The sequence below is a fragment of the uncultured Senegalimassilia sp. genome (genome assembly GCF_902464545.1).
Taxonomy (GTDB): Bacteria; Actinomycetota; Coriobacteriia; order Coriobacteriales; family Eggerthellaceae; genus Senegalimassilia.
In genome coordinates, this window is the sequence record NZ_CABQJR010000016.1 from 1 (window position 1) to 54,070 (window position 54,070).

The window sequence follows — 54,070 nt, forward strand, 5'->3', positions numbered from 1 at the left end:
CGCTGCCGGCCTCGAGGGCAAGACGGGCACCGTCATCACCGCTTAATTTGATGACGCCTCAAGGCCGTCGGCAGAAGTCCGAGGATGTTGACCGTTGCAGGAACGCACCACGGATCGTTCAAAACGGCCTTAGGTGGTCTCGGAGCGGAGAGATTCGCGTAGCCTTCGGATTTGTGGGCGATACTCCGAATCGTTTAATCGGAGCGCCACCGAGCACTCGACTCCGGGATGCCATCCACCTATTCGCGGCAGTGCGTGCGCATGCTCTGCCGCAACCCTTCTAAGCGCTCTCGGGGTGAATCCTCTGATAGGGTTTACCCCGAGGGCCGGCGTTGACGGGTAACACCATACTTCTTCCTTGCGTTGCGTCCCCTCCTCGCGTGATTTCGGACTTCTACGCGTGTGCATGAGCGAGAAGGAAGCATGGTGTTCCTCGTGGAACGTGTTCAGCTGAACGTTTTGCGGGTCTTGGTAGTCGCCCGGAGCTTCTGCTCGGGGCCTCGCATCGTGGCGGTCGGTGGCCCTTCCTATTTTTGCCACCGACTGTGCGAGCGTGAAATGCAGTTTGCCTTGCGACGGAATTCGCCGCTGTCGCATTTTCCATCTGCAGGCAATAGCCCCATCGGTAAAGCGATGGGGCTATTGCCATATTGAAGAAATAGTAATCTCTTGTATGCTTCCGGTTTTATGGGAAGGGGGCATGCGCCGCCTTCGGTGCCTTCCAGAACCGACCGTCGATGAAAAACTATTGCGCATCATGTTAAGCGAGTATAATTCCATGTATGGGGACACGTTGATCACGCATGGAGTGGTGCATATGGAAGATGACATCCATAGGAAACAGAATGACCTGATTCTCAAGCTTTACACTACACCTATGGAAGATTTGCTCGTAACTTGTTGTGATGGTTTGCGGGGGATAATACCTTTCGATCATTCATATACAGCGCTTAACGACCAATCCGATTCGCATAAATCTGCTTTCAACTATCGAAGCACGGATACCGACGACGAACTTACGGCGTTATATGCGAATTACTATCACGCTATTGACTATCTGTCGTGGTTTTACAATCAATGTTTACCCATGACGATTCGCTCAACGGATTTAATGCGACCAGAGGTGATTGAGCAGTCGCGTATTCACCAGGAATGGGAAAGCCGTTTAGGCATTTTCTACACGGTAACAGCTTGCATCGCTGCCGATGATATTCTGTTCGGCACTATTTCCCTTATGCGCTCAAAAGAGCATGGGGATTTCACCGATGAGGAAATGCGCGTGCTTGAAGAAGTGAACGAGCATCTTTGCAGTCGTTTTCGTCTTGTGTACCCAAATGGCGTGAATCGCTTTATGATGGATTGCGATGCGGACCCCATTGTTGCTACGTACTCTCTTTCCCCGCGTGAGTGGGAAGTTGCTTGCTTGCTGGTAAAGGGCATATCGCGAGTAGAGATTGCCGATAAGCTAAGCATCAGTAGAAATACCCTCAAGCGCCATATTGCCAACATCTACCATAAAATGGGCGTTTCGAACGAGATGCAGTTTTTTGCAGCCCTCAATCGAGTCAGAGACGGGGGGGGGTCCTCAAAAGCCGAAAATGACGCTTGGCATTGCTGCGTGATTGGCTGGCGAGATGGACTTTGTTTAGCCTCTTAGGTGTCTGATGTGTGCTTTCGTCTAAGCGTAGCCTGATTCGTTGCTTGCAAATGCAGCTGTCTCGTACTTTACGCGAAACCCTTGGAAACGAAGCCTAATGGTCGCATCGCTTCCAGGGGTTTCGCTATTCGTTGGGTTGTGCGCGGACCCGGATCGCCTTCCGTTTGCGCAAGCCTCCTGTGTTTGCGCGTCTTCCCTGTTCAAGCTCTAGAACTCACCGAAAAAGGAACAGCTGCCGCGCCCGCTTTCCTTCGTGTGGTACAGCGCATCGTCCGCGTCCTTGTAGATGCTGTCGCCGGGATCGGGGCGATCGGCGAATGCGGCGCCTGCGCTCAGCGATACCTGCGGCATGCCGTCGATGGGCTTTGATAGCTCCGTATTCACGAAATCGATCTTCTCCTGGATGGTGTATCGCAGATCGCTGGTCACATCCACCATGATGACGGCGAACTCGTCGCCGCCGATGCGGCACACGAAATCGGTGCTACGGAAGGCCACCTGCAGCAGGCTTGACACGCGCTTGAGCACCTGGTCCCCTACGGCGTGGCCGAAGGTGTCGTTGATGGATTTGAACTGGTCGACGTCGGCCAAGATGAGCGCGAAGTCGTGCTTGCCGTCATTGTGGAGCTTCAGGGCCTTGTCGAACGATCCGCGATTGAGCAGGTCGGTCAGCGGGTCGTGCTCGGCCTGATGTTTGACGACCATGTGCGTGGCCTCGTTTTCCGTGAACACGCGGTTATACGTTTCCGCCAACACTTGCAGCTCGCCGGCGCCCTGCACGGGGAACAGCTGGTTGGCCTTGATGCTGTCGCCGAAGCTTAGCAGGGGTTTCACGACGGCGCGACGGACGAGCGCGCAGATGATCAACGTCAGGGCGATGTATATCGCTATGCATGCCTCGATCGTGCCATAAATGCCATCGAATACGGAAGCGGCGCGGTTTTGGCTGCCTATTGTGGCATCGGTTACCTTAGCGATGCAATCGCTGGTGTGGCTGTTGATGGAATCCTTCGCTTCCTCGTATTTGGAATCAGAGACGAGGTTCTGTGCCTCGTAAATCATGCTGTCGTGCGACGTGCGCGAATCCTCATCGCTGATCTGGCATGATGCGATTTCGGGCCACGGGGAGGGATCGATGCCGTTCGCCTCGCAGATCAGGCGCATGGCGTAGAACTCGGTGTTCATCAGCTCGTTTGATTCGTCCATCGCGGTGCGTAGCGATTCGTATGCGTCGTTTCCCTCAAACCGGCTTTTGAGGTCCGCAAACGCCTCGTCGAACTGCTCGTTGTCGTTGGCCATGGAGAAGTAGCTATCGATATATTCCGGTTTGGCGGTCATGGTGACCAGGCGAACCTGCTCGGTCAGGTAATCCGACCTGTCCTGCATTTGCTGTGCATCGCTTTCGCAGGAGATGTATGCCTCGTTTGCCTGTTGCAGCACCTCGAACTGCGCCCGCCCTTGCCAAAACAGGATGGCGCATGCGATGCCAAGCGCAAGCGTTATCGCGGTGTTTGCGAAGCTGACGGTCTGGACATGGACCCTTCTCATGGCTTTTGCCCCCTCCTGCCGCCTCAGACGGCGTTTTCACAGCAGGTAATTATAGGGCTTATCGTCTGCCATCGGTTAGCGTGGGCAAGGGGGTAACGAAAAATTGTATGCGCATTTTGAAAGCCGAACGCGTCCAGAAAAGAGAAAAGACATGGCGCGCGCCGTCGGTGTGATTCGGGTGCTGGATGAACGCACCTCCGTCCCCTGTTCACGCGTCCCGCCGTCGAATCAGGATGGCCTTGGGTCAAAAAAGGGAAGGGACTCGAATACGAGCCCCTTCAACGCGTGCGGAGATGTAAAACTGCTCTACTTTTCGTGGTATTGCGGAATCTCGGTCCTGTCGACTTCTTCCAGGTTGTGGTCGTACACGTAGTGCTTCGTTTCGCGGGCGATGATGACGGACAGGCCCAGGACCGCGATGCAGTTCGGGATGGCCATGAGCGCGTTCATCACGTCGGCCACATTCCATACCACGGAGCTGAGGTTGGAGACCGTGGCGCTGCCGGCGGCGTCGCCGACCATCATGCAGCCCCAGAACACGAACAGCAGGAACACGATGTAGTAGGGGATGACGGCCTTCTTGCCCAACAGGTAGCTGATGGCGCGGTTACCGTACTGGCTCCAGCCCAGGATGGTGGAGTACGCGAAGGTGACCAGGCCGACCAGCAGCACCAAGGGGCCGAACACGGGGATCTTCTCGAACGCGGCGGTCGCAAGGCCGGCGCCTGAGGAGATGGTGCCGTTGGCGATAGCCGTGGAGAGCTCGGGGTTCGCCAGCAGCGTGGTCATGAGCATCAGGCCCGTGATGGCGCACACCACGACGGTATCCCAGAACGTGCCGGTCATGGAAACCAACGCCTGACGTGCGGGGTTCTTCGTGGTGGCGGAGGAGGCGACCAGCGGGGCGGAGCCCAGGCCGGACTCGTTGGAGAAGATGCCGCGCTTGAAGCCGAACTGCAGGGCCAGGGTGATGGTCGATCCCACCGCGCCGCCGGCGGCGCCTGCGGGGGTGAAGGCGCCCACGATGATCTGGCGGATCGCCTCGCCCAGGAACTGGCCGTTCATGCCGATGATGATCAGGCAGCACACCACGTAGAAGACGGCCATGACGGGGACCAGCTTCTCGCACACCTTGGAGATGGACTTGATGCCGCCCAGGATGACGATGGCCACAAGAGCCACAACCACGGCGCCCACCAGCCACTGCGGGATGGCCTTGCCGTCGATAAGCGAGGTGTTGTACAGCGCATCTGCCAGGGAGTTCGACTGCGTGGAGGCGCCGATGCCGAAGGCTGCCAACGATGCGAACAGGGCGAACAGGATGGCCAGGATGCGGCCGGCCTTCTTGTTCTTGAAGCAGCGCTCGAGGGCGTACATGGCGCCGCCGAGCATCTTGCCGGAGTGATCCTTCACGCGGTACTTCACGCCGATGAACACCTCGGAGTACTTCGTGGCGATACCCAGGATGCCGGTGATCCACATCCAGAAGATGGCGCCAGGGCCGCCGAACAGCAGGCCCGTACCCACGCCGACGATGTTGCCCGTTCCGATGGTGGCGGCAAGAGCCGTGGTCAGCGCGCCGAACTGGGTGATGTCGCCGTCGGCGTTGGAGGGGTCATCCTTGGTGACGGACAGCTTGATGCCGGTGCCGATCTTGCGCTGGATGAAGCCGGTGCGGATGGTCATGAAGATGTGCGTGCCCAGCAGCAGCAAGATCATGATAGGACCCCACACGAAGCCATCGACGGCATCGATGACGTCGAGCGGGCTGGTGGCGGTGGCGATTCCCTCCGCAAGTCCGGTGAACGGCGTGATGAAGAACGATGTAAGGAAATCCTCCATGGCCTTTCCCTTTCCCTATCGGGAAGAGCGCATGCGTTCAGGAGAACCGAACGGGGGAGCGGGTCTCCCTAACGCATACCCTTTCCTCGCGTATATGACAGGGAAAACGCTACCGAAGGCAGTTTACGGAATTGTTTCGATTTGGAAAACGAACGCGTTGCGGCATTAATTGCGTGCTATGCGGCAGGGAAGGGGCGCCTTGAGTATGCCAGGCGGAATGTCCGGCTCCTTTAATGGGTGCTTCTATTGTCGGAGTGGCGCGGTCGGAGCCAATCTTGCCGGCGCTTCCCTAGGTCCTTAGTCGTAGCTATGCGGCGATTGAAATAGACTAAACTAGACTAACGCTTGAATTGTTTAGTCTAGTTTAGCCATCGAATTAGATTATTTGATAAGCTCCCATTTTCCGCCAGATGTTGCTGCGCCGGCTTGAATCTTGCCTTCCTTGCGAAGCTGCTGAAGCAAATAGCTTACATGTTTAGCGCGGCGACTATGGAAGAGATTACCAAGTTCGGATAACGACCCTCGATTAAACCCTTGCTACGCAGCATCTTTGCCTGCTTTGAAGAAGTCGTTCCCGTAAAGCGCTAGTAAACAGCCTGGGGTTCGTGATGCGCTGAGGGCGGCGGCCGTTCGAAAGAAAGGGCAAAAGCGCGGGAGCACCTGGGTGCTCCCGCGCAGTAAGCAGTAAGCAGTAAGCTAGTTCGTCGTGTCGCCTCTTACCTTGTAGAACTGCTGCGGGTCGTTCGGGCCGCTTCCCACCCACTCGAGTTCACCCTTATCTGCAAGTTCGCGTAGGATTCTCGACGCCGTCAGTCTGCCAACTCCTGCGGCCTCTGCGAGTTCTCTGGTGGTGACCCTGCCCCCTTCAGATGCCAGGCGCATCGCGATGGATGTTCGATCCGCGGCGGTTAGGCTCTCTGTTTGAGCGGTCCTTCCTGTGTAGTCGGCCTTGCTTGCTGTGGCGTTTCGCGCGCCCGGCAGATCGAAGCGGACGACGGTTGAGGTGACGGTCTGCTCGAACTTGAACGAAACGCCAGCCGCTTCGCACGTCTCTTTGATGCGGGGTATACCGGTGCCGTACTGCTCGATGACGTCGGCCTTGTAGAGCGCCTCGGCGATCAGCGGGTTGCGGGGATGGAACTCGTTAGCGTCGCCGGAGAGGTGCTTTTCGGGTGAGTCGCCCTCGGGGAACAAGCCCGGGCTGACGATCTCGACGAAGTCCTTGAACACGTTGACCTGCACCGAGGTGCCGGTAGTGTAGTCGCGGTGGCACAGCGCGTTGGCGAGCGTCTCTCGGATGGCCTCGAGCGGGACCTCGGGGACCTCCTGGCGGCGCATGCCGGCCTTGCCGATGACGACCTCGCTGCGGATGTTCCTGACGACGTAGCGCTCTGCCAGATCGAGCAGCTCGAGCATGGGCCCCTGTTCGCGGCACATGTCGGCGATCTGCGCCTTGGTGTTGGTCTTGAACAGGCCGAGCTTCATCCTGGGGCACAGGTCCCTGCCCTCGCAGAGCAGCACGTCGGCTGCATTGGTGAGCGTGCCGTCAGCTGCGATGAGCCTGAGCCTGTCGAGCTCGTTTCGTGCGCTTGTGAACCCGGTGGGGATACGGCCCGCCTCGTTGCCGAGTCTAACGAGGTCGCGCAGCGCCTTCTCGTCGATGTCGGATGCGGGCCTGCCGGACGGCTGGGAGTCCCAGGGGTTGCGGGCGCGGTCCCGCTTGATGATCATCGTGCTGAGCTTGGAGGCCGTCATCGCCTTATTGGACGTCCCGACGCGGATGAAGTACCGGCCGTCCGCCGAGTACGGCCCCTCGACCCCGGCGAAGGCGACGCGGACGTACGTCCTGCCGTCATCCGGGGCAAGGCGTTCGATGGTGGGGGATATGGGCGGCTCTATCTTGTCGGCGATCCAGCCTGCGACCTGCCGAATCGTTGAATCCGTGACATCCTGGCCGATAACGTCGCCGTTGTCCTTGACGCCGAAGTACAGCTCGCCGCCGCCGTGCTTGTTGAGCATGGCGCTGATGGCCTGCAGGGCCTCCTTGTGCTCGCCCGTGGACTTCTTGAACTCGACGATCTCGCTCTCGCTGCCCAGGTTCACCCGCGACTCCTCTTCCGCTTGATTGCATGAGACCACATTATCGACCCAAAAAGAGGAAATGAAAACCGGGAAACAAAAAAGCCGCCCGTTGGGCGGCTTGAACATTTGGTCGCGGGGGCAGGATTTGAACCTACGGCCTCCGGGTTATGAGCCCGGCGAGCTACCAGACTGCTCCACCCCGCAATATGTGACCCGCTTTTCTCGGAACCGAATGTTTCAGAAAAGCTGCAAGAAAGAACTATACGCGTCATCCCGCCGTGATGCAAGCAAATGATTTCCTGTCACAGAACCTTCACAAATGGACGGCACTTCAGGGCGAGCCGTAGTAGCATTATGAGGGCTCCGTAGGTGACGCAACGGCAATGCGATCGATTTCTGTTTGCGATGCTACAACGAAGATACGGGGAACCTTATCAGGCGAATCTGCGGCACCTCTGCGGGCAAACCCGCGGCAAGCCCTATAGACAACGCCTGCGCAGACGCCCCGTCTACCGCTCAGGGAAGATTAGCGCCCGCTGACTTTGACAGGAAAGCAACCTCTTTTTACAATACGGCATTGCTTGCGCGAATTCTGCTAGCGCAATCATTCTGCTAAGGGCTTTCTGCCCGCATCCGACGCATTCTGCTGAGCGTCGATTTCGCCGCGCTTTGACGCGGCTTGCATTGTTTTCCGTTTCGAATGGCGTTTTGGGCGTGTTCTGCCTTGTCGTCCCCGCGGGCCTGCGGTCCGCGCGTGCGCATACGCGACGGAGGATCGAATGCGAACGATTCATCTTTATATATGGAAAGGGACTTCCTTGGATTTCCTCAACAGCAAAAAGGGCTTGGCCCTGGTCGGCGTGCTGGTCGGCCTTGGAATGGCGCTTCTGGCCTTCTCCGGTAACCCCGCCAACATGGCCATGTGCGCCGCGTGCTTCATCCGCGACATGGCGGGCTCCATGAAGCTGCAGACCACCGAGACGGTGCAGTACTTCCGCCCCGAGATCGTCGGCCTGGTCGTCGGCTCGTTCCTGATCGCCCTGGCCACGCGCGAGTATCGCTCCACGGCGGGCTCTTCCCCCATGACCCGATTCGTCCTGGGCTTCATCATGATGATCGGCGCCCTCATCTTCCTGGGCTGCCCGCTTCGCATGGTGCTGCGCATGGCCGCCGGCGACCTGAACGCCTGGGTCGGCCTCATCGGCTTCGTCCTGGGCGTCGCCACGGGCACGTTCTTCCTGAAGAAGGGCTACTCCCTGGGCCGCGAGCATGACACGAACAAGACGGCCGGCGCCGTTCTGCCCGTGCTGCTGATCATCGGCCTGTGCATCAGCGTCTTCGCCGGCGTCTTCGCCGTCAGCCAGGCCGGCCCGGGTTCCAAGCACGCTCCCGTGCTCATTGCCCTGGTGACCGCCCTTGTCATCGGCGCCCTGGCGCAGAAGGTCCGCATCTGCTTCGCCGGCTCCGTCCGCAACATCTTCCTCATGCGCGACTTCGACCTGATGCTGCCCATCGCCGGCCTGTTTGTGGTCATGGTGGTGTTCAACCTGGCCACTGGCGGCTTCAAGCTCAGCTTCGACGGCCAGCCCATCGCCCACTCCCAGCACCTGTGGAACATCCTGGGCCTGTATGCCGTGGGCTTCGGCGCCACGCTGGCCGGCGGCTGCCCGCTGCGCCAGATGACGCTTGCCGGCCAGGGCTCCTGCGACGCCGCCGTCACCTTCGTCGGCATGCTCATCGGCGCTGCCTTCGCCCACAACTTCGGCCTGGCGGGCGTTGCCGCCTCCGCTGCAACCGCCGAGAAGGCCGCCGTCCTGGGCGGTCCGAGCGTTGCGGGCCAGATCGTGCTCGTGTGTTGCATCGTGGTGCTGTTCATCATCGCCATCGTGAACGTGCGCAAGCAGAAGAACGCCGCGTAGCGTATAAGCTGCAAGCGTATTTCCCCAGTTCATTTACCGAAAGGACTTCCAATGATCGAAGTTGACGCCCGAGGGCTCTCCTGTCCCGAACCGGTCATCCTGACCATGAACGCCATGAAGAAGGGCGGCTCCGAGCCCATCAAGGTGACGGTGAGCAACACCGTGGCGCGCGATAACATCTGCTCGCTGGCGAAGAAGCGCAAGCGCACGGCGACGGCGCAGCGCGTCGGCGACGATTTCGTGATCGAGATCGCCTAACCCATGGCGCGGCGGAAGGTGAAGACGGCGGTGGCGTCGTTCCATACCACCACTGACGCGCTCGCCTTCAAGCAGGCGGCCGCAGGCGAGGGCCTTCGCGGCCGCCTTGCGCCCATTCCGCGGCAGCTTTCCGCGGGTTGCGGCATGGCGTGGCTCGAGCCCGAGGCTGCGGCGGAGCTGCTGGATTCGCTGGCGCAGCGCAGCGGCATCGAGCTCGAGCAGGCCGTCGTACTCGAGCTGTAAGCCTCACGTGCCTATATCTATAACGCGTCGAAGGGGCGTGCTTCCGTGTGTGCGGGAGCACGCCCCTTTTTTGCGTTCGCAGTTTTCGGGCTGGATGCCGGGCTTGCCTTGCGCGGTTGTCGTCTTCCGAGCGCTGTTTTGCGTTTGCCATCTTCGCCTCTATCCGCCCCCTCGCAGCGCCCCTATGGCGCGCCCTTTCCCTTCTCCGCCTTCGTACCAGCCGCCGTGCTCGGCCCGCCGTGTCGCCGCCCGCCGTGGCGCGCCTGCGACCGTTGGCGTACAATCGCTCGAAACGGCGGCAAGCCGCGTTCGCAACCATGAAGAAGGGGGCATCATGCAGATCATCACCGATCAGGTTTACGAATTCTCCAAGGACAACAAGCCTTGCGCCACGGCAAAGCCTGGCGAGGTGCTGCAGTTCAACACGCAGGATTGCTTCAGCAACCGCATTCCCGACGAGAACACCACCATGGCCGACCTGGATTACACCTACGGCTTCGCCAATCCCGCGGCGGGTCCCGTTTACATCGAAGGCGCCGAGCCCGGCGACGTGCTGGTGGTCGACATCTACGAGGTGAAGGTGGCCGACGAGGGCACCATCGCCACCGACGACCATTGCGGCCCGCTGTTCGAGACCACCGGCTACCGCACCAAGAAGATCCCCATCAAGGACGGCATGGCAACGTTCAACCAGGTCGGCTTCCCGATCAACCCCATGATCGGCGTCATCGGCACCGCGCCGTCCGGCCCCGACGTCATCGACGGCTTCGTGGGCAGCCACGGCGGCAACATGGACAACAAGAAGATCACCAAGGGCACGCGCCTGTACTTCCCCGTGCGCGTCCCTGGCGCGCTTCTGCAGATGGGCGACGTGCACGCCACCATGGGCGACGCCGAGCTCTGCGGCACCGGCATCGAGATCCCCGCTGAAATCACCGTGCGCGTGCAGCTGGTGAAAGATTTCGAGCTCAACTGGCCGGTGCTCGAGACCTTCGGCCCCGACGGCAAGTGGTACGTGAACTGCAGCGGCACCCACTATGAGCAGGCCCTCATGAACGGCTCGAAGGAGCTGCAGCGTCTGCTGATGCGCGTCACCGGTTGGGATGCCGTGGAAACCTACATGTACATGTCCGTGCAAAGCGACGTCGAGGTGAGCCAGGGCTGCGAGCCGTGCGAGGTCGACGTGTCGCTGCGCATCGGGACGCCGAAGCTGTCCGAGTTCCCCGTTTTGATCCCGCAGCCGTAAGGTCGTTCAGCCGCAGGTCCCGCAACCGTAGGCGCCGGCTGGTCGGTTTGCGGGCTGCGACGATCGTTTGCGGCGTCGGGGCGCAATCCGGTCAAACGGCAAGGCCTGGCCGGATTGCGCTGCGCAACGAGCGAAACCCAATGCGTTCGCGCAACCGTTTATCGCCGTAAACCTACCGTTCGCCTTAGTTAGCAGACGTGAAAATACACGCCTGTCTCGCTGCTGTTGATTTCGGAATCTCATGCAAAATGCCCGGTTTCCCCAGGAAATCGGGCATTTTTTGCGTCTTGGACACGTATAGGGCCGCCTTTCAACGCCAAAATCATGCACGACGGCGCTAGGAATTGCCATATCCACTCTACTCCTGCGCTTTAACGTGCTAAAGTACGGGCTATTGCGTAGAGCCGGGAATCGCGCTTCTGGCCCTGCGCAATGCTTGTTTTCCCCGCAAGAAAGAGAGGAAAGGGAAATGGCAGAGCAAAAAGCTCCGGCGAAGGGTAACGCCGGGGACAACATCGAGCAGTTCGGCTATAAGCAGGAGCTGCGCCGCGGGATGAGCCTTTGGGACGTGGTGATGTACGGCGTCCTGTTCATGGTTATCATCGCCCCGCAATCCATCTTCGGTTCCATTCAGCTGAACAGCCACGGCATGACGCCGCTGGTCTACATCATCGGCTTCGTGGCCATCATGTTCACCGCCATGAGCTACATGCGCATGTCCGGCCGCTTCCCGATCGCCGGCTCCGTGTACTCCTACGTGCAGCGCGGCATCAACCCGCACGTGGGCTTCATCGCCGGCTGGCTGATCCTGCTGGACTACATCCTGGTTCCGTCCCTGCTCATCGTCATGGTCATGAACTGGGGCACCGCTCTGATCCCCAACAGCCCGGCATGGCTGTGGGCTGTGGTCTTCATCGCCTTCAACACGTTCGTGAACATCCGCGGCATCCAGATGAGCCGCGGCGTTGACTGGGTCATCTTCGTCATCGAGGTCCTGGCCGTCATCGCGTTCATCGCGCTCGGCTGCAACTTCATCATGGGCGGCGGCGGCGCCGGTGCCTTCGTGCTCGACCCGATCTATCAGGAAGGCCAGGTCGACGCCCACTTCATCGCTGCCGGCATCTCGCTGGCCGCGCTTTCCTTCCTGGGCTTCGACGGTATGTCCACCCTGGCTGAGGAAACCCACGAGCCCGAGAAGAACATCGGTCGCGGCATCCTGATCGCCCTGTGCGCCATCATCGTCGTGTTCGTCGCTCAGACCTACATCGCCGCCATCGTGCAGCCCGACTGGGCCAACACCGACCCCGACATGGGCTTCTTCGATTCCGTCATGCTGGTGGGCGGCCCGGTCTTCTACAAGATCATGCTGGTCATCAACATCATCGCCATCGGCATCGCCAACATCATGAACGCCCAGATGGCCTCCTCGCGCCTGCTGTTCTCCATGGGCCGCGACGGCGTTATCCCGAAGGTATTCGGTAAGGTCCACCCGAAGTATCAGACCCCCTGGTTCTCCGCCGTGTTCCTGGGCGTGGTCACCCTGTGCTTGTCCATCCCCATGGGCGACAAGATGACCCAGCTCGCCGGCCTGGTGAACTTCGGCGCCCTGGCCTCGTTCATCCTGCTGAACTTCGCCGTGTTCCTGTTCTTCTTCATCCGCGAGAAGAAGCGCAACACCTTCGGCGACATCGTGAAGTACCTGATCTGCCCCTGGATCGGCATCGGCATCCTGGTGTACGTGTTCACCGGCTTCGAGACGATGACCTACATCGTCGGCGTCGTGTGGCTGATCATCGGCCTGATCGTCGGCGCCGTGAAGTCCAAGGGCTTCAAGGAGGTCCCCGAGGCGTTCAAGCACCTCGAGGTGTAGCCGGCGTCTCCCGCTTGCGCGTAGGGCGGTTGCCCGCCGCGTTCGCGAAACGTTACAACATGGCAACGCCGTTTGCGCGAGCGGCGTTTGCGGAAGCCCTGCGGCGATTGCCGCGGGGCTTCTTGCTATACTGGGGATAAAGCCTGATGGGGAAGGGTCCGTGGCCCTTGCGCGTTGAGCTGCTTCAGCAGCTCGCGGAACACGTGCGACACGCGGGGATGCGGATGCGAGGTTGCCGGGGGTGTGCGGCCGTCGGCGTCGCGTTCGGTGCTCGTCGCAACGCGCTGCGCCGCCTTGCCTTGCCAGGTTCAACCGGTGAAAGAAGGGGGTTGCAATGCTCTACGATGCCGTTATGGTCCCGTTCGATGGGTCCGATTCCGCTTGTGCGGCGCTTGACGAGGCCGTGCGCTTCGCGAAGGAGGACGCCGGGCTTGCACTGCACGTCGTCCAGATCGTCGACCTGGAGCGAACCGCCGTGGCAAAGCTCGAGGCTCGTGGTGTGGATTTGACCGAAAGCGTCGTCCCCATGGGCATGCAAGAAGCCATGGAGGAGGCGACGGAGGAGGCATCCGAGCGCCTGCATGCGCAGGTCGACGGGGTGATCCGCCCGCTCATGAACGAGAAGCGCGTCTGCCTGCTGCCCGAGGTGCACCCGGGCGACCAAATCGTGAAGTACGCGCAGGAGAACGGCTGCGGACTCATCATCATGGGCAGCCGCGGTTTGGGCGCTCTGCGCGGCATGCTGGGCAGCGTGAGCAGCTATGTGCTGCGCGAGGCCCAGGTCCCCGTGCTGGTGGTGAAAGCCCCCGAGGACGAGGAGTAGGCGGCGAAGCTGTGCGCCGGGGCGGTTCCTGGGCGCGATGGTCTCGGCTCTAGGGAGCGCCCTCTGCGGCTCTCGGGTGTGACGGCTGCAGCGGTTGAGCGCGCGCCCATGCGGCCCCTGAGGGCTGCAACGCCATGATGCGAGCCTATGGAGAAACGGCGAATGCCCACTCGTTCGCCCGAAAAGTTGCATTTGCCCCTTGCGAAACGGCAGGCTCTTCGGTATAGTTCATATTCGCGCTTCGCAAGAAGCCGTGTGCCAACGTGGCTCAGCTGGTAGAGCAGCGCTCTCGTAAAGCGCAGGTCACCGGTTCGAATCCGGTCGTTGGCTCCACGAATGTACGCGGGCCGGGCAGAAATGTCCGGCCCGTTTTCTTTTTCTCGAAATCACTCCCAAATAAAAAGCGCGGTGCCGGTCCCATGCGATTTCCTCGCACAGGGCCGGCACCGCGCTTTTGCGCTCGCTCGCAGGTCGGGGCGCTTCGGCGCTCGCTCACGTTCGCCTTCAGCCTGACGGCCTTCGCGTTCGCCAGCGGGCTTAGATGATTTCGCGCCCGCCCGCATCGGCAATCCGCCGCTACTTGGCTCCCAGCTTGTCGCACATGAAGGCGTTCGCGGCCTTCTCCGGTGCATCGTCGAGCGGAGTCAGCTCAACTAGGGGCTGTCCGGTTCGCTTGGCGTTGCGCTCAAGCGCGCGGGCCAACAGCCAGTCCGCGATCTGCGGGTTCTTCGCCAGAAGCGGGCCGTGCAGGTACGTGCCCAGCACGTTCTTGTAGCGCACGCCGTCCTGCTTGGTCTCCTCGTTGTTGCCCAGGCCCGTGTTCGAGACAACGGTGCCGAACGGCTCCACGCCCTCGTCGAGGTAGGTGCGGCCTGCGTGGTTCTCGTAGCCCACCACGGGCTCGTCGGCCAAGGGGCTGCGCAGCGCGATGTTGTTCACCAGTCGGTCGCCCGAGGTGCCGGGGCGTCCCGTGGTCATGCCCACCAGGCCCAGACCGGGCACCTTCTCGCCGTCCACCAGCCACTCGCGGCCCAGCATCTGGTAGCTGCCGCAAATGGCCAGCAGCGGGCCCATGTCCTGCACGTACGCGTCAAGCTGGTCGCGCATGGCCACGATGTCGGCGCTGGCAAGCTTCTGCTCGCGGTCGGGGCTGCCGCCCATCATGATCAGGTCGACGCCGGAAAGGTCGATGGCGTCGCCGTGGTTCACGCGGCGGACCTCCGCGGGGATGCCGCGCCATGCCAGGCGCTGCTGCAGCACGCGCACGTTGCCGCCGTCGCCGTACAGGTTCAGCAGGTCGGGGAACAGGTGCGCGATGACCACGGGGCTTTGACCGTTCGCCGCATCCTCGCCGGCCGGCGCACTGCCGCCTTGGATTCCGAAATCGCGCGGCGCGGGCGCCTCTCCCGCGGCAGGCTCGACTTCGCCGCCTGCGGCCACGGCTGCGTCCAGCGCGGCCTTGCACCCCGGCAGCGACGTGTAGTTCGCGATGATGTACGCGCTCACCTCGCGCGGCTGCTGCGCGATGCGCTGCAGCAGATCGTCGGCGTTGTCAACGGTTTGGGCGTCTATGCCGGCGTACTTCAGGCGCACGGCCATGTCGCGCCCGCGGATGCCTCCGGCGTATGCCGTCAGCGGGCCCGCCTGCGCCAGCTCCTCGAAGTCGATGTCCCACAGCCACGAAACGTCGCGTCCGTCGGCCTCCTTGTCGTTGATGAAGAAGGCCACCACCTTCGGCGCCTGGTCTTGCGCCACGATCTTGAGGTTCTGGTTGAAGCCGGTGGGGTTCTTCGCCAGGTTCAGCAGGACGCGGCGGCCGGCAAGGTCGTAGGTCTGCAGGCGTCCGTTTTGCGGGTCGAACGCATCGACGGCCTTCTGCAGCGCCTCGTTCGTACATCCCAGCAGGCTTGCGGCCACGCTCACCGCGGCCAGGTTGTACACCATATAGGCGCCGCTGAAGCGCGCCGTCACCGAGAACGCCCCTTCGCGCCCGGCATCGCCGGCGCCGGGCTTGGCAAGCGAGAACGCCAGCCCGTCAACTCCCAGCTGCACGTTTTCGGCGGCGAAGTCGAGCACAGGGCGCGCGAAGCCGCAGTTCGGGCAGCGCCATTCTCCCAGCTGGCCGTATTGGCGCCAGTCGTATTCGAACATGGTGGAGCAGTGCTGGCACATGGTGGCGTCGGAAACAGTGTTCTGCGCCAAGCCCATGCTCTCGGCCACGCCGAAGGCGATCGATCGTGTGCCCTCGCGGCCTGGCAGCTGCCCGGCGCGGTCGGCGATGGAGGCGCACAGCGGATCGTCGGCGTTGTATACCAGCACGGTTTCAGGCGAGCTGCCCAGCGCCTTGACGATGCTGTCCTGGATGCGGTCGATCTCGCCGCAGCGGTCAAGCTGGTCGCGGAACAGGTTCAGCAGCACCACGTAGTTCGCGCGCAGCTGCGGCAGGATCTTCGCCAGCCACAGCTCGTCGCACTCGAACACGCCCCAGTCGGCCTTGCCGACGTGCAGCAGCGCCGTTGACACGCCCGAATCCAGGTTCGCGCCCGTGCGGTTGCAGACGACTCGCTGGCCCGACGTCTCAAGCACGTCGGCAAGCAGGTTGGAAACGGTGGTCTTGCCGTTGGTTCCCACCACGCAGACGCTTCCGCGCTCGAGCTTGCCGCGCAGGTGCGCGATAAGCTGCGGGTCCACGTACAGGGCCATTTTGCCCGGGAAGTTCGCGGCGGGGCGGTGGAACACGTTTTTCAAGCCCCAAGTGGAGACGCCGCTGACGGCGCGGGCGGCGGTGAATCTCAATCCCATGGTTTCCTCGCTTATCTTCGGAAATGCATGCGCCCAGTATATCCCGCGCTCGGGCGGTCGCCGCGCACTGCCGCCTTTCAACGTTAAAACACGAGAAACTTTCCCTCCGGATCGGCACGGGGAAATGGGGTTTTGCTATAGTGGATTTTTGCGCGATCGTATAAGGGTTTCGCGCGTTTTGGAGAAAGAAGGACCCGTGGAAAACAACGAAACCAAGGCGGTGGGATATGGATACTAGCCAGATCATATCCGTCGCCATCTTCGTGGTGGCCATGATCGCCATCATGACCGAGAAGGTGCATCGCGCGCTTGTCGCCATCACCGGCGCCATGCTGCTGCTCATCCTGCACATCATGCCGTTCGAAACGGCTATCGGGCACATCGACTTCAACACGCTCGGCGTGCTGTTCGGCATGATGCTGTTCGTGGCCGTGGTGAAGCAATCGGGCGTGTTCGAGTTCCTGGCCATCAAGTGCGCACGCGTGGCGAAGGGCAATCCCTGGACCATCATGGTGCTGTTCGTGCTGCTCACGGCCGTGCTGTCCGCCTTCCTGGACAACGTCACCACCGTGCTGCTCATCGGCCCCATGACCATCACCGTGTGCCGCCTGCTCGACATCGACCCGGTGCCGTTCTTCATGACGCAGATCCTGGCGTCCAACATCGGCGGCACGGCAACGCTCATCGGCGACCCGCCCAACATCATGATCGGCTCGGCCGCGGGCTACACCTTCGCCGACTTCATCGCCTACGACGCCCCGGCGGTCATCATCATCCTGGCGGCCGTCATCGGCCTGTTCTACGTCATGTATGGCCGTAAGATCTCCGCGAATGAGGAGCACCGCAAGGCCATCATGGAGCTCGACGAGAACGACTACATCAAGGACCGCCGCCTGCTGCACATCAGCGTCGCCATGGTCGTCCTCGTGGTCGTCGGTTTCATGACCCACGGCGCGCTGGGCCTTGAGTCCTGCGTCATCGCGCTTGCCGCCGCCGGCCTGATTCTGCTCATCTCCGGTGAAAGCATCGAAGAGGCGCTGCACGGCGTCGAGTGGACCACGCTGTGCTTCTTCGCCGGCCTGTTCATCATCGTCGGCGCCATGTCAGAAACGGGCGTCATCGGCATGCTGGCGCAGGGCCTTATCGACGTCACGGGCGGCAACCTCATGATCACCATGCTGGCGGTGCTGTTCGGCTCGGCCGTCATCTCCAGCTTCCTGGACAACATCCCGTTCGTGGCAACCATGATCCCCATCATCCTGACGCTCGAGGCTGACGGCCTCGACGGCACGGCCCTGTGGTGGGCGCTATCCCTGGGCGCTTGCCTGGGTGGCAACGGCACGCTCATCGGCGCATCCGCCAACGTGGTGCTGTCCGATATCAGCAAGAAGTTCGGGCATGAGATCACCTTCATGCAGTTCTTCAAACGCGGTTTCCCCATCATGCTGTTCACGGTGGCCATTGCGGCCATCTACATGGTCATCCGCTTTCCGGGTGGCTAAATGATTCCGCTGGCCTGTCGGCCGGCGGAACTGCTCGACGCTGCGGGGCCCTGTGGTACTCGGTCTTCGGCTTCGGCGACATGGAGCAAACGCCTATGCCGCCTTGCTTCAGGCGAATTCCGGGCACCACAGGGCCCCTCGCTGACTTTGGCGGAGCCCTGGATTTCTCGCCTCGAAGGCCTGGAACGCGAAATGCGTTCCAGGCCTTTCTTCTTCCTCGGGCATGCCATCGTTTCCCTGCTTGTACTCATGTGGGCATTTCCCGCAAAGCGTGTGTGGCCGCTTGCATGGGGGACGGGGGCCGTCACAATGGCCGTATGGATAACAAACGCACAGGCTACGGGCGCGACCGTTACGGCGCGGGCCGGGCAAACACGAACCAACCATCCAACGGCAGGCGCGCAACCGCTGCAGATGTGCGCGCCCAAAACCGCTATGCGCGCGATAGCTACGGCGGCGAACGGCCATCCGCTGGTCAAGGCGAGCCGTCGGTGCGCCGCCTTTCGCGCGACGAATACGCTAAAACCCATAAGCATAAAAAGCACGGCAAGCTATTCTATGCCGGCATCGCGGCGCTTGCCGTGGTGGTCATCGCCGTCGGCGCGGCGTTCGCGTATGTGCAGGTGCTTTCCGGCAACCTGCACGCGGGCCTGGGCAACGTGGGGAAGTACCTGGTCAAAACGGACATGACCAAAGAGCCGTTCTACATGCTGCTCATGGGAACCGACGGCTCCGAGGAACGCGACGAGTCGGGCGATTTCGGCGACAGCTACCGTACCGACAGCATCATGCTCGCGCGCATCGACCCCGTGAACAAGAAGGTCACGCTGGTCTCGCTGCATCGCGACACCATGGTCGACATGGGTGAATACGGCGTGAACAAGCTCAACGCGGCGCACGTGTTCGGCGGCCCCGCGCTCTCGGTGCAAACGGTGTCGAAGCTGGCGGGCGTCGATATCTCGCATTACGCCGAGATCAACTTCGACGGCTTCCGGGATATCGTGGACGCGCTCGGCGGTATCGAGGTGGACGTCCCCATGACCATCGACGATGAGGACGCCGGCGGTCACCTGGACGCCGGCCCGCAAACGCTTAACGGCGACCAGGCCCTTATCCTGTGCCGCGCGCGCCATGCCTACGACGAGATCGGCCCGGGCGACGAGTACCGTGCCGCCAACCAGCGCCTGGTCATGTCGGCTATCGCCAAGAAGCTGCTGTCCGCCGATGCGGCGTCCATGGCATCCACCGTGCAGGCGCTGTCGAAGTACGTCACCACCGACCTGGGCGTCACTGACATCATCGGGCTTGCGCAGGCCATGCAGGGCCTCGACCCGTCCACCGACATCTATTCCGCCATGGAGCCCACCACCTCCGAGTACGTTGACGGCGTTTGGTACGAGGTGAACGATACCGCGGAATGGAAGGCCATGATGAAGCGCGTCGATGCGGGCCTGCCGCCCACCGAGGGCGATGTCGTCGACAAGACCTCGGGCACCATCCTGGCCACCACCGGCGACGGCGGTGCCGCAAGCGGCGGCGCGGCGGGCGAGGGCACGGGTGCGGTCAAGCGCGGCGGCAGCGTGGCCATCCGCAACGGCAACGGCCTTGCGGGAGCCGGCCTCGACGCCACCGAGCGCATCCAGAGCCTTGGATACAGCGTGAACACCAGCAATGCCGACAACTTCGATTACCAGGACACCGTGGTGGTGTACAACGATTCTTCCGACAAGGAAGCGGCAGAAGCCATCGTGAAGGCCCTCGGCGTGGGCAAGGCGGTGCAGAACTCGAACACCTACCTGTTCGAGGAGGACTTCCTCATCGTCCTGGGAGCCGACTGGAAATAAGCGTCGCGTCCGTTTTCGGATGCTGGCGAAACAACGAGGGCCGCTGCGATCGCGCAGCGGCCCTCGTTATCTTCCCGGTCCCCGCCGGCTCTTGCGGCCCCGCGCGCTACCCGACCTGCATCGGTCTTCGTGCGATCGCGGCGCACTACCCGATGTGCATCGACCCTCGTGCAGCTCCAAGCATCCTATCCGGTCACGGCGATGTTCCAGTCGCCCAGCAGCAGCCCTTTCGCCAATCCCAGCACGGCGATATGCGCGGGGTAGTACGCGTAGAAGAACCACTTCATGGACCTGCCGCGTCCGCCGTTGTACGCCCATAGCAGCGGGATCGTGGCGCTACAGCCCGCTAGCGGATACAGCGCGAACGCCAGGTTCTGCAGCGTGGGAAGCTCCATCAGCTGCATAAGTGCCGGCAGCCCCCCGGTGGCAATGGGCAGCAGCGCCGAGTACGCCACACGTTGCCTGTGGTCCTTCACCACATGCAGCGTGAGCACCATGCAGGGTGCCAGGATGCCCCAATCGCAAAACGCCGTCAGGGCGGTCACCAGCGCGAACGTCAGCCAAAACAGCCCGCGTCGCCGCATATGGTCGTACGCGTACAGCAGACACAGGCACACGAACAGCGTGAACAGCACGTTCATCTCATGCGCCAGGAACAGCCCGTAGGGAACCTGGGCCACCAGGGCGAATGTCAGCAGCCGCCGGCCATAACGCCGCACGCTCGACGTATGGCGATACCCTTCCACCAGCAGAAACGCCATGATGGGGAATGTCAGGCCGCCAAGCGCGAACAGCGCGCACAGAATCCCGGGCGGTAGATAGTCCCAGTAGATGTAGCAGGCGTGGTTGCATGTCATGCCGGCGATGGCCAGCACTTTCAGGGGAAACGCGGTGAAACCGCGTTGGGGACGCGGCTTTGCCGCGGCGGATGTTCCAGCTTGTTGTATCATGCGCACAGTATACCCTACGTGCCGGCTCGGCGTTTCGCCTCCGGCATGCATCCCCCGCGGGGCGCGCCCCGCGAAACCTACGCTTGCGGCCCTCCCGCAAAGGATAGGAGCAACCATGGCAGCAATCATCAATCCTCGCAAGGTGGCCATCGTCGGCTGCGGGTTCGTGGGCTCGGCCAGCGCCTTCGCCCTCATGCAATCGGGCCTGTTCTCCGAGATGGTGCTCATCGACGTCGATCACGACCGCGCCGAGGGCGAGGCCCTCGACATCGCGCACGGCATGGCGTTCGGCAGCCCCATGAACATCTACGCGGGCGACTACTCCGACATCGACGACGCGGCCATCACCGTGATCACGGCCGGGGCGAACCAGGCGCCCGGCGAGACGCGCCTCGACCTGGTGAACAAGAACGTCGCCATCTTCAAGTCCATCATCCCGCAGATCGCCGAGCGCGATTACCAGGGCATCCTGCTGGTGGTCTCGAACCCTGTGGACATCCTGACCTACGTCGCCCTCAAGCTCTCCGGCATGCCCGCCAACCGCGTGCTCGGCAGCGGCACCACGCTCGACACCGCGCGCTTCAAGTACGCCCTGGGCGAGCATCTGGGCGTCGACCCGCGCAACGTGCACGCCCGCATCATCGGCGAGCACGGCGACAGCGAGATCGCGGCATGGAGCTTGGCGAACATCTCCGGCATCCCGCTCAACGACTTCTGCGAGCTGCGCGGCCACACCGATCATCAGCGCAACATGGACCGCATCGCCGAGGAAGTGAAGAACGCGGCCTACGAGATCATCAAGAAGAAGCGCGCGACCTACTACGGCATCGCCATGACGGTTAAGCGCATCTGCGAGGCCATCACCCGAGATGAGAAGCCTATTCTCCCCGTGTCCAACTACATCGACGGCGAGTACGGCCTGCACGACATCGTGCTGTCCATGCCCGCGGTCGTCGGCGCCAGCGGCATCGAGTACCAGGTGCCCATCAAGATCAACGAGACGGAAACCGAGCAGCTCAAGGCCTCGGCCGCCACGCTGCGATCGGTCATCGACAAGCTGGACCTGTAGCGCCCCGAGCCTGTTCGGCGCCGCCCGCGACCTCGCCCGCCGGCAACACGCGGGCGGGTCGCGCCGCTTTGCGCCCCGGGCGTCCTTTGCGGCGCCCGCCTTCCACGTCCGCCCGGCTCATCGCCGCCGGCGAGCTGGCGCTTCCTCTCCGCCAGCGACTGCCCGGCCCCCTCCAACCGTATAAAGCACGCGCTTTCCGCCCTAAACGCTGACCATCTCGCTTCCCTGTTCACAACTCCACCACACGGAAGCACCTAAACGGGGTACCATCTGCCACGGTTTGCTAGAATGCTGAATACTTACGCAGAAAGAAGGTGCTCATGCTGTCTGGAGATATGGAAAAGCTCTACCCCTCCGCCAAAACCTTGGTGAAGGAATGCGTTGCCAGCCGCCTTCATGCGAAGGATGCAACGCTTTACGGCTTTTCCGACGAAGCGCAGGAATGCGCACAGAATTATATGGGGTGGACGGACCTCGCAACGAATCCGCCGTACCCGCTGCACGAGATTCAGGCATTCGCTGATTCCATCATCGCCCAGGGTTTGAAGTCCGTGGTGCTCATCGGCCAAGGCGGCTCCACCCAGGCGCCCATGACCATAACCAAGTACCACAAGCCGGACTCCTCCCTGGTGCGCTTCCGCACGCTCGATTCCGATTCCCCGGTCCGTGTGCGCGGCATCCTGTCGGAGATCGACCCTCGCACCACGCTGTTCATCGTGTCCTCCAAATCGGGCGGCACCATCGAGCCGCGCCTGGCGCTGCGCGCCGTTCGCGACGCGCTGGCCGACCAGATCTCGGATGAGGAAATGGTGCAGCATCTGGTGGCCATCACCGATCCCGGTTCCAAGCTCGAGCAGCAGGCTCGCGAGGAAGGCTGGGCTGCGGTGTTCTCCGGCGAGCCCACTGTGGGCGGCCGCTTCAGCGCCCTGTCCGTGTTCGGCCTGCTGCCCGCCGCGCTCGTGGGCATCAACCTGCAGGAGTTCATGCAGCACGCCATCGAGGCAGAGCGCGCCTGCAGCGAGGACGCCATCGACAACCCGGCCATCGGCCTGGCCGCTTTCCTGTACGACAACTACGTGCAGGGCCGCAACAAGTTCAGCTTCCTCACGCAGAAGCGCGGCCGCGTGCTCGGCCTGTGGATCGAGCAGCTGGTCGCCGAAAGCGTCGGCAAGAACGGCCAGGGCATCCTGCCCAACATCGAGATCGACACGCTGCTGCTCAAGAAGGACCCGGGCGACCGCAGCGTCATCATGTACCAAACGAAGAACGACCTGTGGGATGAGCGCCACAACTTCGAGATGAGCCTGTCCTATATCGACCCCACCATCCCGCGCGCGGCGTTCAAGATCGAGTCCGTGTACGAGTTGCCCGAGCATTTCATCATGTGGGAGTACGCCATCGCCATGTGCGGCTACCTCATGAAGGTCTGCCCGTTCGACCAGCCCGACGTGGCGTCGGCCAAGGCCGCGGTGCTCGACATCCTGCGCGACGGCCAGCCCGAGCCCGACTACGTGCAGGATTTCATCGATGAGGTGCACATGGGTCAGGTCGAGGTGCGCCAGGCCCCGTGCTTCAAGGACTGCTCCGACGTGCGCGCATCGCTGCGCGCGCTGCTCGCCAGCATCCAACCCGGCGACTTCTTCGCGCTCAACGCCTTCCTCCCGTTCACGGGCGAAGGTCGCCGTGAGGCGCTCGAGACCATCCGCCACGGCGTGGCCGAGAAGCGCCGCGTGGTGTCGTGCTTGGAAGTCGGCCCGCGCTACCTGCACTCCACGGGCCAGCTGCAGAAGGGCGGCCCGAACTGCGGCGTGTTCCTCATCCTGTCGGCAGACGAGCTGAAGGACATCCCGCTGAAGGAAGAGGCCGAAAGCCTGGGCTCCTTGGCGAAGGCGCAGGCCTCGGGCGACTTGGTCACGCTCGCAAGCCGCGGTCGCCGCTGCGTGCATCTGCATCTGCCTGATAACTCGGGCGTCACCTTGCGCGCGCTGGCGGAAGTGGTGTGCGACATTTTGGAAGAGCTGCAGCAGGCATAAAGCCCCTCGGCTCAATGGCTGAAACCCAACGCGCGTCGGCAATCTCGCCGACGCGCGTTTTTTGGAATCGGCCGGCGGAAAAACGTAAACCTTAAATGAAAGGGCGTCGTATGATCGAAGCGCTCGACATACAGGTAAAAGGCATCGTGCAAGGGGTGGGCTTTCGCCCCTTCGTGTATCGTCTGGCGAAGAAATACCAGCTCAACGGCTGGGTGCTCAACGCCGTGGAAGGCGTGTTCATCCACGCCGAGGGCGAGGCGAACCTGCTGGACAAGTTCGTCACCGAGCTGCACATGAACCCCCCGTCCGCCGCAAAGGTCAAGGAGATCGACCTTAAGGAGGTGCCGCTGGAGGGGTTCGGCTCGTTCGACATCCGCTTCTCCGACGATCACGACGCCCAGCAGACCACGCTGGTTTCCCCCGATCTGGCCACCTGCGACGACTGCCTGGACGAGCTGTTCAACCCCGAAGACCGTCGCTACCGCTATCCGTTCATCAACTGCACGAACTGCGGCCCGCGCTTCACCATCATCGGGTCGCTGCCCTATGATCGCCCGGCAACGTCCATGAAGGATTTTCCCATGTGCCCGCGTTGCGCCGCCGAATACGCCGATCCGCTCGATCGCCGCTTCCATGCGCAGCCCGACGCCTGCTGGGATTGCGGCCCGCACATCAGCTGGGTGAACCTTGCGCAAGGCCAGGAAGATCCGCAGTGGGGCAATACCCGCGAGGCGTCCGACGCCATCTTCGCGGAAGCGGTCAAGCTGCTGCTCGACGGCGGCATCGTGGCGGTGAAGGGCCTCGGCGGCTTCCATCTGGTTTGCGACACCTCGAACCCCGATGCGTTGGCGAAGCTGCGTCAGCGCAAGCGCCGTCAGGGCAAAGCGTTCGCCGTCATGGTGGCGGGTACGGCAGACGCGCGCCGTGCGTGCCATGTCGACAAGGCGGAGCAGGGCGCCCTGGAATCCACCAAACGCCCCATCGTGCTGCTGCGCAAGCGGGTCGAGGCGCAGTTCGCCGCCGGTCTGGCCGATAACCTTCCCGAGCTGGGGGTCATGCTGCCCTGCACGCCCGTCCAGCATCTGCTGCTCCACGATTTTGCGGAGGCCCTGCGTGCTCAGCAAGGCGATTCGGCGTTGCCTATGCTGGTCATGACCTCGGGGAACCTGCATAACGAGCCCATCGTCACCGACGACGATCAGGCGCTGTCCAAGTTCGCCGGCATCGCCGATGCCGTCCTGGGCAACAACCGTCGCATCCTGTCGCGCTACGACGACTCGGTGCTGCGCGTGGTGCGCGTAGGCGACGAGCAGGCCATCCAGTTCATCCGCCGCGCCCGCGGCTTCGCCCCGCTGCCCATCGCGCTCGATTGCCCCGAGGCGCAGCCCAAGCAGGAAACCCTGCTGGCCACGGGCTCGGAGCAGAAGGCCACGTTCACCCTGGTGCGCGCCGCCGCGACCGACGACCAGCGCCCCGACGCGTTCGTCTCGCAGCATATCGGCGACGTCGAGAACGCGGAAACCTATGACGCCTGGCTCGAGGCCGAAGAGCGTTATCGCCAGCTGTTCCAGGAAACCCCGCGTCGTCTCGCCTGCGATGCGCATCCCGAGTACCTTGCAAGCAAATGGGCCCGCGAGCAGGCGCAACGCAACAACCTGCCCTTGATCGAGGTGCAGCACCACCATGCCCACATCGCCTCAGTGCTGGGGGAGAACGGCCTGTTCGGGCCTGTGTGCGGTATCGCGTTCGACGGCACGGGCTACGGCGCCGACGGCCGCGTGTGGGGCGGCGAGGTCCTGCTCGCCAACCAGCAGGCCTACGAGCGCTTCGCCAATTTCGCCTACGTTCCCATGCCCGGCGGTGCCGCGGCGGTGCGCAACCCGCTGCGCATGGCCTACGGCGTGCTGTACGAGTTCGACCTGCTGGAGCATCCCGGCGCCGCCGATGCGCTGCTGGCGTTGGGCGACCAGGCCGAGGTGTGCGACCAGATGATCGAGCGCGGCCTGAACACGCCCTACACCTCCTCGGTCGGGCGCCTGTTCGACGCGGCCAGCGCCCTGCTCGGCGTGTGCCGTCAGCCGTCCTACGACGGGCAGCCGGCCATCGAGCTCGAGGCGGCCATGGGCGCGGTTCCCGAGGGGCTGCCGGCCACCGACGCCTACCATATAGATGTCGTGAAGAATACGGCCACCGAAACCAGCACTGCGCTCGATACGTCGGTCCTGCTGTTCGACGCGGCGCCGGCGTTCAAGGCGCTCCTCGACGACATCGCCTCCGGCGTTCCCGTGGCAGCCATCGCGCGCCGCTTCCACGATGCGTTCGTGAACGCCATCGTTATGGCTGCTCAGCTGGTGCAAAGCCTGTACGGCATCACTACGGTGGCGCTGTCGGGCGGCGTGTTTCTCAACCGCTACCTGCTCGAGCACGCCGTGCCGGCGCTGCAGGGCAGCGGCTTCACGGTGGCGCTCAACCGCGACCTGCCGCCCAGCGACGGCTGCATCTCCTACGGACAGGCTGTGGTAGCATGGGCAGCAAGACAAACGGACGAGACGGCGGGGAAGTAGCAGCTCGGAAGGCGCGTAAGCGCCCGGCGGCGCATCCCCAAAAGTCTCATCATGGAAGGAAGAAGGCAGCGAATGTGCCTAGCTATTCCCGCGAAGATCGCGCAGCTTGACGGCGACGGCATGGCCACGGTGGACATCCTCGGCGTCACGCGCAGCGTGTCCATCGACCTCACGCCGCAGGCGGGCGTCGGCGATTTCGTGCTCGTGCACGCCGGCTTCGCCATCGAGGTGGTCGACCCTGATTACGCGCAGGAAACCATCGACCTCATCAAGGAGTTCCCCGACCTGGCGGGCGACGAGCTGCCCGCCGCCACGGCCTAGGCAACGCCTAACCGGCCGACCGCTTGCAGCCTCGCGGCGCGCAGGCGGTCGGCTTTTCGCATTTCACCCCTCGTACCAAGGAATACGATCATGCAACCCGAAAACATACATCGCAGCCGCACGGTCGACGCCGGCACCATGCAAAACGAGCTGGCGGCGTTCAAGGACCCGAAGCTCGCCCGCGGCCTCATCGAGTCCATCGGCAAGCTCGCGCCGGAAGGAGGCGCCACGCTCATGGAGGTGTGCGGCACGCACACGGTGGCCATCGCGCGCAACGGCATCCGCAACCTCATGCCCGACGGCGTGTGCCTCTCGTCCGGCCCGGGCTGCCCCGTATGCGTCACCTCGAACCGCGATATCGACGCCGTCATCGCCCTTGCCCGCATCCCGAACGTGACCATAGCCACGTTCGGCGACATGACGCGCGTGCCCGGCAGCACGTCGAGCCTGCTCAAGGAGCAGGCGGCAGGCCGTGGTGTGCAGATCTGCTACTCGCCGCTCGACGCGCTGGCCCTGGCGAAGGCCAACCCCGATCGCCAGATCGTGTTCGTGGGCGTGGGCTTCGAGACCACCACGCCGCTGGTGGCCATGGCCATCAAGCGCGCCGCGGCCATGGGCCTGAAGAACTTCAGCGTCTTCGCCGCGCATAAGAACATGCCCGGCGCCCTGGAGACGTTGGTGAAGGACCCGGACCTCAAACTGGATGCCCTCATCCTGCCAGGCCACGTGGGCACCATCACAGGCACGAAGCCCTTCGAGTTCCTGGCGAAGGAATACGGCATCCCCGGCGTGGTCACGGGCTTCGAACCCGTCGACGTGCTCCAGGGCATCGCCATGATCATGCGCCAGCTGCACGAGGGCAGGGCGGAGATAGAGATCGCCTACGCGCGCGGCGTCATGCCGCAAGGCAATCCCGTGGCCCTGGCTGCCATCGACGAGGTCTTCGAAACCTGCACCGCCACCTGGCGCGGCCTGGGCGATATCCCCGGCAGCGGATACCGCATCCGCGAGGAGTTCGCGCAGTTCGACGCGCTGAAACGCTTCCAACCCGAAATCGAGCCCACCATCAACCCCAAGGGCTGCCGCTGCGGCGACGTTCTGCGCGCCCGCATGGAGCCGAGCGAGTGCCCCTTGTTCCGCAAGGTATGCACCCCGGAGAACCCGGTCGGGCCCTGCATGGTCAGCAGCGAGGGCAGCTGTGCCGCCTACTATAGGTACTATTAAAAGCGAAGCCAAGCATATCGCCACATCGGAGGGCGGCGCAGCACGCAAGCTGCGCCGCCCTCTTGCGTGAACGGGCAGCCACCGGACTGCGGGCTCGTAGTGTAACTAGCTGCGAGCCCGTCCATATCACGAAACGGGAAGCATGAAAACGGTCAATAACGGCATGAATCCGTGCTTGAGCGAGTGCTCAAGAGAAAAGCCCGGCACCAAGAGCCGAAAGCCGTTAAGTGCTTCAGGAACACCGTTCGCGGCCTCTAGACGGGGATTGCTACGTAGATGCAATAACCGAAAACCGATAGACCGGGGTTATCAGATGCCGTATTTCCCATTGGTTGTGCAAATATGAGCACTCTGGCGAAACATAGACTTGACCATATAAATGCATGCATATTCGATTCGTACCGATAATCATTCGTGCGAATCGGTTCAATCAAGGAAAATATCCAATAATCGGACGAAAAATGCATAAACGATTATTTCGGCCGTGTTACAGATTTTTGTGCACCTGAACAATGAACTTGTGCAAAGTGCCTGAAAATACGTGTAAATGACCTATTGCAGGCGCACAACTCTGGTGTTATAACTATCTCGTCGGCAAAACCGGAACACGAAATGAAACGAACTTACAGGGTTGCCAAGTGATCTTTCCCTCATAGCGAATTTCAAATCAAAAGGCCGGTTGAGCCAAAGGGTACACAATAGGTAGTGTGCATCGTCGAAGGTGTAGGAAGCACCTTCAAAGAAAGGAGACAGTCATGGCGAAGATTGTCAACTCTTGGAACGACTGGGATCCGTTGAAGCGCGTCATCGTTGGCCGCTGCGATAACTCCATGATCCCGCCCGAGGAGCCCGCAACCTCTGAGAAGGTGCCGGTCGACTCCGAGATGCGCGGCATGTGGGGCCTGCGCCCGCTGCGCACCGTCGAGCGTGGCAACGAGTGCCTCGAGAACCTGGTCAAGGCCGTTGAGGAGCGCGGCGTCGTCGTCGACCGCCCGACCCCTCTGCAGTGGAACCAGGCCATCGGTACGCCGGACTTCCGCAACGATTCCATGATGACCTGCATGCCTCCGCGCGACATCCTGCTGACCGTCGGCAACGAGATCATGGCTTCCGCCAACTCCTTCCGCTGCCGCTACTTCGAGTATCTGGCCTACTGGCCGCTCATGAAGCAGTACTTCGATGAGGATCCCGAGTTCCTGTGGACCCAGGCTCCCCGTCCTCGTCTGACCGACGCTTCCTACAAGCACAACTACTACGACGAGAAGATCACCCTGGAAGAGCGCCTCGTCCGTACCGCCAACAAGGACTTCGTGACCACCGAAGTCGAGCCGATGTGGGACGCCGCCGACCTCATGCGCATGGGCAAGGATATCTTCATCCAGCACGGCCTGACCACCAACCGCACCGCCATGGAGTGGTTCCAGCGCTACTATCCCGAGTACCGCATCCATGCCATGAACTTCCCGGGCGACCCGTACCCGATTCACATCGACGCCACCTTCGTGCCGCTGCGTCCGGGCCTGATCATCAACAACCCGCATCGTCATCCTGCCGAGGGCCAGAAGGACATCTTCGAGGCCAACGATTGGCAGATCGTCGACGCCGCTCAGCCTGCTCATGACGAGCCGCCCGCGCTGTGCTACAGCTCCGTGTGGCTGTCCATGAACTGCCTGGTTCTGGATCCCTCCACGGTCATCGTTGAGGCTTCCGAGGTCCACGAGCAGGAGCAGATGGACCAGCTCGGCATGAACGTCATCCCCGTTGACCTGCGCGACGCCTATCCGTTCGGTGGCGGCCTGCACTGCTCCACGGCTGACGTTTACCGCGAGGGCGAGTGCCTCGACTACTTCCCGAACCGCGTCAAGGACTGCACGCTCATCCACCCGGAGATGTGGGAGGACTAGGCTATCGGCCTAAATCAGAATCTACTTCGGTAGAACTCTGAACATGTAATAGAAAGGGGGCCTGGCAAGACAAGTTCAGCCAGGCCCCCTTTTTAGTTCGCCCTCCAATCCAGTCAACAAGGGTTTTCGATTCGACCGGGCAGGATCGAGCTTAGATAGGGGCATCAAAACAAGCACGACCTAGTTTGGTCAGAACCGAAATTGGGTGAATTGGAGGCACCTGTACATGCTACTGGTTTTTTAAGGAGGAACCAATGGCAGACGAAATCAACACTAAGGGCCAGGGGGATGGCTCTCAAGACTATCAGATGAATCGCAAAATCGGCACTATCTTCATGCTGATTTCTGCAACGGGCATGGGTCTGGTGCCGCTGTTCAGCCGCTGGGGTACGCGTACCGACATGTTCGACGCTACTCAGGGTTTGAACGGCTCCGACTCCATCGGCGCAATTATGGCACTTGGTCGCATGTCCATGGGTGTGCTGTTCTTCGTGATTCTCATGGTTGCCACCCATAAGGTAACCACTTTCAAGAAGCTTAAGCTTACTCCTGCAATCGCACTGGGTGGCTTGATGATCGGCATGTCCCTGGCATGCTACGTCACCTCTACGCTGATGACCACCGTCGCGAACGCCGTTATGTTCATCTATACCGGCCCGGTTATCTGCGTGTTGCTGGCTCGTATCTTCCGCAAAGAGCCGATGAGCCCGCTGCAGTGGGTATGCCTCTGCGTCGTGTTCGTTGGTATGCTGTTCGGCGAGAGCCTCCTCGGCTTCGGCGTCGGCGGCAACGTCTTCGGCCTGGACTTCAACCTGGCCCCCTCCACTCCGGAATTCCCGCAGAAGATGGTTGGTGACATCTTCGGCCTGCTGTCCGGCGTGTTCTACGGCGCTTCCATGTTCTTCAACGGCTACCGCAAGGATGCTGACACCACCGCTCGTGGTGTGTACAACTTCATTTTCGCCGTTATCGGTGCAGGTGTTATCGCTATCCTGATGAACGTTGTCGGTATGGCTACGGGCCAGACCAACTGGATCACCGAGATTCACTTCACCGCCTTCAACTGGGTGGGTGCCGTGCTGCTGTGGATCGTTTGCGGTCCTATCGCTCTGGGCTGCCTGCTGGTCGCTGGCCGCAACCTGCCGGCAATGGACTACAGCACCATCGCCTACTGGGAGGTTCCTGTTGCCCTGTTCATCGGCCTGGTTGTGTTCAGCGAGCCCGTTACGCTCAACACTGCAATCGGTATCATCTTGATCGTTGGCGGCGGCGCATTCCCGACCGTCAAGGCTATGATCCAGGGTTCCAAGATGGAGAAGCAGCAGCAAGTTGCTGAGAATCTGTCTGAACGTCTTGCCGAAGAGGCTGCCAAGGAGGAAGAGCGCTAGCATCCGCCAGCGCTAGACGTAGGAGCCTTTGAAAGGAGGCTGCGTCATGAAGGTTACGAATCGCTTAACCCATATCGCAACGAAGGTTAACTTTGAAGCAGCAATGACCGAGGACCAGCTGAAGGCTGCGTTCGAGGCAAAGGGCATCGCCGGGTTCCCCGCAATGCTCGACATCAAAGAGCGTACGGAGGAGCATGTCCAGTTCATCGCGCTTGATGACCTGCTGGCGTTTGCCAAGGCTTCCGGTGTTGCCGCCGTCACGTATGATGTTACGTATTTCCCGCACGCTGATCAGGGCGAAGTTGAGCGCCAGCTCAAGCAGCTCGGTCACGACCTGGAAATCAGCGCTGAAGTCATTAAGGACGTGTGCGCAACCGAGATTCAGGAGTACCTGGATCTTGATGCCAAGCGTGATGTGGCGGTTCCCGTCCATAGCATCGTCGAGTGCTATGTCAACGGTACGGCTTTCGCGTGGTATGGCCTGAACGACTATCCTCGCCTGAAGGGTGTTGTGCTTCAGAAGCTCGCCCGTGGCGGCCAGAAGGCAAAGCATGATTTCATCATGCGCGCCAGCCGTGCTCAGGTTGACCTGACGGACGAGGACGACATGCCTACGGACGTTGTTCTGCGGTAATAGCTAATTATGGTGGACTGTGCTTATATAAGGGAAGGTGCAGTCCACCATTTTTTTGTCGGTAGCGGAACGTAAGTCATGAGGGATAGCGTTTCGCCTGATGAGGGCCTCTATGAAACGGCGAAATCATAGGAGGGGAGCCCTCAAAGAGGAGATTGTGATGGGGATATTCAAATCAATTGGATTGGGTTCGTGTTCGAGCGATCTGAAATGGTTCCAGGGTGATTTCCATGAAAGATAACGCTCGCTTCGACGCGGAAAAGAGCAAGACCGTACGTAAAGTGGCAACGGCGTCCTTTTTCTGCAACTTCATTGAATGGTTCGACTATGCCACGTACTCGTACTTCGCGGTAGTTATCGCGCAAGTGTTCTTTCCGAACGACGATCCTGCGTTAGCATTGATCCAAACGTTTGCAGTGTTCGCTTTGTCGTTCTTGCTTCGTCCTATCGGCGCCATCTTCTGGGGTAACATGGGCGACAAGAAGGGCCGTAAATGGTCGTTGACCGTTTCGGTCTTCATGATGGCCGGTGCCACGTTCTGCATCGGTCTGCTTCCCGGGTATGCTGCCTTGGGCATCTGTGCTCCGGCTTTGCTGCTTCTGCTCCGCATGATCCAGGGCTTTTCCGCTTCTGGCGAGTATGCGGGTGCGGCAACGTTCTTGGCCGAGTATGCGCCTACGGACAAGCGCGGTATGTATTGCTCTATCGTTCCCGCTTCTACGGCGATCGGCTTGTTGGTTGGCAGCGCTTTTGCGACCGTCATGTACACCGTCATGCCGGAAGCCGCGGTGAACGAGTGGGGCTGGCGTATCCCGTTCGTCCTTGCCGGTCCTATGGGTATCGGTGCGTATTTCGTGAACATTCAGCTCGAGGACTCTCCTACGTACCAGGCAATGCAGCGTGCATTGAAAGACGCTGAAGCCTCTGGCGCCGCCGGTGCTCCTGAGCGTCCTATCCACTGCCTGTTCACGAAGCATCTGCGTAAGCTCATCATCTCCATCGGCGCTGCAATGCTGAACGCCGTTGGTTTCTATGTGGTGCTTACCTACCTTCCGGTATACCTGGAAACGGCCGTCATGATGCCGAAGAACGAGGCGTCGTTGATCACCACCATCGCGTTGGTAACCTACGTCGCTTTCATTTTCGCGAGCGGGCATCTGTCTGACAAGTTCGGTCGCAAGAAGATGCTGATCACTGCATGTGTGTGCTTCATCGTCTTCACCATTCCGGCGTTCATCCTGATGAGCACTGCGAATTTCGTGACCGTCCTGGTGGTCGAGCTGATCATGTGCTTGATCCTCACCATTAACGACGGTACCCTTTCCAGCTACTTGAGCGAGACGTTCCCCACTCAGGTGCGTTACTCGGGCTTCGCCCTTAGCTTCAATATGGCTAACGCGCTGTTTGGTGGTACGGCATCGTTCATCTGCACATCGCTGATCACGGCGACGGGCTCCACCCTTGCTCCTGCGTTCTATATGGTTGCGGTTTCCTGCGTTGCGCTGGTGGCCATGATCATGTCGCACGAGCACTCGAACAAGGATTTGTCCGAGATTTAGAGGTTCGAGTAGGCGATTGCGGACTCCTCCTACCGTGATTGCCTGTTCATAGCAGGCAAGTTGTTGGAGAATTTTTATTTGGGAATCGCGTTTTGCCAACGCGTTTACTTGAGACGATTCTTCATCGGGCTACGTTGCTGAAAGGTAACAACTTGCCTGCAAATGGCTAACATTGATAAGTGCACGGTATCATCTTCTTATCCGCCAGTGCATAGGCGGGCCTTTTTGGTCCTGCCTTGAGGGTAAGGAGGTTGAAATGCGAAACAACATCGCTTCAAGGGGAGGCGATGAACTGCCGTGTGCTGCAGTCGGTTTCAGTCTCAAAGCCGCTGCACTGTTCTTAGGGGAAAATCATGAATGCTGACCAACCGAGACCGATTCAAAACGAAGCTGAGCTGACCGAGGCTGAAAAGCATAAAACGCTGAAGAAGGTTGTGTTCTCTTCGTTCTTGGGTAACTTCATCGAGTGGTTCGACTATGCCAGCTACTCCTACCTTGCCACCGTCATCGCTTTGGTGTTCTTCCCGGGCGAAGACAAAATGGTCTCAACCATGATGACGTTCGGCGTGTTCGCGCTGGCGTTCTTGGTCCGTCCTCTTGGTGCCATTTTCTGGGGCAACATGGGTGATAAGAAGGGTCGTAAGTGGGCTCTGTCCATCTCCATCCTCATGATGTCCGGCGCCACCTTCCTTATCGGCTGCTTGCCGGGCTACGCCGTCATCGGCGTTGGCGCTCCGCTGCTGCTCCTGCTTATGCGTATGGTGCAGAGCTTCTCTGCTTCCGGTGAATATGCCGGCGCCGCCACGTTCATCGCCGAGTATTCGCCGAAGAACCATCGCGGTTTCTACTGCTCCATGGTTCCCGCCTCCACGGCCGTTGGCCTGCTGGTGGGCTCCCTGTTCGCTACCTGGATGTTCAACACGTTCGGCGCTGCGTCCGACTTCGTGGTGAACTGGGGCTGGCGTATCCCGTTCTGGCTGGCTGGTCCTCTTGGCTATATCACGCACTACATCCGCGAGCATTTGGAAGACTCCCCGGTGTATGCGAAGATGCAGGCCGAGCTTGCCGAGAAGGGCATGAAGAGCGAAGACAAGCCGATCCGCACCCTGTTCAAGAAGCACTTCCGCGTGCTGGCCATCTCCTTCGGCGCATGCGTGCTGAACGCTGTGGGCTTCTACGCTGTTCTGACCTACCTGCCGAACTACCTTGAGGCTACGCTGAACTACGATCCTGCTCAGGCGTCCATCATCACCACTATCGTGCTGGTCGTCTACATCGGCTTCATCTTCCTTTCCGGCCGCATCTCCGACAAGTTTGGTCGCAAGAAGATGCTCATCACGGCTGCTGCAGGCTTCATGGTCTTCACTATCCCCGCGTTCTGGCTGCTGAACACGCTGGATTTCTTCACCATCCTCGTGGTCGAGCTGGTCATGTGCCTGATGCTCACCATCAACGACGGTACGCTTTCCAGCTACCTGTGCGAGACGTTCCCGACCGACGTGCGTTACTCCGGCTTCGCTCTGAGCTTCAACCTGGCTAACGCTATCTTCGGCGGTTCCGCTTCCTACATCTCCTTCGCCCTGATCAACTTCACGGGCGACCCGATCGCTCCTGCGTACTACATGGTCTTCATCGCCGTTTTGGCCTTGGGCGCCATGATCGCATCGCACGAGCACACCGGCAAGGACCTGTCCGAGGTGTAACGCGTACGCGCATATCGGCAATCCTACGATTTGCCTGATGAATGCCGCTCGAGTGTCTGCACTCGGGCGGCATTTCATTTACAATGGAACCATTGGGTTTTTGCGTAAAGGAGACCGATGTGAGTGAGGCGAATCAAACCCCTAAATCGTTGAAGGCTCAGATTACGCGCACGTCGCTTGTGCTTGCCGCTGCGGCGCTTTTGCGCGAACAGGGCCCGAAGGCAGTCACGTATCGCAAAGTTGCGCAATGGGCGGGGGCCGCTTCATCATCGGTCGGATACTATTTCGAATCCACCAACCAGCTTCTGTATGAAGCGGGTCGTTACAACATCCAGCTTTGGGCCGAGCGTGCTGAAAACGCTGCCGCTACTGCCGAATCCATGGACCAGGCTGACTGTCGCAAGCATCTGATCAACCTGCTCATCAGCGCTAGCCTGCCCGATGATTCCGTGAATCCCGCCGCTCATTACATGCAGTTGCTTGCAGCATCTGAGTCCGAGGACGTTACCGAGGCTTATCGTAACGGTCGCGTGCAGCTCGACCAGGCAGTCGGGCGGATTCTCAAGCATGCGGGCGTGAAGCTGCCTGCACATGTGGTGGGAATCGTCGTCGACGGAGCAGCCGTCGCGGCAATCTCCGAAGGTCGTGAAGTCAGGGAAATCGCAGCCGAGCTCTTGGAGAGCCTTGTAGCGGCGTACGAGGGCTAGGGGCTGTTTGCGCGTTGACTCGCGGGCCTGTCCTGTCGTGTGTGGTCTGGATACATGCAAAACATTGCGATGCTTGCTCGGTCTGGTCCGCAATAAGAGCATCGTTCCAGTGTGCAAGGGTTAGAGAAGTGCTATTTGCGCTGACTCGCAGGTCTGCTTAAGCGCTTGCTAAGCTTCGGTCCTGGTGCGACGAAACAATGAGTGCCTATGCGTTCTCGTTTCGCAACGTGAATAGCTGCGATCCGTATCGGGACGCTATCCAGGGTTTCTTCGACAAGTGCTTCCGAGCTCTTGTTCCGCAATGCTTGTAGCTTAGTTAAGCGGCTATCTGGTATCGACGTGTTCTGAAATACGCTGAAACATGAAAAAGGCTCGGACCATATGGTCCGAGCCTTTCTGCATCTTGCGAAGGAGGGGGGATTTCGCCTAGATGCCGATCACACCCATGCCGACGAGGGCCAGGGCTGCGACGCCAAGTGCGCTCACAACGCCCATGCCGACTTTCTCGCCCTTCGTCAGAGCGTAGCCGCGGTCCTTGCGAGCCTTGGCGTACACGAAGAAGCCGGGGATGTAGCCAACGCAGGTGAGCAGCAGGAACGACCAGCCGTTGTACAGCACGCCGACCACCTGGAAGGCCAGGGCGATGACGCCGATAGCGATCTGAGCTGCGTTCTTGTCCTCCTTGGCGGAGAACTTAATCTGGTACAGCGCGATGAACGCCCAGGTGATCACGATGGAGACGGTGCACATGCTGAAGGCGAAGTTGTACGCATCCTCGCTGAACATTAGCACGATCAGGAACACCTGGATGCAAGCGCCTACGAGCAGCAGGCTCATCTGCGGTGCGCCCTTGCTGTTCAGCTTGCCCCAGGACTCGGGGAGCAGGTGACGCTCGGCCATTTCGGAGGTGGTCTCAGCGGGCAGCATGGTGAAGGACAGCCAGGCGCCTGCAACACCGACGATGATGGCAATGCTGATGAACGCGCCGCCCCAGCCGGGAGCCATGGAATCGAACACGTAGAGCATCGCGGGGTAATCGAGCTGAGCGATTTCGGTGTAGCTCATGTAGCCGTAGGGGAGCACGGAGCAGCCGATGTAGATGAGCAGCAGGCAGATCAGGCCGATGACGGTAGCCTTGCCCACCTCATGCTTGTTGCGGGCGCGGGAGCTCATGACCGCAGCGCCCTCGATGCCGATGAACACCCACATCATGATGATCATGCAGTTCATGACCTGCTCGAACAGGCCGCCCATGCTGGCGGCGTCAGCGCCCATCTCGCCAGCGGCGACGGCGTTGTTGTACACGTTACCCCAGAAGTCGGCGGTGAAGATGCCGGCGTTGAACATGAAGATGGCGAAGATCAGGAAGATGCCCAGGGAGGCAACCTTCGCCACCATGACGATAGCGTTCAGGAAGGAGGCGCTCTCAACGCCGCGGATGACCAGGAAGGTCAGCGCCCACATGAACAGCGAGGCGACGATCACACACGGCAGGGTGTTGCCGGGGAGGAAGGTGGGGAAGAAGTAGCCGAGCGTGGACATCATCATCGTGGCGAACGCGATGTTGCCCAGCCATGCGGACAGCCAGTAACCCCAGCCGGAAACGAAGCCGGCAAGCGGGCCGAAGCCCTCCTCGGCGTACTGGAAGATGCCCTTGAGCTCGGGCTTCTTGGCGCCCAGGTTGTTCAGCGACAGGGCAAGGGCGGCGAAGCCGATACCGACGACTGCCCAGGCCACCAGCACGGCGCCGGGGCTGGCGACGCCCGCAAGCTGCCCGGTGATGGCGAACACGCCGGAACCGATGCAGGAACTGACGACCATGCCGATCAGCCCGAACAGGCCGATACCTTTAGCTTTCTCGCTCATGATTTCCCTCCTTAGTAGAAATCAATCGTTTGGTTTCGCCCCTGGACTCCGCTTGTTTAGCCGGACATACCGAACCTGCCTACGGTGGCGAATCCCGTTTACAGGCTCAAACGGAACGCAGAGGCGAAACCGATGGAAACAGCGGGCAGCGCGTCGTTTCGCAAGCTGCCCAAAAGGGAGGCCGATCGATCCGGCGGCCTCCCTTTATGAAAACGATTAGTCCTCGCGCACGACCGGCATGCTCATGCAGCGCGGGCCGCCACGGCCGCGGGACAGCTCGGCCGAGGGGATCTCGATGACGTCGATGTTGTTCTTGCGCAGCACGGCGTTCGTGACGTCGTTGCGCTCGTAAACAACCACGCGACCAGGAGCGATGCACAGCGTGTTGGAGCCGTCGTTCCACTGCTCGCGCTCTGCGGCGATACGGTCGCCACCGCCGCAGGGGATCAGCGTCACCGGCATGCCGATGTACTTCTCCAGGATCTGCTCGAGCGGGGCGTTGATCTCATGAACCTTGATGCCGTCGCCTTCGGGCGTGATCTCGAACACGGACAGCGGGCCCATGATGCCGGGATGGATGGTGAACTTGTCAACGTCGATCTGGGTGAACACGGTGTCCAGGTGCATCATGGCGCGGTTGTTCGGGATGTTGAACGCCAGGATGGTGTCGACCGGGGAGGTGGGGTCGTTGAAGATGTTGTGGGCGATGCCGTCGATGGCGTCGGGCTCGGTGCGCTGGGAGATGCCGATGGCCAGCACGTGCTCGTTGATGTTGAGGATGTCGCCGCCCTCGATGTGGAAGGTGTTGTAGCGGCTGTAGTACTGCGGGGTGCCCTGGAAGTCCGGGTGATAGTTGAAGATGTACTCGCCGTAGATGGTCTCACGGTTGCGGGTGACGGAGTACATGCGGTTGATGGAGACGCCGTTGCCGATCATCGCGAAGGGGTCGCGGGTGAAGTACAGGTTCGGCATCGGGGCGACGACCATCTTGGAGGCCTCGGACACCAGGTCGACCAGCGAGTTGGACTTGTCGGTGTGCAGCTCGGTGAGGTTGATGCCCTCCATGGTCTTCAGGACGAAGTCCTTGGCGTCAGGGTAGTTCTCCTGCATGTAATCGAAGATGATCTTGCGATAACGCTCGGTCTTGATGCCGGCTTCGTCGATCCACTGCAGCAGGAACTTCTCGCGCAGCTCGGGGTCGGCGGCCAGAACCTCGGCCGTCAGGTCCTCCAGGTACACGACTTCGACGCCGTTGTCGCGCAGGGCCTGTGCGAAGGCGTCATGCTCTTCCTGAGCAACCTTCAAGAACGGGATGTCGTCGAACAGCAGCTCCTCGAGCGTGTTCGGGGTGAGGTTCAGCAGCTCCTTGCCGGGACGGTGCAGCAGCACCTTCTTCAGCGGCTTGATCTCGCTTTTGACGTTCACGCCAGCCATTGCAAACCTTCTTTCGTCTCGTGGGATGAAGACTATCTTCGCCGTGCAAGCCTTCCAGCGCTTCTTGGCCTAACGCTTTGGGCTTGCGAGTGGGGCGTTTTCGGTGCCCCGTTCCGTTGACTCCACTTTGCAACCTCCACGTAAAATCCGGAAGGTCTAACGCGGATTTAACGACCCTCGTTTAGAGGTGGAACCAAGGACTATCGCAAAGCGAAACTTCCTAAACCCGCGATAAACCCCTGATGGAGAGCTTGTGGTATGGTGTTAAGGAAAGCTGGTAAACAGAGTCGGCCCTCATCGGTTTAGCTGACTTCGGCGCTCATCGTTTCTGTAAACAGGGTGGCGAATCGGGGTTGAGGATAAAATAGGTACGGGGAAGTAGTTACAATACCGAGGATTGCCTTGGCCGGCTGCGGGAGGCTGGCGGCAAAGCGTTCTACGGAGGGGCCTGTGGAGCTTGCACTGTTCTATTACACGCTGCTGATGCTGCTCGTTTCCATTTTGGTGGCGGCGGTATGCTTGTCCTCGTACCTGGTGTCGCGCAAGAAGACCATGCTGTTCCTTTCGGTCGCCTTCGCGTTCTACTTTTTCGACATTTCCTTGGTGTTTCAAGACGAGTTCATCGTCCGCTCAAGCGGAGATACGCTCACCTCCGGATATCTCCTAGTCCGTTCGCTTGCTTCGGTGCTGACCGGGGGCGGGTTCGTCACGGCGTTCTGGGTCTTGCTTTGCGACTATCTGAACGAAACGCGCCGCAGCATGTTCGCGGTACCGCCGGCGGTTTTCGCGATCGCCGGCATTGCCACGCTGGTGGTTCTTCCCGATGGTGATGTGCAGCGCTTCTGGTTCTGGTCCATACGCCAGTTCTATATGTATTGGATCCTGTTGTATGCGGGATATAGCTTCTTGCGTCAGAAAGACGACGCCGAGCGCGCCCGCATGTGGCGGCATCGGGGCTTGTATGCGGTGGCGTGGGTACTGGGCCTGATCGTGTTGGCCGAGGATGCCGCTTCCTTCCTGGTGCTGGACTTGCCGTCGGTTAACCTGGGCTCGATTATCTTCAGCGCCGAGCGCAGCTATGCGGAGAATCTGCTGATGCTGGTCATCGGCGTTGCCGCGGTGCGCAACGGGGTTCGTATGCTTTCGCTTCGTTTCGAGCGTCCTCCTGCGCAGGGTGGTAGCAAGCAGCAGGAGCAGCAGATCGTCGAGAACCTGAACGTGTTCGCCACGCGTCATAAGCTCTCCCAGCGCGAGCGCGAGGTGCTTTACCTTATCCTGCTGGGCAAGGATAACCAGAACATCGCATCCGAGATGTCGCTGGCGCTTTCCACGGTGAAGGTGCACGTGCACAACATCTTGAAGAAAACGGGCGATGCCAGCCGACAGGAATTGATCCAAAACTTCTGGAAGATGTCGTAAGGCTTGCTACGCTCGGCGTGCTTCAGCCGCCTGTCCCCGAAAACCTACTCTCCGCCGCCGTTGGCCGACACGCTGTGTTACGGGCGTGTATCGAAACGGCCGCACAATCGCTTTCGCGTGCTAAAGTATCCCCCATATACCACAAGGAGGGGCGGGGATGCCCCAGTAGGAAAGGAGGGAACGATGGCAAGCTCGATTACCGAGAAGCTGAAGAACATCGGCCCCGGTGCTTTGGTCGCAGCTGGTTTCGTCGGTCCCGGCACGGTCACCACGTGCACGGTCTCTGGTGCAAGCTATGGCTACACCATGTTGTGGGCGCTGCTGTTCGCCACCGTCGCAACCATTATCTTCCAGGAGATGGCGGCCCGTGTGGGCATCGTCACGCAGGAGGGCCTGGGTGAGAACATCCGCGATCGCATTTCGCATCCGGTGCTGAAGTGGATTGCAATCGTGATTGTTATCATCGCCATCTTCATCGGCAACACCGCATACGAGACGGGCAACATCACGGGCGGCATCCTGGGTATCCAGGCGGTAGTCAACGCTCCCATGATCCCCATCGTCATCGTGTTGGGCATTTTGGCTTTCGCCGCTATGTGGGTGGGTTCTTACAAGCTGGTCGAGAAGATCCTCACGGGCATCGTCATCTTCATGGGCCTGGTGTTCCTGATCACCGCGTTCGCCTCTCCCGTTGATTGGGGTGCGGTCGTGGCCGGCCTGTTCACGCCTACCCTGCCCGAGGGTCAGGCTGGCGCTAAGGGCATCCTGACTGCCGTGGGCCTGATCGGCACCACCATCGTGCCGTACAACCTGTTCCTGCATGCTTCCGGCGCATCCGAGCGCTTCAAGGATCCCGAGCAGATCGCCGACGCACGTTTCGACTGCGTTCTGTCCATCGGCCTGGGCGGCATCATCTCCATGGCCATCCTCGTCTGCGCTGCGGCTAACATGCACGCTGCCGGCATCACCGTCACCAACGGCAAGGACATGGCCGTCGCCCTGCAGCCGCTGCTGGGCAACTGGGCTACGGTGCTCATCGGCATCGGTCTGCTGGCTGCTGGTTTCTCCAGCGCCATCACCGCTCCGCTTTCCGCTGCTTACGCCGTCAACGGCGTGCTCGGCTGGGGCAAGACGCTGAAGGACCTCAAGTTCAAGGTCGTGTGGATCATCGTGCTGGTGGCTGGCTGCTTGATGGCCGTGCTGCTGGGCAAGAGCCCCACGGAGCTGATTCTGGTGGCTCAGGCGGCCAACGCCATTCTGCTGCCCATCATGGCGTTCTTCGTGATGTACGTTGCCAACGGCAAGAGCCTGGGCAAATGGCGCAACCATGCGTTCTCCAACATCTGCGGCGTCATCTTCATCTGCATCACGCTGTTCATGTGCTGGCGTAACATGTCCAGCTTCCTGACCACGCTGCAAACGCTTATCGGCGCATAGCGGCTTCGGATACGGGAAACATGCGCAAAGGCCTGTCGGGCGAAAGTCCGGCAGGCCTTTTTGGCTTTAGGCTGACTTTTGCGCCCTTGGCGTGAGAGGTGGTAAACCGCCTGCTATGCGGGTAGTCCTGATTCGCTGTCTGGATACGCTCGGGCGATGCTGCAATCGGGCAGTGGGATTGTTTGCCTTGGTTGACCAGATTGCCTGGCATGTCGGTTGGGCTGCATGTGCGCGAGATGTTCGGGTATGTGCCCCGAGGTGGGGAGGTGCGCTATCGGCGGGGAAGCTCCTTTCGGTTGGATAGCCCGTTTGGTGCCTCCTCGTGCTGGTTTGTCGAAGCCTGTTCGGTTTTACCCAACAATTACCTTCGGGTCGCCCCGGGTGTCTCATATGCCGAATATACTAGTAGGGCAGAAGCGGAATGGCTTTCGCGCGCTTGCGTCAACTTCGCAAGTAAGCCGAGCTTGGTTGTGAAGATGGCGAAGTCCGTGCTAGCCCGCGCTGGAAGGCGGCCGCGGATTCGGCTGATGAAGCCGACAGAGGCGCATCGATCGGATAGAGGCGATGCGCCGCCGAAGTAAGGAGCGCCCGATGAACATCCTGGCAATCAACGGAAGCCCTAAGGGTACACGAAGCAACACTTGGCGCTTGACCAGCGCTTTTCTTGATGGAATTGTCGCTCAAGAGGAGAACGGTCGCAAGCAGGCGCCGGAGATCGAAACCCTTAGCGTCAGCGCGCTCGATATCAAGCCTTGCCTGGGCTGCTTTTCCTGTTGGAGCAAGACGCCGGGCGAATGTTGCATCCATGACGACATGCAGGCGGTCATCGAGAAGATCTTATGGGCCGACATCGTCGTCTGGAGCTTTCCCTTGTATTACTTTGGGCTGCCCGGCCAGCTGAAGAACCTGATCGACCGCCAGCTTCCCATGTCGCTGCCCTTTATGAGCGCGGAAACGGAAAGCGGCGGGCATCCTTCCCGCTACGATATGAGCGGCAAGCGCACGGTGGTCATCTCGACCTGCGGTTTCTACACGGCAAAGGGCAACTATGATTGCGTGACCAGCTTGTTCGATCGGCTTTGCGGGAAGGACGGCTACGCGGCGATCTTCTGCGGGCAGGGCGAACTGTTCAGGGTGAAGGAGCTGGCGGATCGCACTGACGAGTACCTTTCCTGGGTTCGGAAGGCCGGGGAGGAGTTCGCTTCCGGCAAGGTTTCGAGGGAAACCCGCCGCAAGCTTGAGCAAAACCTGTTCCCGCGCGATATCTTCGAGGCGATGGCTGATGCCAGCTGGGGAGTGGGCGAATCGGGCGAGAAAGAGGACCCCAGCCTGGTGTTTACTCGGCAGATGGCGGCCTTGTATCGCAAGCAGGCATGGCCGGGGCGGGATATCGCGCTCGACATGAACTATACCGATATCGACAAGACCTATCGCATCGTCCTCGGGGAAGGTGGAAGCCGTGTCGAAACGGAACCCGCCGAAGGCTTCTCTGCGGATTTCACCACGCGCATCAACACGCCTTTGGCCGTTTGGCGCTCGATTGCTAGCGGGGAGATCGCCGGCGACGAGGCGCTCATGAAGCACCTGTACTCGGTTGAAGGCGACTTCGACCTGATGATCCATTGGGATGATTATTTCGGCGCAGCGAACGTTGCGGATGCCGGCGAAATGGATGCTGGCGAATCGGGCGCCGTTGCGGGTGAAAGCCTTACTGCGGGTGCGAACGCAAGCGAGCCGAAAACCAACATGTTGTTGCTTTTGATTCCCTGGATCGTGTTTTGGGTTGCGGCTGCGATCGATGGCTTCTGGGGAAGTCTGATCAGCATAGCGGTATCCGTCTTGCTGCCTGTCCTGATGCAGCGGACGAAGGCGACCGTGTACGACCAGATCTCGGCACTGGCGGTCGGCGTTTGCTCCATCGCGTTGCTAGCGGGAGCGTCTTCTACCCTGATCATTTCAGCGTCGTATTTCCTGTTCGGGGCGTTGTGGACGGCTACTTGCTTCTTCAAAGTGCCGCTGACCGCGCACTACTCGAAGAACAGCTACAACGGGGAAGCGGCGTTGCGCAATCCGATCTTCATGAGGACGAACCGCATCCTGACCGCGGCATGGGGCGTGCTGTACTTGATTACGCCCATCTGGACGTACTTCATCATGCAAACGGATGCAGCCAGCTTCGTCGGCGCGATTAACTCCATTCTTCCGGCGCTGATGGGCGTGTTCACCGCCTGGTTCCAAAAGTGGTATCCCCGGCACATCGCGCGTGGGTAGCCGAGATTTGGGAGTCGGGGAGCCATGGCAGCGCCCTTGAGACTACCTTGCCCGTGCGTGTACCTGCGCTTTCGTCTGAGAGCGCAGGGCGCTTCTCGGTCTATTGATAACAGTTGCGGGTAGTTTCGAGCGGATTCTCCCCGGCGCATCCGCTTTGCCGGGAAATGAGGCCTCTCAGGAAATGAAAAGGCCATCGGCTTGAGCCGATGGCCTGGTGCTTCATGGTGCCCCAGATACGATTCGAACGTACGACACCCGCTTTAGGAGAGCGGTGCTCTATCCCCTGAGCTACTGAGGCGCGCACATCATTGTAGCATTAAACCTTTTGGCTCGATGCTCGCACATGCCAATATCACGGGTTAAGCTTCGCGGCTGCTACGCCCTCGCGAACTCAAGCAGCTGCGTAGGGTCGGAGATGATCGCGCCCGCCTGGGCCCCAACCAGGGTGCTCGCCGGGTTGTAGCCCCAGTCGACGCCGATCGCGTATGTTCCGGCATTGTGGGCAACGCGCATGTCGCCGGCCGAGTCGCCCACATAGGCGGTGCGCTCGGGAGCGCTGCCCAACTCGCGGATGGTTCGCAGCAAGCCGGTGGGGTCGGGCTTGCGGGGAATGCCTTCGCATTCTCCATGTAGCACCTCGAAAAGGTCGGGGAGGAATCGCGGGATGACATCCTTCACGCCGCCCTCGTATTTGTTCGAGAGCACCGCAAGCTTGCATCCTCGCGCTTTCAGCTCGGCCAGCGTCTCAGGCATATGCGCGTAATGGCGTGTGCGAGCATGCCCGGTTTGGGGGTACAGTGCCTTCCAATATTCAAGCGCCTCGGCGCACACGGCGTCAGGGGTTCCTTCGGGAAGGGCGCGATAGATCAGGCGTTGCGCGCCGTCGCCCACGAAGCTGTGGATAGCAGCGTCGGTGTGGGTGGGGTAGCCGAAATGAGCGAGCGTTTCATTGGTGACGTGGATGAGGTCGGGCATAGTGTCCAGGATCGTTCCGTCCAGGTCGAAGATGAACGTGTCGAATACCGGATGCGATTCGGTCATCGTTGCCTCCTGAAAATGAAAACGACGGCTCTCGGCCGTCGTTGATGATCGATGGAGCGGGTGACGGGACTCGAACCCGCGAATGCGAGCTTGGGAAGCTCGTGCCTTACCACTTGGCGACACCCGCATACTTGGCAGGCGCTCCTTGCCATACCGTGTGGGCATTATAGCCTAAAACGCGCGAATGAGGATAGGGAATGGTAAACGCATGCGAAATTCCCCACACCTAGGCATTGGCAACGCGATTGCACCGAATCATGAATGCGGATCGAACTGCCAATCAGGGGCTTTGCGCGGGATGGCGATGCTTGTCGGATCGAACCGCTCGAACAGCAGCTTCTCCGGCGTGGTCTCAAGCGCATCCGCAAGCTCTTCGACCATCGAAAGGCGGACATTCGCCGTGCCTTTCTCGATCTTGTTGAGCTGCGGCCTGCCGATGCCGACCATGGCGGCGAAGCAGGTCTTGTTGATCCGGCCCCGTTCACGAAGGCGCTTCACGTTGCGGCCGAGCGTGACGGCCATCTTCGGCTCGTCGCTCGGCGTATTCGCCAGCTCATCGATATGTGGGGCGGAAGTCTGCATGCATCGAGCGTAACGGCAGGGTTACGCAACGCTGTAACCTGGCGGTTACGTTCCAGGAGATTTTTTCAAGAAAAGGAAGCGTTGCGACCTATATATAGGAGCGGGATAGCGCGAGCTCCCGTGAACACCCTGTTTCGGCCGCATGCCATTTTTATGGTTGTCAATCTGGGATGATACAATGCACGATGATTAATTGGGGCTTGGTGTGCGATTGTGAGTCGTTCGTCAAGCCGCTGAAGGAAAGTTGAAATCGGGTAGCGTAGGCACCATGCCGGTGGGGAGCCGCATGGAATCTGTGCGGTGCGGAAGAAGGTAACGCAGGCCCGAACGGACTGCTGTGAGGAGATCTTGCATGGCATTCAAAAAGAACCGCCGTCCCCAAGCGAACGATCCGCTAGCTTCCCAGGTGCCCGCCGGCTACCGTCCGGCGTTCACTCCCGGCTCCCAAGGTCCTGGCGCAAACAACGCGTTTCGCAATCAGGCGGGCGCGTCGCAGTATTCGCGTTCGAACCCGCAGTATTCGGCGCAGCGTTCGCGCAAGTCTGCCAAGGGCAAGAAGATCGCCCTTGGCGTGTGCTGCGCGCTGATCGTCGCTCTTATCGGATGCGGAACCGCGTTCGCCGTTTGGTACAACAACGTGAACAGCCAGCTGAATACGGGCGGTAAAACGTCCGAGGAGTTGGAGAGCATCAACGAGCAGTTGGTTAACTCCAGCTTCAACGAGCCGTTCTACATGATGCTGATCGGCTCGGATAAGCGCGAGGGCGATGACGAAGGCGGCGCACGTTCCGACACGAACATCGTCGTGCGCGTCGACCCGACTTCCAACCAGGCAACGCTCGTGTCCATTCCCCGTGACACCATGATCGATATCGACGGCTACGGCACCAACAAGTTCAACGCTGCGTACAATTACGGCGGCGCTGCGGCGACCATCCGCGAGGCAACCCAGCTCACCGGCGCCAGCATCTCGCATTATGCCGAAGTCAACTTCGAGGAGCTGGTCAGCCTGGTCGACGCCGTCGGAGGCGTCGACGTCATGGTCGACGAGCGCATCGACGATACCGACGCCGACAACACCACCGATCACCCCGAGAACCCGCGCGTCATCATCGAGGCCGGCGAGCAGCACCTTAACGGCGAGCAGGCCCTGGTGTTCGCGCGCAGCCGTGCCTATGTCGACGGCGACTTCACGCGCACGGCCAACCAGCGAAAGCTCATCCAGGCTCTGGTGGACAAGGTGCTGGCCCTGCCCGTCACCGAGCTGCCCGGCGTTATCCAGGCTGCGGCCAAGTGCGTCACCACCGACTTGAAGGTCAATGACATCATCTCGCTGGCGCAGCAGTTCAAAGACGATGGCGATCTGGTCATGTATTCCGCCATGCTGCCTTCCGTCACCGGCTACGTCGACGGCGTTTCCTATGTGTTCGCCGATGAGGACAAGGTCACCGAGATGATGAAGGTCGTCGACCAGGGCGGCGATCCTAGCGGCATCACCGGCTCCACCAGCAAGCTTGCGCAGAAATATGGCGCCGGCTCCTCTGCTGGCGGCTCTTCCACGGGCGGCACCGCTACGAGCAGCGGGATGTATGCCGGCAATGACTACGATACGGGCGGCGCATCTGCTTATAGCGGCGGTTCCTCCGCAAGCGGAACCGGCTTTTCGTCCTACTATGGCGGTGCAACGGGTGGTGCCACGGGCGGCTATGCTGATACGTCGTCCAGCGTATCCGGTGCCGGGACGGGCTACTCCGGAGCGGCATCCACCAGCGGTTCTGCTGGCTCGTATGGCGCGGGCGGCTACGCATCAGGTGCGGGAACCGGCGGCTATGCAGCGGGCACCGGCGTAGGTTCTGCCTACTAGCGCTTTCCTTGATCTTCAAAGGGATGCAGTTCAAAGCTGCGTCCCTTTTTGTTTCCCAATGAAAAGGCCCCGCAATCCGAATGAGATTGCGGGGCCTCGTGCGTTTGGCGATGGATAACGAGTTACTGCTCGGTGGCGTATCCATCGGGGTTCATGGACTGCCAACGCCAGCTGTCGGCGCACATGCGGTCAAGGTCGTACTCGGCGACCCAGCCCAGCTCGGTGCGCGCCTTGTCGCAAGCGGCGTAGTTGGTGGCAACGTCGCCGGCGCGGCGCGGCTTGATCTGGTAAGGGATCTCGTGGCCGCAGGCCTTCTCGAACGCGTGCACGACATCGAGCACGCTCGAGCCCTTGCCGGTGCCAAGGTTGAAGATGCCTACGCCGCGACGGCTGCCGTCGGCGGCCGCTTCGCCTTCCAGCGACCCCAGGCCCAGCGCCTTGCCGGTGCCCACTTTACCGCCCATCCATTCGAGCGCAGCCACATGGCCGCGGGCCAGGTCGACCACGTGGATGTAGTCGCGCACGCCCGTGCCGTCCGGAGTATCGTAGTCGTCGCCGAACACGCCGACGCACTCCAGCTTGCCCACGGCAACCTGGGCGACGTAGGGCAGCAGGTTGTTCGGGATGCCCTTCGGATCCTCGCCGATCAGGCCGCTCTCATGCGCGCCGATGGGGTTGAAGTAACGCAGCAGCACGACGTTCCACTCGTTGTCGCCCACGTACAGGTCGGTGAGCACCTGCTCGAGCATGCTCTTGGTCCACCCGTAGGGGTTGGTGCAGTCATGCTTGGGGCACTCCTCGGTGATCGGGATGAACTCGGGCTCGCCGTACACCGTTGCGCTGCTGGAGAACACGATGTTCTTCACGCCATGGTTGCGCGCCACATCGCACAGCACCAGCGTGCCGGCGATGTTGTTCCAGTAGTACTCCAGCGGCTTCTGCACGCTTTCGCCTACTGCCTTGAAGCCGGCGAAGTGGATGATGGCGTCAACGTCGTTTTCGGCGAAGATAGCGTCAAGCGCTTCTCGGTCCAAGATGTTCTGCTTGTAGAAACGCAGCTGGGTATCGTCGGCACCGATTCCGCAGATCTTGCGGATGCGGTCGACGGCGATCTGGCTGGAATTGCTCAGGTCGTCCACGATGACCACGCTGTAGCCTCGCTGGATCAGTTCGACGCAGGTATGGCTGCCGATGAATCCGGCACCGCCCGTGACCAGGATGCTCAGGTCCTTCTGGTCTTTCGCCAGTCCTTTGTTTGCCATGAAAGCTCCTTATCCTTTGAGCAGGTCTTCCCTGTACGCGCAAGCGCGTTCTCATGGGCTTCATGGTAGCAGTCCGCCGGTCTCTTACAGGTAAAGAGTTTGAAAGCAACACGTGCGCATGAGCGCATCGAAGACGCCGGCAGCGTTCGTAGCTGATAAGCCGCCGTTCAGAACGAGTTCAAAGAATATTCTTGACCTAGAATAAACATGCCGCTATTCTATTCTCAGTTGGAGATAACAATTCTCGATATCTCCCTCCCCCTCGTTTCTCTCGTCTGACGCAAAGGCCGCCTCCCCCGCGGCCTTTCGTCATTTTTGGGGATATCGAAGCGGGGGTGCCTGCTGCGTTCCGAGGCTCCGATGAAGTAAATGCTAGGCGACCATTGATTTGCGGTTTGCGCAATCACCTGGCGCAATCATCCCCGCTTGTCCCCGAATTTCGGCAGCTTTTTCAGCAAAGCCCAGGCGATTTGCTTATCCTGGGGCGTTTGTAAAAGGGACCCGAAGTCAAGAAACGATATTGCGGTGCGGCCAAGCAGGCGGGTTGCCTTCCCGGAGGGAACGGCAAGGTGATACGCCTGCCCGAGGAGCGCGGCGCTTTTGCCGTCCGCGGCTACGATGCAGATCGGGTCCAAGCCCTCGATCAGAACGAACAGGGCCTGCTGGTCAAGATCGCCGGGCACGACGTATGTGCACGCATCATGCCCGTACCCCAAAGCCGCCAATGAACTGTTCAGCGCTTTTTCGGCAGCCTCCGAAAGCGGTTCGGAGCTGATGACGCAGCACAGCCCAGCGCGGGTGCCGCTCATGTACTGACCGAACAGCTCCCAGGTTTCGTCCAATGCGACCTCGTATTTGTTACCGCTCATGGTTTTTTTCACACCCGCTCTTGCCCTCGAAACGCGTTCGCCGTATAACCGAATCATACCAAGAACGCAAATAGCCGCGAACGGCGTGGAGCCATCGTCGCGGAAACAAAGGAGGACGTTATGTGCACTAACGGCATCAACACCGGTCAGTTCGAGATGATGATCGAGCAGATCGACGACCATTTGAAGCTCGAGCGCCGTTGGGCCCACACGCTGGGTCACAAGGCGGGCGACGCCGGCTATGAGAACGTTTCCAAGAAGCTGCACGAGGCGCAGGCGCTCATCGACGATGTGCGCGCGCTGCTCGACGAGGCGAAGGATGCGCTGGAAGACGATGCGGAGGCCGCCGGCGGCGTTACGGTCGAGCTGGTGTAGCCCGGTATGGCGAACGACCTGATGCGGTTCTCGGTCGCCATGCCTGAGGACCTGCTGGTAAGCTTCGATCGCCTGGTATCGCGACGGGGGCTGGCGAAGAACCGCAGCGAAGTGGTGCGCGACCTGGTCCGCGATGCGCTGGTCGAGGACGAGTGCGCGATGCCCGGCGTCGAGGTTGCGGGGTCGTTGACCATCGTGTTCGACCACCACGCAAACGACCTGCAGGAAAAGCTGCATGCCATCCAGCACGAGTACTTCGGCAACATCGTGTCGTCCATGCATGTGCACCTCGATGAGCACATGTGCTTGGAGGTCATCGTGCTGCGCGGATATACGGAGCTGGTTCAGAGCATTGCGAACTTGATCCTCGGAACCAAGGGCGTGCAAAACGGCAAGCTCGTGCTCACCGTCGCCGAACATCACCACGAACACCATTAAGCGATCGTCGGCCGTGCGGATCGAACGCCGTGCGGCCGTTCATATATATAAGGAGCAATGCAATGGATACTACGGTCATGCTCGGCCATGGCAGCGGCGGCACCATGATGAAGCGCATCATTGACGAGGTGTTCTTCGCCGCCTATGCAGGCGAAGAGCTTTTGCGCGGCGATGACGCGGCGGTGCTGCCCGCGCCGGCGCAAGGCGAGCGCCTGGCGTTTTCCACGGATAGCTTCGTGGTCACACCGCACTTCTTCCCGGGTGGCGATATCGGCCGTTTGGCCGTGTGCGGCACGGTGAACGACGTCGCCACCAGCGGCGCCACCCCGCGCTACCTGAGCTGCGGCTTCGTGTTGGAAGAGGGCTTCCCCATCGAGGACCTCAAGCGCATTTGCACCAGCATGGCCGAAGTGGCGAAGGAGGCTGGCGTGCACCTGGTCACGGGCGACACCAAGGTGGTCAACCGCGGTCACGGCGACGGCGTGTACATCAACACTGCGGGCATCGGCACGCTGCGCGAGGGCGTGAACCTGGGCGGCGCGCAGTGCAAGCCGGGTGACAAGGTGCTGGTCAGCGGCACGTTGGGCGACCACGGCATCACCATCATGAGCTGCCGCGAGTCGCTGTCGTTTAAAGCGGATCTGCAAAGCGATGCTGCGCCCCTGAACCACCTCATCGCCGAGGTGCTGGCGGCGGCGCCAGGCACGCGTTGCTTCCGCGACCCCACGCGTGGCGGCCTGGCTTCCACGCTCAACGAGCTGGCGTCGCAGTCCGGCACCGACATCACGGTGGAGGAGGACGCCGTCCCCGTGAAGCCCGCCGTGCAAGGCGCGTGCGATATGCTCGGCTACGATGTGCTGCAGGTGGCCAACGAGGGCAAGATGGTGTGCGTTGTCGCCCCTGAGGACGCCGACGCGGCGCTTGCGGCCATGCGCGCGAACAAGTACGGCGCCGATGCCGCAATCATCGGCGAAGTGTCCGAGGCGCAGCCCGAGCGCGGGTCGAAGGTCTTCCTGCGCACGGCCTTCGGCGGCACGCGCATCCTGGATATGCTGGTGGGCGAGCAGCTGCCGCGCATCTGCTAGACGCGTTTAGGCGACAACGGTTCGATCGGCCCCGCTTCTCCTCGAGAAGCGGGGCTTTTTGCGTGTTCGGCTGGAGCATTCGGTGACAAAACGGTCACGACGTGGGTGAAACGCCGTTGCGAAAGCGTCGTCGTAACCGCTCCCCGGGTATTTTCCTGATTCGTATTGCAATCATCGGCAGTAGTGGTATTGTGCCTGCATTGCTTAATTGGGGTATGACCCGGTAGCATTTCGCCGGGGCTTATAGACGAGAAGGAGTTACCATGGCACATCCGGTTATTGTGGCTGACGAGTGCATCGGCTGCGGCATTTGCGTTGACGCCTGCCCGCAGGAGGTCCTGGAGGTCAACGGTGGCGTTGTCGAGGCTGTGAACGAGGAGAACTGCATCGCTTGCGGTGACTGCGTCGAGGAGTGCCCCATGGGCGCCATTCCCGAGGTTGTCGAAGAGTAACCTCTGTCGTTGATCGCATTGAACGAGGCCCTTGCCTATATATAGGCAAGGGCCTCGTTGCGTATGAGGGTTCGATACGGGGGTCGGGCCGAGCTGCGAGGCGGGCTCGACCTTCTGCGTGCAACGGCCGAAACGTGCGCTGCGAAGACGGAAGGTCGTCTCCGGTGCCGGCGTTTGAGTGGGCGCGGGGTCTTGCGCCAAACGTCCTTTGAGGATCTATTGCATAGCGACTGAGATCCTGCAAGTTGCATCACATTCGCGATTAAGCCGCGATTCGGTGCCAGTATGGGTGTCGTTCTTCGGAGAAGAACATTATTTTCCCAGCTCAAAAGCTTGATAGAGAAATTTCAACCTATCTGACATTTTGGTGTTGACAAAACGTAACATTATATTTCTCAAATAACTTGACATGCCCAGACTTAGATTTTATAGTACGAATCGTTGGAAAAAGGCTAAGCCCTTAGAGCCTAGCCGCAGTACCTGATTTCGGTTACATAACTCCAAGTGAGAGGAAGCAATCATATGAGCAAGATTCTGGGTATCGACCTTGGCACCACCAACTCCGCCATGGCCGTCATGGAAGGATCCGAGCCCGAGATCCTCGTGAACGCCGAGGGCGACCGCACCACTCCGTCCGTCGAGGGCTTCCGCAAGGATGGCGAGCGCGTGGTCGGCAAGGCCGCTAAGAACCAGGCCGTCACCAACCCTGAGAATACCGTCTCCTCCGTCAAGCGCTTCATCGGCCGCTCCTTCGCCGAAACCCAGGCAGAGCAGGCGAAGGTCAGCTACAAGGTGCAGGCAGGCAAGGACGGCCGCACCGTCGTCGACATCGACGGTAAGGACTACACGCCCGAGGAAATCTCCGCAATGGTCCTGCAGAAGCTGAAGAACGATGCTGAGAAGCAGGTCGGCTCGCCCATCACGCAGGCCGTCATCACCGTCCCGGCATACTTCAACGACGCTCAGCGTCAGGCCACCAAGGACGCCGGTAAGATCGCCGGCCTCGAGGTCCTGCGCATCATCAACGAGCCTACGGCAGCTGCTCTGGCATACGGCCTCGACAAGACGAACAAGGACGAGAAGATCCTCGTGTTCGACCTGGGCGGCGGCACGTTCGACGTGTCCATCCTGGAGCTCGGCGACGGCGTCTTCGAGGTTGCCGCTACTGCAGGCGACAACCAGCTGGGTGGCGATGACTGGGATCATCGCGTCATCGATTGGCTGGCCGACAAGTTCGCAAAGGACAACGGCGGCATCGATCTGCGCAAGGACAAGATGGCCCTGCAGCGCCTGAAGGAAGCTGCCGAGAAGGCCAAGATGGAGCTGTCCAGCACCACGCAGGCCAATATCAACCTGCCGTTCATCACCGCTGACGCCACCGGCCCGAAGCACCTGGACTACACGCTTACCCGCGCTGAGTTCGAGTCCATCACCAAGGACCTTCTGGACCGTTGCCGCAAGCCTGTCGAGCAGGCGCTGCGCGATGCCGGCATGTCCCAGGGCGACATCGACGAGGTCATCCTCGTCGGCGGCTCCACCCGTATGCCCGCCGTGCAGGAGCTGGTGAAGCGCATGACCGGCAAGCAGCCGAACATGTCCGTGAACCCCGATGAGGTCGTGGCCATGGGCGCTGCCGTTCAGGGCGGCGTGCTCGCCGGCGACGTCGAGGGCATCCTGCTGCTGGACGTTACGCCCCTGTCCCTGGGCGTGGAGACCATGGGCGGCATCATGACGAAGATGATCGACCGCAACACCACCATCCCCACCCGCAAGACCGAGGTGTACTCCACCGCAGCTGACAACCAGACCTCCGTTGAGATTCACGTGCTGCAGGGCGAGCGCCAGATGGCCAAGGATAACAAGACGCTGGGCAAGTTCCAGCTGACCGGCATCCCGGCTGCCCGCCGCGGCGTGCCGCAGATCGAGGTCACGTTCGACATCGATGCCAACGGCATCGTGAACGTTTCCGCTAAGGATCTGGGC

At 60.8% G+C, this 54,070-nt stretch carries 40 protein-coding genes and 4 tRNA genes; 30 read left to right on the forward strand and 14 right to left on the reverse strand.

All coding sequences use genetic code 11. The features are described 5' to 3' along the window. Nucleotides 1-817: 817 nt before the first annotated feature. Nucleotides 818-1,657 (forward strand): LuxR C-terminal-related transcriptional regulator, encoded by an 840-nt coding sequence (locus RDW26_RS05745; protein ID WP_307982869.1) that lies wholly within the window; start codon nt 818-820, stop codon nt 1,655-1,657. Between the two features lie 207 nt (nt 1,658-1,864). Here RDW26_RS05745 and RDW26_RS05750 read toward each other — a convergent pair whose 3' ends face one another. From RDW26_RS05750 to RDW26_RS05765, 4 genes are all read right to left on the reverse strand, one after another. Then, the gene (locus RDW26_RS05750; protein WP_307982870.1) at nt 1,865-3,205 is read right to left on the reverse strand and encodes a GGDEF domain-containing protein; all 1,341 of its coding nucleotides are present in this window, start codon (nt 3,203-3,205) and stop codon (nt 1,865-1,867) included. A 306-nt stretch (nt 3,206-3,511) separates the two neighbouring features. Further along, nucleotides 3,512-5,047, reverse strand: coding sequence for an amino acid carrier protein (locus RDW26_RS05755; RefSeq protein ID WP_307982871.1), 1,536 nt, complete (start codon nt 5,045-5,047; stop codon nt 3,512-3,514). A gap of 696 nt (nt 5,048-5,743) precedes the next feature. Further along, the gene (locus RDW26_RS05760; RefSeq protein WP_307982872.1) at nt 5,744-7,150 is read right to left on the reverse strand and encodes an RNA-binding domain-containing protein; all 1,407 of its coding nucleotides are present in this window, start codon (nt 7,148-7,150) and stop codon (nt 5,744-5,746) included. A 106-nt stretch (nt 7,151-7,256) separates the two neighbouring features. Beyond that, nucleotides 7,257-7,333: transfer RNA gene (locus tag RDW26_RS05765), tRNA-Met, on the reverse strand. Nucleotides 7,334-7,947: 614 nt separating this feature from the next. Here RDW26_RS05765 and yedE point away from each other — a divergent pair. The 7 genes from yedE (at nt 7,948) to RDW26_RS05800 (ending at nt 13,821) form a co-directional block, all read left to right on the forward strand. Next, nucleotides 7,948-9,048 carry a YedE family putative selenium transporter gene (yedE, locus tag RDW26_RS05770; RefSeq protein ID WP_307982873.1) on the forward strand — a complete coding sequence of 367 codons (1,101 nt, stop codon included), beginning with the start codon at nt 7,948-7,950 and terminating at the stop codon, nt 9,046-9,048. A 51-nt stretch (nt 9,049-9,099) separates the two neighbouring features. Continuing rightward, on the forward strand, nt 9,100-9,306 hold the full coding sequence (locus RDW26_RS05775) for a sulfurtransferase TusA family protein (protein WP_042432096.1): 207 nt from the start codon (nt 9,100-9,102) through the stop codon (nt 9,304-9,306). A gap of 18 nt (nt 9,307-9,324) precedes the next feature. Then, complete coding sequence (locus RDW26_RS05780) at nt 9,325-9,549, forward strand: DUF3343 domain-containing protein (RefSeq protein ID WP_294362827.1); 225 nt, start codon at nt 9,325-9,327, stop codon at nt 9,547-9,549. Nucleotides 9,550-9,883: 334 nt separating this feature from the next. After that, nucleotides 9,884-10,795, forward strand: coding sequence for an acetamidase/formamidase family protein (locus RDW26_RS05785; protein ID WP_307982874.1), 912 nt, complete (start codon nt 9,884-9,886; stop codon nt 10,793-10,795). Nucleotides 10,796-11,264: 469 nt separating this feature from the next. Next, on the forward strand, nt 11,265-12,665 hold the full coding sequence (locus RDW26_RS05790) for an APC family permease (RefSeq protein WP_307982875.1): 1,401 nt from the start codon (nt 11,265-11,267) through the stop codon (nt 12,663-12,665). A 334-nt stretch (nt 12,666-12,999) separates the two neighbouring features. Further along, nucleotides 13,000-13,488, forward strand: a complete 489-nt coding sequence (locus RDW26_RS05795; RefSeq protein WP_294382658.1) for a universal stress protein — start codon at nt 13,000-13,002, stop codon at nt 13,486-13,488. A 257-nt stretch (nt 13,489-13,745) separates the two neighbouring features. Further along, nucleotides 13,746-13,821 (forward strand) — tRNA-Thr (locus RDW26_RS05800). A gap of 243 nt (nt 13,822-14,064) precedes the next feature. On the opposite strand, the gene RDW26_RS05805 is transcribed toward RDW26_RS05800, so the two are convergent. Next, nucleotides 14,065-16,290 (reverse strand): MurT ligase domain-containing protein, encoded by a 2,226-nt coding sequence (locus RDW26_RS05805; protein WP_307982876.1) that lies wholly within the window; start codon nt 16,288-16,290, stop codon nt 14,065-14,067. Nucleotides 16,291-16,517: 227 nt separating this feature from the next. Between RDW26_RS05805 and RDW26_RS05810 the strand changes: the two genes are divergently transcribed. Beyond that, nucleotides 16,518-17,792: an ArsB/NhaD family transporter gene (locus RDW26_RS05810; protein ID WP_114620606.1), complete on the forward strand. Its 1,275-nt coding sequence runs from the start codon at nt 16,518-16,520 to the stop codon at nt 17,790-17,792. Between the two features lie 317 nt (nt 17,793-18,109). Then, the gene (locus RDW26_RS05815) at nt 18,110-19,636 is read left to right on the forward strand and encodes an LCP family protein (RefSeq protein WP_307982877.1); all 1,527 of its coding nucleotides are present in this window, start codon (nt 18,110-18,112) and stop codon (nt 19,634-19,636) included. 185 nt (nt 19,637-19,821) lie between these two features. Here the strand turns inward: RDW26_RS05815 and RDW26_RS05820 are convergent, their stop codons facing one another. After that, on the reverse strand, nt 19,822-20,586 hold the full coding sequence (locus tag RDW26_RS05820) for a TraX family protein (RefSeq protein WP_114620604.1): 765 nt from the start codon (nt 20,584-20,586) through the stop codon (nt 19,822-19,824). Nucleotides 20,587-20,710: 124 nt separating this feature from the next. Here RDW26_RS05820 and RDW26_RS05825 point away from each other — a divergent pair, with 124 nt between their 5' ends. From RDW26_RS05825 to RDW26_RS05875, 11 genes are all read left to right on the forward strand, one after another. Continuing rightward, nucleotides 20,711-21,655: an L-lactate dehydrogenase gene (locus RDW26_RS05825; protein ID WP_202898061.1), complete on the forward strand. Its 945-nt coding sequence runs from the start codon at nt 20,711-20,713 to the stop codon at nt 21,653-21,655. A gap of 320 nt (nt 21,656-21,975) precedes the next feature. Beyond that, nucleotides 21,976-23,688, forward strand: a complete 1,713-nt coding sequence (locus RDW26_RS05830) for a hypothetical protein (protein ID WP_298627303.1) — start codon at nt 21,976-21,978, stop codon at nt 23,686-23,688. 110 nt (nt 23,689-23,798) lie between these two features. Beyond that, nucleotides 23,799-26,252, forward strand: coding sequence for a carbamoyltransferase HypF (gene hypF / locus RDW26_RS05835; protein ID WP_307982878.1), 2,454 nt, complete (start codon nt 23,799-23,801; stop codon nt 26,250-26,252). Nucleotides 26,253-26,324: 72 nt separating this feature from the next. Next, entirely contained in the window at nt 26,325-26,573 is a 249-nt protein-coding gene (locus RDW26_RS05840; RefSeq protein WP_042432068.1) for a HypC/HybG/HupF family hydrogenase formation chaperone, read from the forward strand. Nucleotides 26,574-26,663: 90 nt separating this feature from the next. After that, a complete protein-coding gene (hypD, locus tag RDW26_RS05845) occupies nt 26,664-27,797 on the forward strand; it encodes a hydrogenase formation protein HypD (protein WP_307982879.1) in 1,134 nt (377 codons plus the stop codon). Between the two features lie 755 nt (nt 27,798-28,552). Next, the gene (locus tag RDW26_RS05850; protein ID WP_114620600.1) at nt 28,553-29,701 is read left to right on the forward strand and encodes a serine/threonine protein kinase; all 1,149 of its coding nucleotides are present in this window, start codon (nt 28,553-28,555) and stop codon (nt 29,699-29,701) included. 254 nt (nt 29,702-29,955) lie between these two features. Further along, on the forward strand, nt 29,956-31,089 hold the full coding sequence (locus RDW26_RS05855) for a DMT family transporter (RefSeq protein WP_307982880.1): 1,134 nt from the start codon (nt 29,956-29,958) through the stop codon (nt 31,087-31,089). A gap of 46 nt (nt 31,090-31,135) precedes the next feature. Continuing rightward, nucleotides 31,136-31,723 carry a hypothetical protein gene (locus RDW26_RS05860; protein WP_307982881.1) on the forward strand — a complete coding sequence of 196 codons (588 nt, stop codon included), beginning with the start codon at nt 31,136-31,138 and terminating at the stop codon, nt 31,721-31,723. 230 nt (nt 31,724-31,953) lie between these two features. Further along, on the forward strand, nt 31,954-33,282 hold the full coding sequence (locus RDW26_RS05865) for an MFS transporter (RefSeq protein ID WP_307982882.1): 1,329 nt from the start codon (nt 31,954-31,956) through the stop codon (nt 33,280-33,282). Between the two features lie 353 nt (nt 33,283-33,635). Next, entirely contained in the window at nt 33,636-34,985 is a 1,350-nt protein-coding gene (locus RDW26_RS05870; protein WP_307982883.1) for an MFS transporter, read from the forward strand. A 119-nt stretch (nt 34,986-35,104) separates the two neighbouring features. Continuing rightward, nucleotides 35,105-35,692, forward strand: coding sequence for a TetR family transcriptional regulator (locus RDW26_RS05875; RefSeq protein WP_307982884.1), 588 nt, complete (start codon nt 35,105-35,107; stop codon nt 35,690-35,692). A gap of 426 nt (nt 35,693-36,118) precedes the next feature. Here RDW26_RS05875 and RDW26_RS05880 read toward each other — a convergent pair whose 3' ends face one another. Beyond that, nucleotides 36,119-37,558, reverse strand: a complete 1,440-nt coding sequence (locus RDW26_RS05880) for a basic amino acid/polyamine antiporter (protein ID WP_307982885.1) — start codon at nt 37,556-37,558, stop codon at nt 36,119-36,121. Nucleotides 37,559-37,774: 216 nt separating this feature from the next. Next, entirely contained in the window at nt 37,775-38,992 is a 1,218-nt protein-coding gene (gene arcA / locus RDW26_RS05885) for an arginine deiminase (RefSeq protein ID WP_042432045.1), read from the reverse strand. A gap of 450 nt (nt 38,993-39,442) precedes the next feature. Between arcA and RDW26_RS05890 the strand changes: the two genes are divergently transcribed. From RDW26_RS05890 to RDW26_RS05900, 3 genes are all read left to right on the forward strand, one after another. Beyond that, nucleotides 39,443-40,411 (forward strand): LuxR C-terminal-related transcriptional regulator, encoded by a 969-nt coding sequence (locus RDW26_RS05890; protein ID WP_307982886.1) that lies wholly within the window; start codon nt 39,443-39,445, stop codon nt 40,409-40,411. A 183-nt stretch (nt 40,412-40,594) separates the two neighbouring features. After that, on the forward strand, nt 40,595-41,848 hold the full coding sequence (locus tag RDW26_RS05895; RefSeq protein WP_307982887.1) for an Nramp family divalent metal transporter: 1,254 nt from the start codon (nt 40,595-40,597) through the stop codon (nt 41,846-41,848). A 591-nt stretch (nt 41,849-42,439) separates the two neighbouring features. Continuing rightward, nucleotides 42,440-44,119 (forward strand): flavodoxin family protein, encoded by a 1,680-nt coding sequence (locus RDW26_RS05900; protein WP_307982888.1) that lies wholly within the window; start codon nt 42,440-42,442, stop codon nt 44,117-44,119. Between the two features lie 222 nt (nt 44,120-44,341). Here RDW26_RS05900 and RDW26_RS05905 read toward each other — a convergent pair. The 4 genes from RDW26_RS05905 to RDW26_RS05920 all read right to left on the reverse strand — a co-directional run bounded on the left by RDW26_RS05905 (nt 44,342) and on the right by RDW26_RS05920 (nt 45,742). Next, nucleotides 44,342-44,417 (reverse strand) — tRNA-Arg (locus tag RDW26_RS05905). 77 nt (nt 44,418-44,494) lie between these two features. Next, complete coding sequence (locus RDW26_RS05910; RefSeq protein WP_307982889.1) at nt 44,495-45,160, reverse strand: HAD family hydrolase; 666 nt, start codon at nt 45,158-45,160, stop codon at nt 44,495-44,497. 52 nt (nt 45,161-45,212) lie between these two features. After that, nucleotides 45,213-45,287, reverse strand: a tRNA-Gly gene (locus RDW26_RS05915). A gap of 128 nt (nt 45,288-45,415) precedes the next feature. Next, nucleotides 45,416-45,742 carry a helix-turn-helix transcriptional regulator gene (locus tag RDW26_RS05920; protein WP_307982890.1) on the reverse strand — a complete coding sequence of 109 codons (327 nt, stop codon included), beginning with the start codon at nt 45,740-45,742 and terminating at the stop codon, nt 45,416-45,418. 352 nt (nt 45,743-46,094) lie between these two features. On the opposite strand from RDW26_RS05920, the gene RDW26_RS05925 reads away from it, so the two are divergent. Further along, nucleotides 46,095-47,606: an LCP family protein gene (locus RDW26_RS05925; protein ID WP_307982891.1), complete on the forward strand. Its 1,512-nt coding sequence runs from the start codon at nt 46,095-46,097 to the stop codon at nt 47,604-47,606. Between the two features lie 122 nt (nt 47,607-47,728). Here RDW26_RS05925 and galE read toward each other — a convergent pair whose 3' ends face one another. Next, the gene (galE, locus tag RDW26_RS05930) at nt 47,729-48,868 is read right to left on the reverse strand and encodes a UDP-glucose 4-epimerase GalE (protein WP_307982892.1); all 1,140 of its coding nucleotides are present in this window, start codon (nt 48,866-48,868) and stop codon (nt 47,729-47,731) included. A 416-nt stretch (nt 48,869-49,284) separates the two neighbouring features. Beyond that, nucleotides 49,285-49,737: a hypothetical protein gene (locus RDW26_RS05935; protein ID WP_303861491.1), complete on the reverse strand. Its 453-nt coding sequence runs from the start codon at nt 49,735-49,737 to the stop codon at nt 49,285-49,287. 120 nt (nt 49,738-49,857) lie between these two features. Between RDW26_RS05935 and RDW26_RS05940 the strand changes: the two genes are divergently transcribed. The 5 genes from RDW26_RS05940 to dnaK form a co-directional block, all read left to right on the forward strand. Beyond that, entirely contained in the window at nt 49,858-50,112 is a 255-nt protein-coding gene (locus RDW26_RS05940; RefSeq protein WP_042432031.1) for a hypothetical protein, read from the forward strand. A gap of 6 nt (nt 50,113-50,118) precedes the next feature. After that, on the forward strand, nt 50,119-50,550 hold the full coding sequence (gene nikR / locus RDW26_RS05945) for a nickel-responsive transcriptional regulator NikR (RefSeq protein ID WP_042432029.1): 432 nt from the start codon (nt 50,119-50,121) through the stop codon (nt 50,548-50,550). Between the two features lie 62 nt (nt 50,551-50,612). Beyond that, nucleotides 50,613-51,635, forward strand: a complete 1,023-nt coding sequence (gene hypE, locus RDW26_RS05950) for a hydrogenase expression/formation protein HypE (protein WP_294415958.1) — start codon at nt 50,613-50,615, stop codon at nt 51,633-51,635. A gap of 263 nt (nt 51,636-51,898) precedes the next feature. Beyond that, nucleotides 51,899-52,087, forward strand: coding sequence for a 4Fe-4S binding protein (locus RDW26_RS05955; RefSeq protein ID WP_042432023.1), 189 nt, complete (start codon nt 51,899-51,901; stop codon nt 52,085-52,087). A 522-nt stretch (nt 52,088-52,609) separates the two neighbouring features. Continuing rightward, nucleotides 52,610-54,070: molecular chaperone DnaK (gene dnaK, locus RDW26_RS05960; protein ID WP_307982893.1), on the forward strand; the 1,461-nt coding region annotated here is incomplete at its 3' end.

Coding starts and splice junctions, on each gene's coding strand:
- RDW26_RS05745 (WP_307982869.1), top strand. CDS start 818: ATGGAAGATGACATCCATAGGAAACAGAATGACCTGATTCTCAAGCTT.
- RDW26_RS05750 (WP_307982870.1), bottom strand. CDS start 3,205: ATGAGAAGGGTCCATGTCCAGACCGTCAGCTTCGCAAACACCGCGATA.
- RDW26_RS05755 (WP_307982871.1), bottom strand. CDS start 5,047: ATGGAGGATTTCCTTACATCGTTCTTCATCACGCCGTTCACCGGACTT.
- RDW26_RS05775 (WP_042432096.1), top strand. CDS start 9,100: ATGATCGAAGTTGACGCCCGAGGGCTCTCCTGTCCCGAACCGGTCATC.
- RDW26_RS05785 (WP_307982874.1), top strand. CDS start 9,884: ATGCAGATCATCACCGATCAGGTTTACGAATTCTCCAAGGACAACAAG.
- RDW26_RS05790 (WP_307982875.1), top strand. CDS start 11,265: ATGGCAGAGCAAAAAGCTCCGGCGAAGGGTAACGCCGGGGACAACATC.
- RDW26_RS05795 (WP_294382658.1), top strand. CDS start 13,000: ATGCTCTACGATGCCGTTATGGTCCCGTTCGATGGGTCCGATTCCGCT.
- RDW26_RS05805 (WP_307982876.1), bottom strand. CDS start 16,290: ATGGGATTGAGATTCACCGCCGCCCGCGCCGTCAGCGGCGTCTCCACT.
- RDW26_RS05810 (WP_114620606.1), top strand. CDS start 16,518: ATGGATACTAGCCAGATCATATCCGTCGCCATCTTCGTGGTGGCCATG.
- RDW26_RS05815 (WP_307982877.1), top strand. CDS start 18,110: ATGGATAACAAACGCACAGGCTACGGGCGCGACCGTTACGGCGCGGGC.
- RDW26_RS05820 (WP_114620604.1), bottom strand. CDS start 20,586: ATGATACAACAAGCTGGAACATCCGCCGCGGCAAAGCCGCGTCCCCAA.
- RDW26_RS05830 (WP_298627303.1), top strand. CDS start 21,976: ATGCTGTCTGGAGATATGGAAAAGCTCTACCCCTCCGCCAAAACCTTG.
- hypF (WP_307982878.1), top strand. CDS start 23,799: ATGATCGAAGCGCTCGACATACAGGTAAAAGGCATCGTGCAAGGGGTG.
- RDW26_RS05840 (WP_042432068.1), top strand. CDS start 26,325: ATGTGCCTAGCTATTCCCGCGAAGATCGCGCAGCTTGACGGCGACGGC.
- hypD (WP_307982879.1), top strand. CDS start 26,664: ATGCAACCCGAAAACATACATCGCAGCCGCACGGTCGACGCCGGCACC.
- RDW26_RS05850 (WP_114620600.1), top strand. CDS start 28,553: ATGGCGAAGATTGTCAACTCTTGGAACGACTGGGATCCGTTGAAGCGC.
- RDW26_RS05855 (WP_307982880.1), top strand. CDS start 29,956: ATGGCAGACGAAATCAACACTAAGGGCCAGGGGGATGGCTCTCAAGAC.
- RDW26_RS05860 (WP_307982881.1), top strand. CDS start 31,136: ATGAAGGTTACGAATCGCTTAACCCATATCGCAACGAAGGTTAACTTT.
- RDW26_RS05865 (WP_307982882.1), top strand. CDS start 31,954: ATGAAAGATAACGCTCGCTTCGACGCGGAAAAGAGCAAGACCGTACGT.
- RDW26_RS05870 (WP_307982883.1), top strand. CDS start 33,636: ATGAATGCTGACCAACCGAGACCGATTCAAAACGAAGCTGAGCTGACC.
- RDW26_RS05880 (WP_307982885.1), bottom strand. CDS start 37,558: ATGAGCGAGAAAGCTAAAGGTATCGGCCTGTTCGGGCTGATCGGCATG.
- arcA (WP_042432045.1), bottom strand. CDS start 38,992: ATGGCTGGCGTGAACGTCAAAAGCGAGATCAAGCCGCTGAAGAAGGTG.
- RDW26_RS05895 (WP_307982887.1), top strand. CDS start 40,595: ATGGCAAGCTCGATTACCGAGAAGCTGAAGAACATCGGCCCCGGTGCT.
- RDW26_RS05900 (WP_307982888.1), top strand. CDS start 42,440: ATGAACATCCTGGCAATCAACGGAAGCCCTAAGGGTACACGAAGCAAC.
- RDW26_RS05910 (WP_307982889.1), bottom strand. CDS start 45,160: ATGACCGAATCGCATCCGGTATTCGACACGTTCATCTTCGACCTGGAC.
- RDW26_RS05920 (WP_307982890.1), bottom strand. CDS start 45,742: ATGCAGACTTCCGCCCCACATATCGATGAGCTGGCGAATACGCCGAGC.
- RDW26_RS05925 (WP_307982891.1), top strand. CDS start 46,095: ATGGCATTCAAAAAGAACCGCCGTCCCCAAGCGAACGATCCGCTAGCT.
- galE (WP_307982892.1), bottom strand. CDS start 48,868: ATGGCAAACAAAGGACTGGCGAAAGACCAGAAGGACCTGAGCATCCTG.
- RDW26_RS05935 (WP_303861491.1), bottom strand. CDS start 49,737: ATGAGCGGTAACAAATACGAGGTCGCATTGGACGAAACCTGGGAGCTG.
- RDW26_RS05940 (WP_042432031.1), top strand. CDS start 49,858: ATGTGCACTAACGGCATCAACACCGGTCAGTTCGAGATGATGATCGAG.
- nikR (WP_042432029.1), top strand. CDS start 50,119: ATGGCGAACGACCTGATGCGGTTCTCGGTCGCCATGCCTGAGGACCTG.
- hypE (WP_294415958.1), top strand. CDS start 50,613: ATGGATACTACGGTCATGCTCGGCCATGGCAGCGGCGGCACCATGATG.
- RDW26_RS05955 (WP_042432023.1), top strand. CDS start 51,899: ATGGCACATCCGGTTATTGTGGCTGACGAGTGCATCGGCTGCGGCATT.